Source organism: uncultured Senegalimassilia sp. (genome assembly GCF_902464545.1).
In the GTDB taxonomy this organism is placed as follows: Bacteria; Actinomycetota; Coriobacteriia; order Coriobacteriales; family Eggerthellaceae; genus Senegalimassilia.
Window position 1 is genome coordinate 1 of the sequence record NZ_CABQJR010000015.1, and the last position, 57,671, is coordinate 57,671.

The window sequence follows — 57,671 nt, forward strand, 5'->3', positions numbered from 1 at the left end:
AAGGGACAACCAAGGAGGCAGGTTACTGATGCGGACTCCCGCACGCCCACGACTACCCGACGGGGACTGTGTTTTCATCTCTGATGCCCGCATTGTAGCACGAGCGAATGTGCCCCAACGCCGCTGCCGACATGACACGATCGGGATTCGCTCCTCGACGCGTCCTTGTGTATATTGCATTCTCGGTTTCGAAACTCTAAAGAAATACGACTTTCGAAACCGAGAAGGAGTAGATGATGGATTAGGGCCGCATGTACGAGAACGCCATCTTCCTGGAGCTGATGAGGCGAGGCTGCGAGACGACGCGAGAAACCGAGTGCAACTGGAATGACGGAACGGCGGAACCAGAAACATCTTGCTCGCTGGACCCGACGCCTTTGCCGAGGCCATGGCGCTTCTGGGTGATAGGGGCCTCCTCTGGGCGGGTCCGTGCTGTTCACGCGCTCGCCCTCGTCGACCCGCGCTCGGTATCCATGGCGACGCCTCTTTCGCCCAATGGACAATAGGATTACCAGGAATCGATGTAAACGCATTTGCATTTGTGCGGAAAAGCTACCCGCAATTGGGGTCCCCAAGGGCTTCCAAGAGCCCTGCCCGTCTCGTGATGATTGCCTAAGCAAGCGCGGTTCTCCGTTTTGACTGACGTAGCAATAGATCGAAGCGGTATAATTCCCCAAAATCAAAAGATTTTTAATTTTGGGGAATTGCCGATCATTAAGCACTATCAAAGGGGCCAATCGTGAAGCTCATAGAACGTTCGACATACCTTTCGGAGATGATGGAGCTAGTCGACGCTCCCGATATCAAGGTCATCACAGGCGTCCGCAGATCTGGCAAGTCGAAGCTCATGGAGGCATTGGCGAAAAAGATTTTGGAGCAGCAGCCCGATGCCAACATCATCCACATCAACTACAACCTGACCGACTTCGAAAGCCTCATGGAATATCGGGCGCTGGAATCCTACGTGGAGGACCACTATGCGCCCGAACATCGAAATTACCTGCTCGTCGACGAGGTACAGATGTGCGAGTCCTTCGAGAAGGCCATAAATAGCCTGCATGCCAGGGAGAAGTACAGCATATTCGTCACTGGATCGAACGCCTTCCTTCAAAGCAGCGACTTAGCGACCTTGTTCGTGGGCAGGACGTACGAGATTCCCGTTTACCCGTTTTCGTTCAGCGAGTACCTTGAATACTACCCGTCCCAAAACATCTATAGCAGCCTGACCGGCTACATAGCGGAAGGTGGCATGGCGGGCTCGTTCTTATACAAAACGGAAGAGCAGAAGCGCCGCTACATCAACTCCGAAGTTCTGAACGCCCTGGTGGTTCGCGACATCGTCAGCAAATACAAGGTGAAGAACGAGCAGCTGCTTCATGCTCTTATCGACTACCTTATGGACAACGTCGGGAACCTGACATCGTTGCGCTCCATCGCCGACACCCTCAGGTCAAATAGAACGAAAGCCGACCACAAGACGATTGGCAAATACGTCGATGCGCTATGCAAGGCCTTCGCTTTCTACCGTATTCGTCGCTACGACATCCGTGGGAAAAGATACCTAAGGTCGGAGGATAAATATTACCTTGTCGACCAAGGGTTTCGGTTCGCGCGCCTTGGAACCAAGAACATGGACTACGGCCGCGTGCTGGAAAACATCGTTGCCATCGAGCTCCTGCGCCGCGGCTACGAGGCTTACGTCGGCGTGCTATACAAGAAGGAAATCGACTTCGTTGCGATTAAGCAGGGTGAGAAGCTCTATATCCAGGTTGCGAACGATATATCGGAGGAGCGGACGTTCGAGCGCGAGGTGTCCCCATTATTGGCGATAAAAGACGCATATCCGAAAATTCTGATTGCGCGCACCTATCAGCCTGAATATCAGCACGAGGGAATAAGGATCGTGGACGCTGCCGAATGGCTAAGTAGCGCTATTCCCCAAAAATGAAAAAACTTCAATTTCGGGGAATATGCGCCTTTACGACGGACGTAATTTTGCCATCAAGCGAGGCGATGCGAATCCCAAGTGCGTTCCCAGGCCCATGATGTGAGTCTTCAATGCGAATTTGGAAGTCAGATTCATGTTTATCACCTCATTTATCACTTCAGTCGATTCTGCCATTGAGGTGATAAATGGGGTGATTAGAACAGTCGATGTTGGACGAATCAGATGCGGTACGACTCTCCGAGGTACCGGGGAAATCTCACACGAATCAACCCCTTGACGGCATGACAACGGCACGAGACGACAGCACGCGAATTCGCTTAATCACTGGCGGAAATAACCAGCGACTATTCTGGGGAAGCCGTCCATCACTATTCTCACGATGACACGAGCCGTCATCAGCAAACAGAATAAGGTAAAGCCACTCAGAGTTTTTGAATAAAAAACGATGAAGCCCCCCAGGATCACTTAGATTCCGAAGGCTTTCTTTGATCAATGAATAATACAGGAGGAAGACGGGGGCGCTCTCACCTAACCGTTGGAAACCGCCAAGAACAATCGGAAAGCATGTTAATCCTCAACAATTTCAATTATAATGACAGGCACATACATGGTTCTGACACTATGATAGGAGGACATATGCCACCGAGGACAAAGGAAGGTAGTTTAGCTCTCGCCTACTCAATCAAACAGAGGCGCCATGAGCTAGGACTGAGCGCAGAAGAAGCAGCCCGAAAAGCTGGCGTCGGAACAAAGACTTGGTTCCGATACGAATCCGGAAACTCGATTAGGAACGACAAGATTAAAGGCGTTTGCAAAGCTCTTTCTTGGACTTCCCTGCCCCAACCGGGAGTTGAGCTCCCTGATTGCGATGACTATGCTTGGCTCAATTCAATTGATGCCTCTCACAAGGCATGGTCTCCGATCCTCGCCGAGGAATTCGGCCGCAAAGCAGCCGTCTCCTTCGCCGTGGGAAGCGACATCCTTCTAGACTACCTGAACGACGATCTTGAAGAACTAGGAAAAATGCCAGCAGGAACGCATATAGGTGAACTGGATTCGAGTTGGCTAGCCGACATGTTACCCCTACAATTTTTGACAAGGTACGATTTCGAATTCGTTTACCGGTTTAATACTGTTCTTGCAGAGTACCGAACTCGCGCTCGCTTCGGGACAAAAATGAACGCGCACAGCCCCGCCGAAGAACTCCTCGTCCGGCTCATTCGCGATCTTTCTTTTGACGCAATCGGCGAATGGACACCAGCCACCGAAGGAGAAGCTCCGGATAATGCCGAATGGCAGAACAGTGAAGGCTGGAAAGAATGGCCAGAAGACCTCTGCGGCGATGATGATTTGAGCGCATTTCTCTACGATACGCGATGGACTTCCAAGGATGAAGCGTATCACTACGATAGATGGTTCGAACCTCAGTTCTATCTCGATCAACGCTAGCAAAGATTGAGCTCCTAGCGTACATGGTCAACCGTAACCACGGCCTCGCCTTAGGGATTCCGTCCATCCACAAGGTGAGGCCGAAGAGAGCACTTTGAAACGGTGCCAATAATCGACTAGCAGGAATCAGCCAGGTCCACAACTGCGCTGCTTACCGCGAGCACCTCTTTACGCCCACGGAATGCAGTTGCGCGACCTTGCAGCCATGTCGAGATGCCATTTCCCCATTCACGCAACTTGAACCAGTCGTATGCGGCTACGTCTATGGAGGAAGGTTTCCCATATCGTATACAACAGCAAAGCAGCTAGAGGCTGATATGATTATCGATATCGTTTTTCCCGCTTAAAGCTCGCTTGAATTGTTACTTGATTTGCCACAATCCAAACATGAAAGCAATCGAAGCCATACGGAAACCCAGCGATATCGCCTTCTCGCAAAGGGGCCTGTTCACGACGGCGCAGGCGCAACATGCGGGCGTGGAGCGTTATGCGGTCTCACGGCTTGAGAAACTGCCTCCAATCGTTTTTCATCCACGGATGCCGCCTTGAGGTCGGCTAGGTCAATGCACCTATAACCCCAGCTGTTCCTCACCCCAGGTTTTCATCGCTATGAGGATAGGGACGAAACTTTCGCCCTGCTTGGTGAGCACGTATTCCACGTTGGGAGGGACCTGGCCGTGGTTGATGCGCTCGAGCATGCCGTCGATCACCAGCTCGCGCAGCTGCCTGGAAAGCGTTGACTCGCTGATGGTGCCGATGCAGCGACGCAGCTCGCCAAAATGGCGCACATCGCGCAACGCTATGTAGAACAGGATCTCTATCTTCCACTTCCCGCCGATCATGCGCTGGATGGTCGATACCGCGCGGCAGCGTTCGATTTCTTGACCTGTTCGCCTTGCCAAAGCCCACTCCCCCGTTCGCCAGCCAGGTACTCCAGAAAAAGACAGTACTTCAATTCGGAAATCTTCTTTTGCATGATACCAGCCAACAAGAAGCAAGGCGCAATACAGCGCCGCCCCGCTTCGCACGACCCGATTGGAGGCATCATGCACTACACCGGTACCATATGGCGACCACCCTACGAATGGGATTCCCTTTTGCTCGAAGCGACCGCCGGCTGTACCCACCGCGCATGCAAGTTCTGCACGCTTTACGATGAGCTGCCCTTCAAGTTCCGCGGGCCCGATATGGGCGCCATCGAGTTCGACCTGCTGGAAGCACAAACGCTGCGCACAAGTCCCGATGCCCCCATGATGGCGCGCCTGCTCGGCCAAGCGCGGCCGGAAGGCATCAGGCGCGTATTCCTCACGGGAGCGAACCCGTTTGCACTACCCGCGGGAAAACTGCTGGAAATCGCCGGCATGATCCACCGCTACCTGCCCAGCGTCGAGACCATCGGCTGTTTTGCGCGCATCACCGACTCGCTGCGCAAAACCGACGGCGACCTCAAGCGTTTGCGCGAAGCGGGCTTCACCAGGCTCACCATCGGCGTCGAGACCGGCGACGATGATGCGCTGCGCTTCATGCGCAAGGGCTACACCTCGCGCGACATCCTGGAGCAATGCCGCCGCCTCGAGACGGCGGGCATCGACTACTCGTTTTTCTACCTCGTGGGAATCCACGGCAAAGGGCGCGGCATCGCAGGTGCGAAAACCTCGGCCGCCGTGTTCAATCAGCTGCACCCGTTCCTCATTGGTCCCAACATGCTCACCGTGTTCCCAAATTCGGAACTGGCGCAGGAAATCGAATGCGGCGCTTGGCGGGAATGCAGCGAGCACGAGAAGTACCGCGAAATCCGCGCACTCGTGGAGCAGCTTGACGTTCCCACCCAGATTGCCCTCATGGGCGCGTCGAACGCCTTCTTTCTGGAAGGTGATCTGCCTGCAGACAAGCCTCGCTTGCTTTCCGAACTCGACGACATCCTGCAAAGGTGCGACGAGAACGACTTGCGCCGCTACCGCGAGAATTTGCCCTCGCTCTGACGCGCGCTCGGCGTGAGGGGCTGCGCCGCGTGACCTTGACGTCCGGAAAAACGTCTGGTGTCCTCGATGGCTAAAGCTGTTCTTAAAACAATCCTTGGTTATGATTCGTGCGCTTTTATCATTTCCTCTAAGAATTGCTCGGGATGCTCTCCCGCCAAACCGCCATGACCGAGCTCGGTGAATATCTTGTATCTGAACGGGTAACCTTGTGCTCCTAACACTTCGAGTTGCGATGAAAGCTTTTTATCTACCGTTCCTTTGATGCCATACCAAAGGTGCACATCCGTTCTTTTGAATCTTTCTTGGCTGACATTATCCCACCGCAACGCACCTACCGCCATATCGTGCAGCGGTTAAGACAAGCCCGGGGATCAGACGATGGAGATGCCACGGCTGCGTCGCGAATCGCGGTATTGATTCAACTCATAAGCAAGCCACCTGAGACTACTCACTTTGTTTACCGACAACGAAGTCCTATGACCTGGGGTTTTGCAAACGGTGCGCGAGCCGCCCGCGTTGATTCACTTACGATTGCAGCTGGCGGCTTGCATGCTAAAGGACGGTTGAGTTTCAAAGCGGGCGTTTTCGGCGCTATTGAGTCTCCAAAGGCAGCTCGCCGCGCACTTTGAGACAAAAACAAAAACTCAATACCCTGAGTTTAAGGTGTTTTTTGAAACTGTCCCGGCTTTTGTCCCCGAAGCCGACGAAACGCGACATGGTGTTACTTGGCAGCACTTGCCTCGGCCTGCCGCGGAAGACTGGGTGCAACTGGAATGACGGGACGACAGAACCGACGCCATTGAGCGGGAGTAAGCCGACAGGGCTTTGACCTGCACTTTTGAGTGCCGTACTGTGCTGCTGAGTTTCGTTTCGTACGATGGCCATGGCAAAGCCGCCAGCGCCGGCGGTGAGTTAATACGGTAATCTAGCCTCCGTTTCTGCGTTGGAACGGAGGCTAATTGATGCCTGATGGCGTGCGCCAATGGCCCGGCAAGCGGACTGACCGCCACACCAACATTCTCGACACGATCATTGATTAGTTTTATTCTGAGAATAACTTTTCCCAGTCTTCGTCTGTGAATGACACTTCTTCATTCATCAAGTCACCACCGACTACCAATCTTGTCATCGTCGAACGCCCGGGAACGCACAGCGTCAATATCTCGCCATTGCCGAACGCTTTGGAACGAATGGGGCGATTGCTGCCGCGGCGAAGCGCTCGGGGATAAGCCTCGGAGGCATCGTGCCAACTAGCCGCGTGCCATTTGAGGCGAGGCGGAGGCGATCCGACGAGGCGGAGCGCCTCCGCAGGGGCTGCTCGCGCAGCTAGCTCTGCCGTTCGCGCCTGCGTTTGAGGAAAACGCAGGTCGCCGCACCCGCCGCGAGCACAGCACCCGCAACAAGCGCCGCAACCGCCCAACCAGACGAATCACCGGTTGCAGCACATGCTACACCCGTTGCCTCGGCATTGGCATCGTCTTCTTGCTCCGCACCTGAAGCACCGCTCGCACCTGGGTCTGCGGCGGAATCGCCGCCTTCTGAGGTATCGCCAGAAGTAGCACCCGACCCACCAGGCTGTGCTGTTCCGCCGTCTGGATTGCTCAGATCGGAGCCAGGCTTTTGACCAGGATCAACAGGCCCAGGATCAGGACTAGGCTCCTGAGAATCGGCAACCGTCACATTAAGATTCAACCGCTCGCTATAAGCTTCGAAGGCCATGCCTTCTTTGTACGCCGCAATTCGGAATCGCGTATTCTGCGTCACCGGAACAGGAGCCGTGTACTCAACGCGCGAACCGTCTTCAATGCACGGGCACGTGTCGTCGGTGGTGTAGTAGATAGTTGCGCCTTCCGTACTGCAGGAAAGATCCAAAAGAGAGCCCTTCGCAACCTCGATCGAATTCTCCTTCGGCGAAGCTGCATCGAATACGGCGCCGTCAATCGTTGCCATGGGGCGCGCGGGCTGCGCCGCATCAGACGTCACACGCACGGCTATCTCCTTAGTAAGATCGGTGCCGCTTGCAGAAAGCTCAAGCGTCGTCATGCCAGGCAATTCGCCTGCCAGCAGGAAGCTCGCCTTGCCCTCTGCGTCGGTCGTGGCCTCAACCCACACGCTCCCGTCCGCAGCGCTCTGGAACGCGGCGCCTTTGAACGACGCAAGGCTACCCGATTCCAGCTTCGCAACCACGCGCTGACCAGCCACAGGCGACCCGTCGGCATAGCGCACATATGCGATAACCTGCACCGGCTCGCCGGCATTCTGCTGAAGCACCACAGCGTTTTCGAAATTAGCCACAAGCTGGGAGGGATGTTTGGAAACCGTCAGCTGCTGCGACCAATTCCCCCCCTGCGTTGCCAGAGCCGTGCCCACGTAATTCTGCAAGCCCTTTATGGCGAGGTTCACCTGAGATCCTTCAGCAAGCGAGCTTGTCGGGTATATCCGCAGCACGCGAGAAAGCGTGCCGTAGCCATCCGCCTCGGACGCCTCCCGAGGATCAACCCACTCTATGCGTTCGGCGGCAACTCCATCCAGGGTCGCCTCGAGGGAATCCGATGCCTTCATGTACTGGTCGAATGCGATCTCGATACAGTTGGGATCAGCCCAGGCTTCTTGAACCTCGGGTGTTTTTAAGGACTCTAGCTTGATGTTCACACCTGTCTGAATCGGAAGCACATTGAGCCACTCGCTCGCCGAATCGCGATAGCCGTCCTTGCTTACGCGCACCTGGTACTGACCTGTGGGAGTATCCCACGCGAACGAACCATCGCCGCTGGTCGTTTGCGGGTTTCGCTGCTCGTACGCCTCAGCGTTCCATTCCTGCTCGGACCCGCCGGAAGCGGAGCCCCTTGTCCACAACGTAGCCGTTGCGCCCTCTACGGGATTGCTCTCCAACGCCTCATACACCACGCCCGATGGGTCGAGAATGACATTCGCACCATAATTGCGGCAGCGAACATCCGACCCATAGAAACGGTCCCAATCGATCGTTTCACGGTATTCATCGTCCTCGCTTTTCTTCTTCCCGGAATTCTTGCATACGCTCATGCGATACGCCGTTGCCTCGGCGTATTCGTTCTTGGCAACGTCAGCCCAAGGAGCACGCAACATGTGAGCAGATGTCGAAGCCACATCGGCACAGAGCGAAACCTTGGAAACGAAGTTGCCAATAAGGTCGGAAAACCCATACACTCCCGCAGAACCCGCCGCCCCGAACGAGCCCGAACCATAAAGGCTGCATACTGCCAGCATGGCGTTCAGCGTTGAGGTGCCGCAGCCCCTCATAACATCCGAATAGTTGTTGTCATCTTCGGCAACAAGGTATTCCTTGTATTTCTCGGCGGCTTCAAGCTCGGCATACAACGCGTCGAGGCAGCGCTGGCAATCGCTGTCGCAGGGATTGTACGCACGCCAGTATTTAATGAGCTGGTAGATATTCTCGATGTCCGTTTCGATGAGACGAATCTCGTTGCCGCTGTCAATGAGCGAATTCTTCGCGCTATCCATACCGAAGTAATCGTTAGCCAAGCCGAGCACGCCCGTTACGCCCTTGCCTGTTTGCATCATCTTGTTCGCTCTACCAATTTCCTCCATTTCCTTCTCGAACAAGTTCGCTTTCGCATATGCCTCCATAAGAGGCGAAACCTCACTTACTGGCATATGCTCCATCAAACGTCTGTTGATGATGTTCACGATTGTGATCTCATTCGCTTTATCTAAGCCCCCCGATGCCAGTTCGAGCACCTGACCTCGCGCAATGCTCCACGCTGATGACCACATATCCGCTTCGGCGGCGTCGCTACGCTCATGAGCTTCATCGAAATTGGACGTATAAGTCGTAACACGCGCAGGCGCCTCGACACCTTGGGGTGCCTCTTCTGTCACGCGAGCGGTCATCCCCGAGAAAATCCCAGGCGTTTTGCCGTCTTTACCATTCTTCTGTTCTTCGGTGACGAAGTAATCACCCGTAAAACGACCATTCGTCGAAGAGGATATCTGCTCGCCCTTCGCGTTATCTCCGTCCGAAATGGTTAGCGTATCGCCGCACTCCTTCTTCATGACGTTGTCTATCAGGGTGTAGGGCGAACCCGATTCGCTCGGCGCGCCCACGCCCGATTCGCGACCCAGCTTGTCAAGGCCGTTCACGATTGTCTTTTGCGTATTGCGCGCCCATGCGTTTTTCTGCTCAATTTCCTGCTGAACATCATCGAAGGACTTGCGTGCAATGTCGGTGAGTTTTTGCTCGTTGCCGTTCTCATCGAGAACGACATTGCCGTTGTCGTCCATCAGAATCTCGTCGCCATACCACTCCTTGAGCTCGGCATCGGTGGGAGCCGTCCAGCTGATATCGTCTGGCAGCTTCCCTGTGAAAATAGGCGAATCGATCGAGGCAATCCAGAGGTCATCGTCAGGAGCGAGCGCAGATCCGAAGTCGCGGAAATCAGGGCGCAACGCTTCAATTTCGGCAATGGTGGCCTGTACGTCTTCGCTGCTCGCATCATCTCGCTCGGCGAGCTGCGCTACAACCTCGCCCAAAGCGGCATCGACTTCCTGGGCCTGCTGCTTGGCGGTGTCATCCACCTCAAAGCCCGCCCAGTAGTCCGCCCAGAAGGCACTGTATTGCTGCTGCCTTTCGGCAACCTCATCTTCAATGCGCTTTTTCGCGCGCTCTTCGTAATCTTCATCAAGGTTTGCCTTGTAGGAAAGCGCGAAGTTGCTAAAGCTGTAGCTTTCGGGAATGAAGAGATTCTTCGACTGGAGCAATTCCGAGGAGAGATACCCCTCGCCCTCGTTTTCCTCAAGCAACGCCAGGTATTCTTCGTCTACGTATTCGCCCACGTAACGTGAGCCCTCGTCTCCTTGCGATACAAGGGCAAGAGGTACCGCAACACTTTCCCCATTTGTCAGCTTCGCGTACATCATAAGCACATCGCCGGCGTTGATCTGCGCAGTGGCGTTGTCAACCGTCACATCAAACGTCCAATATGCATTCTTTTTCTTTGGGAGTTGATACAGAACGGTGAGGTTATCGTAGGTCTCTTTCCCATTAACGATTCTTGTTTGGGTTTTGCCCGCATTCGTTATGCTGAACGTCTTGATTTTCGCACCTGGGCGATAGAAGCAATCGAGATGAGCATCAACCTGTTCACTTTTCGCATCAAGTTTTACGTAGTCGCCGAACAGAAGACCCTGGGTGACTTCTTCGGGAATGTCAAATGAAATCTGCGCATGACCAAGCGCGTTCGTATATGCCGTTCCCACCGTTTTGCCAGCAATGGAAAGCTCGATAAACGACGAAGGCGCGCCGTACACCGTGGCCTGATTGCCTGTATCTTTTACGCAGTTGTCGGCAACCTTGACCGTCATTCCTCGTGCGAGGAACGACGCATCACCCAAAGGAATCACCTTATCGCCCGCCTCGAGCGACACGGGAAGCGAGTAAACCTGCTGCTTATCGGGCGTAAACGCAATATAGAGCACATCAGAGGTCGTTTGCGCATCGACATTAACAACCAGGCTGTCCCCATATACCCCACAAGACGCATTACCTGAGCTTTTCAGTGATGCGCTTACGCCGTGATAATCAGCGGAAGGAATGCCGAAGGTGAACTTGAGCGGCATTGGCTTATCGAGGTCATAGGCCACTTCGATTATTGTTTCGCACCCAGCAACCACACCGTCACCCGGGGCTTGTACGCGCGCTGATTTCACCCCCGCATTCTTCAGCAGCTGCTCTTTGTCGTAATCGGGCACGTCGAGCGTCACCTCAGACACTGAATCGTCGGTTATTTCGACTTCGGCTTTCGCGTACGGAACGCCAGAACGCTCCAACACTCCCAGGTTCGATGCAGAGAGCACCGTGTCTGGCTTGCATGCCGCCACAACATAGGTTCCCGCCTTCAGCTTGCCCGTAGAAAGAATCCAATTGGGGTTTTCCTGACCATCTGGCCATACAACCGACGTGTAGCTGTCCACGACGCAACGCGCATTCGCGTCGGTCCCGCTGAAGAGGAATACGCGACTGCGGCCCTCATACGCGGCATTCGTGGACACACGTGCGCTGCCCCATGAAGAAAGGGTTGCCTCGAAACCGCCCCGTTCGCTGCTGTAGGCAACCGTAGCGCCCGTAAGCTTCAGCGAATCGCTGGTCGAAACTTCGAGCGAAAGCCTCTCGAAGTTGCCCTCGTTCGCAAGCGCTTCGGAGAGCACAACAGAATTGCACTGCACGACGTAATCGGCGTCTTCGCCCGAAGCCAGATCGACGCCATCGCGCTTGAGCTTGAACGATAAACCAGGATTGCTCGTAATATTCGTGAGCGCTTCTTCGCCTTCCGCATTCGCGGCGTTCTTTGTATAGACGCTTATCGGAAGCATGCGCTGAGCGGCGATTTTCTTGAAATCAGACGCGGCAATTGTTCCCAAATCCCACGAGGAGCCCATCTGCGATGCGGTGCGCAGGTAGTTTTTATCATAGTACCCAGCAATTTGCACGGTGATGGAACACTCAGTAGCAATTGCTGCGTCGGGACACGTGAAAGATCCGTCTTCGGCTAGCGCCAGTTTCTTCAATGCGCCGTTTTGCTCCATAACTACCGACACGTCGCCGGGAGCAGCGCCTTCAGGAAGTTCAACTTTGCCGGTAACCGTGACAACCGACGATTCATCGTCGAGCCATACGTAGTTATAGTGCTTGGAGGATTCGGTATCCTGCTGCGAAAGGCGGTACGGGTCAGAATCGGTGCCGTCGCTCTTCTTCTTGTAGGCATACACAGTTGTACCGTCATCGAAAGGGAGAGAAGGGTTGTCTTGGTCGCTGTCGTACTGGCTGCCAAAACGAATGTCGGGATTGTCGAACCGCACCTTCAGAGCGCCGCACGTCGTAAACGCTCCGCCGTCAAGGTATTTAAGCGATTTTGGAAACTCAATCAGGTCCTGCTTCGCAAGGCCGTTGCAATTGGTAAATGCCCCGCCCGCAATGCACTCAATGCCCTCTTCGAATTGCAAGTCAGTCAAAGACGCATTTGTGCCATCCTGCATAAACGCATCCATGTTGATCTTTTTGACGAAGCTGGGGATTGAAAGCGAACTAAGGCGATTGTATTCGAAGCCGAAGTCGCCAATGTGCACATCATGGCTGCCGTCAAACAGATCACGGAAGTTGACGGACGTAAGACCAGCATCGCCCTCGGCAATAACCACGTCGCGCTCCGCGCCGTCAGTTGTACCGCTGTAGTTTTTTTCAATGTAGGCATACACCTCAGCATCGTGCAGGGGGTTTGGCTGCGGCCAGTCGACTGCAAAGCTCCACCCCGGCTGGTCCCAGTAGCCATTGTCTTGGATGAGCGTACCTGCCCACATCTTTTTACCCTCGCAGCCGACTTTCGTTTTCCAGCGCTTGGCTGTCTCGGTTTTGTCGACGTTGCCCTCGCTGTCTACCATAACGTGTTTGTCGTAGTTGTCCAAGCCAAGCAGCGACTGCGCATCCACACTTTGCTTAAAGGGGTTCGGACCTACTTCGGGGTCGTCGGCGGGAGTAGCGGCGTCATCCTGCGCAGCAGCTGCGTCAGCGCTGGCGCTTGCGCTACTGCCCTGCGCGGAAGCTGCATCGCGAGCGGCGGATGGAGCCGAATCGGAGCCGGCCTCTTCGCCATTTTTGTCAGAAGCCGCCCCAGGCTCGTTTCCTTCGAAAATGACGGCGGCATCGATAGCCGTGCTGCTTTCGGGAATGGCCACCTTCTGCGAATCGGGGGCATCGGTGCCATTGGCCATGCCTACGGCTTCAGTGTTCGCAGCATCGTCTGATGCGCTGGCAACATTCGCCGCAACGCCAGCTTCGCCCTGGGCAACCTCGGCTATGCCAAAGCTAGGAACGAGTCCTATTGCAAGCACCAGCGAAAGCATGCACGCGCATGCCCGTCTTCCTCTTGCGCGCAATGTCATCCGCTTTTCCCGACGCGTGGCATTTCGTTTCATAGCAGCGTCCTTCTCTTTTTGATTTTGCTGATAGTTCACGCTAATCTTTGCGCTAATGAGAAAGGAATTCATAGGTTCGTATATGCGAACCTATGATTCAACTGGGACAATGATGCTGTTCGTATAGTTGGCTCCGTCTAGCAAGGTCAAGATCGCAAGCGCATAACGCGCCAGGAAAGCATCAGCTGCAGAAAAAAGGGGTGTTCCTATAGTTCTGTCAAGAGGGATTCGCCCTTTCGATGGGCGTTTTTGGCAATGCTGACGCAGGCCCTGCCGGGCCTGCGATCTCCGCCGGCCGTTAGGCTGCGTACGGAACCTTGTCCCCCATGATCGTGTAAATCACCTCGAGCCGCTTCCTCGCCGCGGCCATGAGCTCGAGGGTCGCCGGGCCCGAGAGGTCGGCTTGCGCCTCGAATTCTGGGCACGATTCGAGCAATATGCTGCGGAGCCTGTATTAGCGACGGAAGCATCGTAGTTGGCGGGCTGTGCGGCGTCGACGCCGAGGCATCGGACTGCCGCCCCCGCATTTACATGCGGCTGCTGCGTCTCATTTTCGAGAGCTATCAGTTAAACGGGCGATTTCCCGAAAAGGAAGGCTTCATCCTCTAATCACACCTGTACCCCAAATCGCGAACTCGGTTCGACTCATGGACAAGCCACCTGAGACTACTCACTTTGCTCACCGCTGACGAAGACTTGCGACCTGGGGTTTGCGAGCTGATCGCAGAACCCATGTTGCTTATCAAGCTTTGGGCTGATTCAGCCAATCACCTCTCGTCAGGCACGTGATCTGCTCTGTGCGGGTGTCACCCATCAGCTCGCAGTAGACGTCCTTGCGAGTGCGGTGCCAGGTGAAGCCGCATTTTTCCTGAACGCGTTTCGATTTCTCGTTCCCGTCGAAGTATCCGCACCAGATTTTGTCCAGTTTCAAGTCCTCGAAACCATGGCGAACGAGCTCTCGAACCGCCTCCGGTATCAGCCCCTTGCCCCAGAACGGGACGCCGATCCAGTAGCCGATTTCCCCCTCGGTGTCCGGAATCTCCTTGTCGGACCGCGCGCCGATCATCAACCCTATGCTTCCGATGGCCCTGTTCTCTTCCTTCAGGCAAACGGCGTACGTCTCCGGCGCGGAAAATACGGTACGGATGATTTCTGCGCTGTTGTCAACGCTCGAGTGAGGCGGCCAACCGGCAATCGGCCCCACCCTGCCGTCCTTCGCGTATCTGTACAGGTCCTCTGCGTCCGTTTCGGCCCATGGGCGGAGTATCAGCCGCTCTGTTATCAATTGCATATCTACCCCCCCATCGACTAATTTCGATTGATGCTGATCGCTCCATTGTATTCGCTACGACAAAGGTCAACACAACGTCCAGGGAAACCTCGCGGTCAACCACCGGCAGTCCCATTTGCGATACCGCACACAGCTAAGCCTCGATATGAGCGCTCATGTAATCGATGAACTTCCTGGTGGCGATGGGCATGGTGTTCCAGCTGCGCCATGCCGCCACCACGTCGCGCGATGGCGCCGCCGCGATCGGAAGCACCTTGATATCGGCGCGCACGCCCTCCACGGTGCGGCGATAGAGCATGCTGACGCCCAGGCCCTCCTCGACCATCGCCATGATGGTGTAGTCGTCGGTCACCTCGCCCGTCACCAGCGGCTGCAGCCCATGAGCGGCAAACGCATCGAGCACCAGGCTCTGCTCGCCCTCGTCAAGCAAAAGGAAAGGTTCGGCCGCCAGATCTTCAAGCGTCACCTGCTCTTTAGCGGCCAGCGGATGCTCAGAGGACACCAGCGCCACCATCTCGTCGTGATAAACCATATGCATGTCCAAACCTGCCGTGAAACCCCGCGCGGTAAAGCAAAAATCGACCACGCCGTCGTGCACCCACTGGGCATTGCGCGTGTAATCGCCCTGCTTGAGGGTAAAGTGCACGCCAGGATGCAAAGCGCTGAATCCGCGGATCACGCGCGGCAGCACGGTGCGGCTCACGTTGGTGAAGGTTGCTATGCGGATGTCGGTCGAAGACAGGCCCAGCAGCTCTTGGCGCTTCCCTTCAAGCTCGGCCTCTGCCGTCACGATCTGGCGCAGGTAGGGCAGATACTGTTCCCCGTCGCGCGTGAGCAAAACGCCTTGCTTGCCCCGCTCCAAGATCGTGGTGCCCAGCTCGCGCTCGAGCGCCTTGACCGCCTGACTGACCGCGCTTTGCGTGTAACCCAGCTCGTCGGCCGCCGCCTTAAGGCTCCCGCGATCGACCACCGCGCAGACGACCTGATACCGTGATGTCATAACGCCTCCGTAGCAAAAGGGGCCGTGAAACGTTTTGCCCCGGCCTGCATATCTTCTATTAGCATTGCTTAATCATACTGAAGATACATTCGCTTTACTACATCGTTTTAGCAGCGCACAATCCTTTTCGTGAAACAATTCCGAAACAAAAGGAGTCCCATGGATCGCAAAAAGGCAATCGCGCTCTCGTTTTCCGTTCCCGTCGCATGGGGCTTCTCATACCCCTTGATGAAAATCGGCATGGACGGCATGAACGCCACGAGCATCGTCGCGCTGCGCTGCACCATCGCCTTCATCGTCTGCGTGCTGCTTTTTCACAAGTGCACCTTCCGCATCAACCGCGACCTCATCGTCCGCGCCGCCGTCATCGGCGCCATCATGGCGGTCGAGCTCACCTGCATGTGCCTGGGCTCGAGCCTCACCTCGGCTTCCACTGCCGGCTTTTTGCAAAGCCTGACGGTCGTGATCGTGCCGTTCGCCAACGCTTTGCTGCTGCGTCGCGCCCCCGAGCGCAAGGTGCTCATCGGCACCGCCGTCGTCACCGGCGGCATGCTGCTGCTCTCGGGCGCCGACTTCACCAGTCTCAACCCCGGCGCGCTCGTCATGTTGCTTTCGGCGTTCGTCTACGCCGCCCACATCATCATCAGCAAGCGCTTCGTCGAACAGGTCGACCCGCTGGCTTTGGGCGTTTGGCAGCTGGCCTTCGCCGGCCTGTTCTCGGGCATCGGCGCGGCCGCGCTCGGCGGCATCACGCTTCCCAGCACCCCGACCGAGTTCACGGTCATCATCGCCCTCGCGCTCATCTGCTCGGCTTACGGCTTCATCACCCAGGCCTACGTGCAGCCGCACGTTCCCGCCGAGACCACCGGGTTCGCCTTCTCGCTTGAACCGGTCTGCTCTGCCGTGTTCTCGTTTTTCCTTGTCGGCGAGGTCTTGACCCCCATCGCCTTCCTGGGCGCGGCGCTCATCATGGCCGGCGTGTTCGTCGCCACCATCGAGCCGCCTCGTCTGCATGCCCCGGCCTACCCGCAAGAGGCGATGGCGGTTGAGCCCAAGCGGGTTTCGTAAGCCCCCCTCCCAGCTAAAGCCGCCTCCGTGCGAGGCGACACAGTCGCGAGGCTTACGAAACTCTAGCGAACCGGCCATGGCGCCCTGGCGCGAAACGCTTGCCGGGTACAAACCTCTCCCATAGCCATCAGCGCTGGCGTATCCGCCGACAGGGACAAAAGCAGCGACTCAGGTCGCAGCCCAACCCTTGGATGAATCCCGTCCAAGGGGAACGATCGGCCGGTTAGCCCATGATCTGGGCAAGGTCGGCTTCGGGAGTGGATATGGGGCGAATGCCGTAGTTGTCCACCAGCACCTGCAGCACACCAGGGCTCACGAACGCCGGAAGCGTGGGACCCAAGTAGATGCCCTTGATGCCCAAGTGCAGCAGCGTGAGCAAGATGCACACCGCCTTCTGCTCGTACCAGGAGAGCACCATGGAAAGCGGCAGATCGTTCACACCGCAGCCGAAAGCATCTGCCAACGCGAGCGCGATCTTGATCGCGCCGTAGGCGTCGTTGCACTGGCCGACGTCCAGCAGGCGCGGAATGCCGCCGATACTGCCCAGGTCCAGGTCGTTGAAGCGGTACTTGCCGCAGGCAAGGGTCAGGATAACGGAGTCGGACGGCGCCATCTTGGCGAAGTCGGTGTAGTAGCTGCGCTCCTTGCGCATGCCGTCGCAGCCCGCCAGTAGGATAAAGCGCTTGATGTCGCCGGAGTTGACCGCATCGATGACGGCGGGAGCGACGCTCATCACGGTATCGTAGCCGAATCCGGTGGTGACGCTGGTGCCGCCGTTGATGCCGGCAAAGGTCCGATCATCGGCCCAACCGCCCAGCTCCAGCGCCTTATCGATAAGGGCCGAGAAGTCCTTGGCGCCGTCTTCGCCCGCCTCGACGACATGCGCGCCCGGGAAGCTCACAGGGCCGGTGGTGAACACGCGGTCGGCATACGACTCGTCCGGCTTCAGCAGGCAGTTGGTAGTCCACAGGATCGGCGCGGGAAGGTCCTTGAATTCCTTGCGCTGGTTGTGCCATGCGGTACCGTAGTTGCCTTTCAGGTGCGGATACTTGCGCAACTCGGGATAGGCGTTTGCGGGGAGCATCTCGCCGTGGGTGTACACGTTCACGCCGCGGCCTTCGGTCTGCTCCAAAAGCTGCTTGAGGTCGTGCAGGTCATGGCCGGTGACCACGATGAAGGGGCCCGCCTCGACCTTGAGCTCAACTGTCGCAGGCTCGGGTTTGCCGTAGGCGGAGATGTTCGCGTCCTCCAAAGCCGCCATAGCGGCCAAGTTGACCTCACCGCACTTGAGAACCAAAGGCAGCAGCTCGTCCATGCCCAGATCGGAGCCGACGGCCCGCATACCCTCATACAGGAACGCTGTCACAGCAGGATCCGACTTCCCCAACGCCTGCGCATGATAGGCATACGCCGCCACGCCGCGCATGCCGAAAAGCAGCAAGCTCTTCAGGCTGCGGATATCCTCCTGAGCATCCCACAACTCGCCCATATCGTACAGATCGAATTCGCCCAGGGCGATAGCCTTAGCGCGAACGCGGCGCTCAAGGGCGGCGATGGCCTCAGGGTCGAAGCTGACGTTGCTCACGCAGGCGAACATGCCTTCGAGCATAAGCCCATCAGACTCGGAATCCCCCTTTCCGCCGTTCTCTGCTCGGGCCAGGGCGATCAATGCCCCGGTCAGCTCGTCTTGCAGCCGAGCCACATCGGCGGTCTTGCCGCATACGCCGGCGGCTCCGGTACAGGCGGTGCATCCCGCCGTTTGTTCACATTGGAAGCAGAACATGTTCTCGTCAGTCATTTCGCGCTCCTCAATTAAATGGTGTCTTTTCGAAGTGACTGCACTATACTGTGGTATCTCATACATTTCTGTTGTAGAACCTACAGGTGAAGCCAATGCTTAATATCCCCACTTCTTCTTCAATGCTTTTCGCCGGCATAGCCCAAGACGAAGCGAACTTGATGCTACCTTGCCTTGGGGCGACAAGAAGGGCTTTCAGCCGGGAGGAGCGGATCATGCGCGCCGGCCAGCCCACCGAGTACCTCGGCATCGTCCTGTCCGGGCGCGTGCGGATCGAGGTCTCGGACGCCTGGGGCGAGACGACGATTCTGGATATCTTGGGGCCCGGCTCGCTTTTCGCTCACGGATACGCCTGCAGCATGGAGCCCCTTGACATCGACGTGCTGGCAGATTCGGCCTGCGAGGTGGTGCTGCTCAAAGCCGAGCGCATCATCCACCCTTGCCCCAAGCAATGCGGCTGCCACGCGCACATTTCCTCGAACCTCATGCGCGCCTTGGCACTAAGCAACCTGGACATGAACCGCCGCGCCATCGCCATGACCCCCAAAACCATACGGGGCAAGATCCTCGCCTTCCTCTCGCAGCAGCAGAAAAAGGCCGGCACCCGCGCCTTCACCATCCCCTACAGCCAAACCAAGCTGGCAAGCTACCTCAGCGTCGACCGCAGCGCGCTATCGAACGAGCTGTCGAAGCTGCGCAAGGAAGGCGTCATCGACTATGAAGGCCGCACGTACCGGCTCCTGTAGCGCGCAGGCAACTTGCTGACACGTTGCGGCTGACACGGATTTCCGCTGTGCGACCGACGCGAATCCTTGCACTCACGTGCTAGACAAGGAAGCAACCATCAAGTTCTATCAAGAGGCGCTCGGCATGAAGGTGGTGTGCGAGATGGGCCCCGAGGACGGCTCCTGGACCAACACCTTCATGGCGAACGACGAGGCACCCTTCGAGATCGAGCTCACCTGGAACCGCGGGCAGGTGGAGCCCTACGACAACGGCGGCAAGGACACCCACATCGCCTTCGCCGTGGACGATTTCGACGCCTTCCACGAGCTCCACGAGAAGATGGGGTGCATCATCCGGGAGAACCCCCGCATGGGCCTGTACTTCATCGCCGACCCCGACGACCAGTGGATCGAGATCATCCCCACAAAATAGGAATTCGCAGGCGTTTCCTCGGACGGGCAGCGCAATCGGCTCGATCTCGCGCCAACCAGGAGGCGCCCCGCTGCGCTGCCCATGTGCCAACCTTGAAGCCCGCATACGGGCAGCGCACAAAAGCCCGGACCGCGGCGGCCCTACAGCGCGCTCATGCGCACGCTCATGTCGAGGGGTTTGGCGAAGTGCAGGCAGGTGGTCGCCAGGCCGTCGACGCCGGTGGCGGCGTACTCGGCGGCGTTGCCCAAGTTAACGCCTCCGGCGGCGATGAGCGTCACGTGAGGGTTGATGGCCTTGAGTTGCGGCACCAGCTGCGCGACCTGTTCGGGCGCCACCTTGTCAAGCTGAACGCCGTCGACGCCGGCTTCCACCAGGCGCACCGCGTCTTCGGTGCTCGACTCGACGAACAGCTTCTTCTCGCAGACCTTCGCCTTGAGCTGCGGCAGGTCGGCGATGAGCTTCTCAAGCCCGCCGTAGAAGGTCAGGTGATGATCGAAGACGAGCACCGTCTCGCTTAATCCCAAACGATGAGGGAAAGCACCACCGACCGTGAGCGCCTTGACGTCGAAGGGCTTGGTGCCGGGCATGAGCTTGCGGGTGGAAAGCACCTCGCACAGCGGGTTCACGGCATGCACGGCGTCTACCATCTGCTTGGCCTTGGTGGCAAGCGCGCAATAGTACTCGAAGATGTTCAGGCAGATCTTCCAACCCATATGCAGGCCGGCCGCAGGGCCTTCAACGGTCATGAACACGTCGCCGGGCGCAAGCATGGTGCCGCTGGGAAGCGCTTCGGCCACCGTACAGCCGAAGCGGCTGAAGATGCGGGCGGCCTCCTCAGTCCCGCAAAGCAGGGCCGCGTCGCGCGTGTAGTACTCCATGCGGCCCGGCTGCGCGCCGATGCCCAGGACATGCGTGGTCAAGTCGATCCCGCTGGGGATGTCGGAAGCGATAAGCTCATCGAGATAGCTGTCCGGGATATACATATGATTCCTCCTTGCGCTTCCTAGCGCGTGGTTTTCCTTCTTGAAGATGATACTGCTAGCCGCGGCCCAGAAACGCCATCACCTGCGGGGAGAACTCGCGCGTGAACAGCTCGTCGGCAGGACACACCGCCTGCAGCGCGCCACCCAGGATGATGCCCGCGCGATGCCCCAGGCTGCGCGCCTCGTTGAAGTCGTGCGTGACGAACACCACAGTGCAACGGAAACGGCCGTGCACATCGCGCAGCGTCTCGTACATACGCTTCTTGGTGGTGGGGTCGAGCGCCGAGAACGGCTCATCAAGCAGCAGGATCTCGGGCTGCATCACCAATGCGCGTGCCAACGCCGCACGCTGGCCCTCGCCGCCGCTGATGATGCCGGGGTACCGGTCGGCGATGTGGCGGATGGAGAACAAATCGAGCATCTCCTCCACACGGCGTGCCGCCTCCGCCTTCGGGACACGCGCCATCCTCAGGCCATAGCCGATGTTTTCCGCAACCGTCATATGCGGGAACAGCGCGTGATCCTGATAGACGATCCCCAGCCGCCGCTGCTGCACGGGCAGACAGCGAACGTCCTTGCCATCAAGCAAGATGCTGCCGTCCTCCAGGGGAAACGCGCCGGCGATCGCCTCGAGCAGCACGGTCTTGCCGGCGCCCGTCTCCCCCACGATGGCGAATATCTCGTGCGGCTCGATATGCAATTCGTCAACGCGCAGCAAGAAGCTGCCGCGGCGCGCCACCATGTCGCGAATCTCGATGCTGCCGCCGCTCATCGCCGTCCCTCGCATTCCTCGCATGCCTTCATGCGTCTCAAGCCCAATCCCTTGCCGGCCCTGCCCACGCGGCTTGCGCCCGTGGGACGGTCGAGCACGTTCGCCACCACCAGCGTGAACGCCGAAACCAGCAGCATGATCATGGCCGTGGCCATAGCGGTTTCGGTGTTGCCGGTGGAAATGCTCAGGTAGATGCTGCCGGGAAGGGTCTCGGTCTTCATGCGCGTCACGCCCACCAGCATGAGCGTCGCCCCGAACTCGCCCATGCCGCGCGCCCAGGTGAGTACGAACGCGCTGATGATCTGGTTGCGGCACATGGGCACGATGATGGTGCGGAACACGTCCCAGGGCATAGCGCCCAGCGTCTGCGCTACGAACTCGATGCGCGGATTGACGCCGGCGAAGGCGGTGCGCATCATGCGGATGGCGAAGGGCAGGTTCACGATCATCTGGGCGAACACGATGCCCGCAGGCGAGAAGACCACGGCAAAGCCCGCCTCCTTGAGCGCCTTGCCCAGCGGCGACGAGAAGATCAGCAGCAAGGCGAAGCCCAGCAGGATATAAGGCAGCGACAGCGTGAGCTCCATGAGGATCTCGGCCAGGCGCTTGCCGGGAAACGCCACATGCGACAGCGCATAGGCGGTCGGCAGCGACAGCAGCAGGCAGATGACGGTGGAAATGCTCGAAGTGGTCACGCTCATGCGCAAGGAGAACAATACCTCCTCGGAGCTGATGGCCTCGCCGAAATGCGAGATGCCGCCCGCCACAATAGCGAAGATGGCGCTCCCGATGAACAGGAGCACCATCCCCGTTACCAGCATGCACAATGCCGGGAAGATGTTGCGCTTGCGGCCTCTGTGACGTTTTGGCTCAGGTGCCGCGAACATGCGTTACACCAGCTCGTAGCCGAACTTGGTCCAGATGTTCTTGGCAGTTTCGGTCTGCAGGAACTCGGAGAAGGCCTTGACGGCGTCGGCATCGGCGGCACAGGTCAGCTCGGCGCTGGGCACGGTCTTGACGTAGTTTTCCATGCCGGAGTTCTCAAGGATGGTCAGGCCGTCCTTGCCCGCGTTCTCCTTCCACACGATGGCGGCGTCGCCCTCGCCCTTGGCCAGCGCCTCGGCGATCTGCGGAGCGGTTGTGGAGGTGGTGATGGCGCCAGAGGCCTTGACCTGCTCCATGATGCCGGCATCGGTCATGGCCTTGACGGCGATCTTGCCGATCGGCGTGGACTCAGGGTCGCCCAGCAGAAGGGTGTCGCACTTCACAAGGTCGCTGACGGTCTGGATGCCCTTGGGGTTGTCGGCGGGCACGACCAGGACGGGAATGTGCTTGACCAGGTCGGTGCTGGTGGCAACATAATCGCTGACGGGCTTGAGCTCATCGGCGGAGCCTGCGATGAAGAAGTCGCCCTCCTGCGTGGTGTTGATCTGCGTCTGGATCTGAGCGGCGTTGGCGAAGGTGATGTTCATCTCGCAGCCGGTTTCGGCCTTGAAGGCGTCCGCGATCTCCTGGAACGGCTTGGTCATGCCGGCGCCACAATAGATGTTGAGGCTCTTGCCCTCAAGGCTGGCTGCAGCGGTCTGCTCCGGCTGCTCGGCCTTCTGCTCGCCCTTGTCGGAGGAGCATCCTGCCAGCACGCCGCAGGCGAGCACGGCGGCAAACGCCACGGCCGCGATCGCTGTCAGGCGGTTCTTCATCTTTTTCATACTGGTTCCCTTCTTTTTTGTCCCCATACCACCAGGCGCCCCTTCGCATGCGAAAGGGCGCCTGTCATTTCGCTGATTATACACAGACGATAATAATATTTGCAAGTGCCTATAATCACGAATGAAAATAACCGCTTGAGGTAAACGATAGCTCGTGGCTGAGCACATTCAGGAGAAAATGCCTGGTCAAAAAGCGTTGCTCTATAGCCTGGAAGCTGCAAAGCCTGTACGCACTGCAATCGCGAAGGTGCTTGATACCGAGACATTCAAGGAAACGGGCCTATCCCGCCAAAGCCCCAAGCACAGACGATCGCGCCGAGGCCCCCAACGCTCCCCTTCCCCGCTAAACGCCGAACAACGCGGCGGTTTCCGCCATACGCTGCGCGATGGGCACGCCGAACGGGCAGTTCGCCTCGCAGGCGCCGCATCCGGTGCAGTCCCCGGCGCGAACCTCAAGGGCAAGGTAATGGTCGCGCACAGATGCGGGCACCTCATCCTGCATCTGCGCAAGGTCGGAGTACTTGTTCACCTCGGCAATGTTGATGCCCACGGTGCAAGGCTGGCAATGCCCGCAGTAAATGCAGTTGCCGAAATAAGCGTGCTGCGGCGCGCTAGCCAAGATGGATGCATAGTTTTTCGCCTCGTCATCAGCGGTTTCGTACGCCAGGCAACCTGCGCATTCCTCGATGTCCCTGAAGCCGGCCAACACGGAGGCGACCGCGGGGCGGGTCAGACAGTAATGGCAAGCCTGCACGGGGGTCATCGCCGCACCGAACGGCGATTTCCCGGCGTCGAACAGGCGCCCGCCCGCGAACGGCTTCATCACGGTGATGCCCACGCCGTTTTTCTCGCACAGCGCGTACAGACGCTTGCGCTGCGGGTCCATGTTCTCAAGGCCGGGCTGATACTCGTCCTTGAACAGGTCGTTGATGTCCTCGGAAGCAGGCAGCATGTCGTAAGCGGGGTTGATCGAGAACATGATCATCTCGATGTCCGGCGTGGCCGCAGCCCGCAGTGCAACCTCAGGGTTGTGTGTGGACAGGCCGATGTGATCGATGCGCCCTGCAGCCTTCTCGGCGCGCACGTACTCGATGAAGGGACCTTCCATGATCTGCTCGAACTCGGCGACCGCATCCACGAAGTGGATCAGCCCCAGCTCGATATGCCCGCCGAAGCAAGCGAGCAACTCCTCCCATGCCGGGATCACCGCATCCATGTCGCGCGTGCGGGTGTATTGGCCGTTTTGCCAGGTGGCGCCGAAGTGACCTTGCACGATCCACTTGTCGCGATTCGCGCAGACGGCGTTGCCCAAAACCCTGCGCACCGCCGGGTCGGCCATCCAGCAATCCACGATGTTGACGCCCTGCTCCACCGCGAAATCAACCAAACGGGAAACCTTCTCCTGGTCATCGCCCGGCATCCACTCCGCGCCGAAGCCGATCTCGCTGACCTCAAGCCCGGTCACGCCCAAACGTCTGTACTTCATGGAACCCCCTTCGCTCGATACCGTACCCGTATCCTACCAGGAGCAACCGCACAATCACCAGGAGCAGCCCCGCGACCTCGCCAGGAGCACCCGCAGGCATACATCGATGGCACGGCTGCTCCTGCGCCGACGCCGCAGGAGCGATCCCCACAACCGGGCAATATGCGCATCCTCATGCCGTCGAGAGGGAATCGAATGTCGCCTCCCAACGGCGCGCAAACACGGCCCACTTGCCGCCGAATAGGGTAAATCCGCTGCTCGACCGCAAAAAAGCAGGTCTCGGCAAAGGAAAACCTGGACCCAGCCGCATATAATATCGAGTTATGACTCATGCGTTGCGCACGGCAGCGCATACCCGCGAACTAAAGGAGCTCTGCATGGATCCGAACAAGCGTCCCGACGATATGGTGCGCATCACCACCCCCGAACTTGCCCAGGCGTTCATCGACGAACAGGTTGCCGCAGTCCGAGAGCAAATCGGCGACAAGAAGGTCCTGCTGGCCCTTTCCGGCGGCGTCGACAGCTCCGTCGTGGCCGCGCTGCTCATCCGCGCCATCGGCAAGCAGCTCATCTGCGTGCACGTCAATCACGGCCTTATGCGCAAGGGCGAAAGCGAGCAGGTCATCGACGTGTTCAAGAACCAGCTGGACGCGAACCTGGTCTACGTGGACGCAACCGACCGCTTCCTGGGCAAGCTCGTCGACATCGAGGAGCCCGAGGCCAAGCGCAAGATCATCGGCGCCGAGTTCATCCGCGTGTTCGAGGAGGAGGCCCGCAAGGTCGGCAACGAGGTCAGCTTCCTGGCTCAGGGCACCATCTACCCCGACATCCTGGAGTCCCAGGACGGCGTGAAGGCGCACCACAACGTAGGCGGCCTGCCCGATGATCTGCAGTTCGAGCTGTGCGAGCCCGTCAAGCTGCTGTACAAGGACGAGGTGCGCGTGGTCGGCCGCGAGCTGGGTCTGCCCGAGAACATGGTCGAGCGCCAGCCCTTCCCTGGCCCTGGCCTGGGCGTTCGCTGCTTGGGCGCCATCACCCGCGACCGCCTGGAGGCGCTGCGCGAGGCCGACGCCATCGTGCGCGAGGAGATCGACAACGCCGGCCTGACCATCTGGCAGTACTTCGCCGTGGTGCCCGACTTCCGCGCAACCGGCGTGCGCGAAGGCAAGCGCGCTTACGACTGGCCCTGCATCATCCGCTGCATCAACACGGTCGACGTCATGACCGCCGAGGTTCCCGAGCTTGATTGGGCGCTGCTCAAGCGCATCACCGCCCGCATCACCGCTGAGGTCCCCCGCATCTGCCGCGTGTGCTACGACCTCACCCCCAAGCCCGTCGGCACGGTGGAGTGGGAGTAAACCCGCAACAACATATCGCCCATCCGAGGCGCTTTGCTTTTTGCAAGGCGCCTTTTTCGTGAGAGATCGTTTGCAACGCTTCTTGCACCGATAGCGAATTGCCTTATTTACATTTCATAATGCAACATATAATTGACATTACGATTTGGATGCAATATATTTCTGTCATGTTGCAACGGATATCTGTCCATATGTCGAAAGGAAGCCCATGCCGGGCCAGAAAAACCTACGTATGAAGGCAGCGCGCGCAGCGGCCGGCCTTTCGCAATCCGATCTCGCCGAAGCCGTCGGCGTCACACGCCAAACCATCGGCCTTATCGAGGCAGGCGGTTATAATCCCACGCTCAATTTATGCGTTGCCATTTGCAAAACCCTTCATGTCACCCTAAACGACCTTTTCTGGGACGAAGATCGCTAACCCGGTTCCGCCATCTGCAACCCAGCACGTTAACCCAAACTCGAACACATCCTTTTAGGAGAGAATCATGAAGCTGCAAAATATGAAACTTACCCGGAAATGGCGCGAATACGCAGGTCCGAAGGACGAGCGGCTCGAGGCCGAGAACGCGAAAATCTATAAGCTTGGGTTCATGCTGCTATCGTTCGGCATGCTCACGTTGCTTGTGTACCAAATCATGGCCCAGCAGGTAGCGTGGGTGCACGATGGCGCCGACGAAGCGTTTCGCCTCTTCGCGAACCCTGTTGACGCCGTCATGTACGCATGGCTTTTCATCGTGATGATCATCTGCGCAGTGATGCAAACTCGGAAGGGGTACGTCGATACCAACCGCTTCGGGCAAACCGAGCACATTCCCATGGGCTATTTCCTGCTCATTTCGGGCATCACCGGCACCGTAAGCGCACTTGCCATCGCTGCTATGCGCTGCATCGCCGAGGCGCAGATTGTGCCGATTGAAAGTGTCTTTTGGGGAGCGAACCTGGCAACGGGCGTGGTGTTCGGCGTGACCATCTTCGTTGCCGTATTCGGCGCACTGTGCTTGGCATTCTTCGAGGCAAAGCAGCGCCGCGCGAAAATCGAAGCTGAGCTAGACTGCCCCGACGACCTGTAACCTAAAAGAGCAGAGTCCGCGCCTTATGCCATCCCTGTCATGTACTCTGCCCTGGATGCGATGCATCACGCAGGAGTAGGATTTGCGTCTATGCCGTCCCGTCAAGCAAAACGAGCCGCGCTCAAACAATCTTTTGGAGCGCGGCTCAACCATTTCGGAAACGCTGTTGCTAACGAAACCGCATCTCTGCAATCAACAACGCGCGACGATCCGTCAGCTAAAAGCCGACGATCAAACCGCCGCGTTCAGCGTAGTAGCTGCAAAGGCCCCTGGTCGGGAGGATCTCGATTCGGGAATCCTCCCAGGCGCTCAAAATGCCCTCTTTAAGAGCCTGGGCAACAGCATGGTTGTCGCAATGGCTAATGGCAACGTTGCCGCCGGAGAACCCGCGCTCCCTCATGCACTCGATGAGCGAGCGGACGGTGCGCTTCGGACCGCGCGTCTTGCCCTCGACGACGATCCGGCCCTCGTCGCTGGCGCTGCCGATACCCCACATGCCCAGCGCCTTGGCAAGGAAGCCCGCCATCTTATTCATACGACCGTTTTTAATCAGGTTGTCGAAGGACGAGAGCGCGAAAATCACCTTGGTCTTATCCAGAAACGCATTCGCACGCTCCACCGCCTCGTCGAAGTCGATGCCCTCGCGAGCGAGCCTTTCGATCTCGCGTACGCAAAGGACCAGCTCAGGGCCCGTAGAACGGGAGTCAAGCACGGCGATCTTCTTATCCGGGTCCGCCTCGAGCACCAAATCACGGGCGGTAAGAGCGCTGTTCATGCTGCCGGAAAGCTGCGACGAGATGGTGATGGCGATGGTGCGATCCGCCTTCTCGAACTGCTCAAGCCACGCGCCCGGAGCGGGGCACGAGGTGTAGCTGGCAGTCTTCTCCTGCTCCATATCGCGCAGCATCTCCTCGATATCAAGCTGCTCGTTATCGGTATACCCGCGAACGCCGACGCTGATCTCGAACGGCACGCTGGATAGCTCGATCGCGTCAGATCGATAGTCCGACGGAATAAGGTCGCAGCTTGAATCCGTGACCACGTTCCATTTCATGTAGGCCGTCCTTTCCCGATGCGTCAAGGCGCCCGCACACAACAGGCGCCCCGCATCCATTCCTTTATTTTCCCTGTACCACCAATTGAAGCACGGCTCCCCCGCGCCCTTACATCGTAAGAAACCATCATGCCCATGCCTTTCCCCATAAAGCAAGGGCATGCGGCGAATCTCAAGCTAAAAGGCCGCCACAGCAGGCGCTACGGCGTTTCAAGTCGCCACCCGCCCCATCGCCGCAGCGTGTACGGGTCTGCGATCACTTGCATTCGCAACGCGCACCAACCCAAGAGCGGGCCGATCGGCGACACCCAAGGGCCGCAACCGCCCCTATTCGCAACGTGGACGCCCACACCTTCCCCAAGCGCAAGAAAGGGAACGGGTGAAAAACCCGTTCCCTTTCCAAAACCATCGGTTTCCCGATGATCGACAAGGATCCGCGGATGATGCGCTAGGCGATCGGCGGGGTGCCCTCGAAGTTGCCGAAGATGGCGTCGATCTGGATGGCGGCGCCCATGGGCAGGTTCGCAACGCCGACCACGCGACGAGCGGGGGTTCCCTCGGGGAAGAACTGAGCGTACACCTCGTTGACGGCGTCCATGTCGTTCATGTCCTTCACGAAGATGTTCACCTTGACGCAGTCCTCCAGGACATGGTCAACGCTCTCGATGATGGCCTTGATGTTCTTCAGAGCCTGCTCGGTCTCGGCCTTCACGCCGCCGGCGACCAGCGCGCCCGTTGCCGGGTCAACGCCGAGCTGGGCGGAGATGTTGTTGTAGTGGGAGAACGCCACGGTCTGGGAGGACAGCTCGTCCTTCGGAGCGTTGGCGATGTTGTTGGCCTCGATGATCAGGCCATGACGGGCCTCAACGGCCTGCGGCGGGGTGCCGTCGCCGTGGGAGCACACGGCCTCGATCTGCACGAGCGCGTGCTGCGGCAGGTCGGCGACCTCGACCACGGTGCGGGCCGGCAGGTAGTTGACGGCGCGGGCGATGCCCGAATCCGGGAAGAAGCGCTTGTAGATCTCGTTCATGGCCTCAACGTCGCCGAGGTCCTTCAGGAAGACGGTGACCTTGACGATGTCGTCGAACGGAACATCCATGGCGGTCAGGACGGCCTTGATGTTCTTCAGGCACTGAGCGGTCTGCTCCTGCACGCCGCCCATGACGATCTGGTTGGAAACCGGGTCGATCGGCAGCTGAGCGGTGATGTTGTTGTAGTGGGAGAACGCCACAGACTGCGTGGACATCGCGTCGAACGGAGCGTTGTGGGTGTTGTTGGCGTACTTGACCAGGTCGCCGGCCTGGGGCTCGTTCGGGATGGTGCCTTCGCCGTTGGTGAGCAGAGCCTCAACCTGGACCAGGGCGCCCATGGGCAGATCGTTGACGGCAACGATGGTGCGGGCGGGCACGTAGGTGGTGAAGAAGGACTTGTAGGCCCTCTCCACAACGTCGATGTCCATGATGTCCTTGACGAAGATGGTGACGCGAACGACGTCGTTCAGGTCATGATCGATGCTCGCAACGATGGCTGCGATGTTGCGGAAGCACTGCTCTGCCTGCTCCTTGACACCGCCCTCGACGATTGCGCCGGTCTTAGGATCGACAGGCAGCTGGGCCGAGAGGTTGTTGTAATGGGAGAAAGCGACGGTCTGAGAGCACATCGGGCACTTCGGTGCGTTCTCGGTGTTCCTTGCCACTACCACGTTATCCGCCATGGCAATACCCTTTCTGTTGACAGCCTTCAATGAGGTTGCGCAAATACGTTTTCCCACGACTTGCGTCAGAGCGCATTAAACTTGACGGCGATTGTCATTGTCAATCGATTTTCGATAAATTCGTTGCCAGCTTCTATCGATCGAATCCCGTGAATCTATGGCTAAAAATGATTGCCCGATCCTATAATCCTTATGTTTCGGCGCGTATTTTCCAGCGAAACCCTGTTCATTCCGCATACCTTTTGGTGCGTTTTCAGACCAAAGTTTTTCCAACCGTTACCGTTCCGTCAACCACGCTTCCCGGCGAAAAACAGCCGTTTGCCGCCGAAGCCGCGGCGCAGCTTAGCACGTGGCTCGGTGTAGGATGCACTCGGCGGCTATGCTGACGGCTATCTCCTCGGGCGTTTCCGCTTTGATATCCAACCCTATGGGCATGTGCACGGCATCAAGCGCCGACTCGGGGATTCCCGCTTCCAGCATGCGCTCGCGCGCCGTGGCTATCTTGCGCCGCGATCCCATGAACCCCACGTATGCCAACGGCTGGCGGAGCACCTGCTCCAGCACGGCGAAATCGTGCTGATGGCTGTGCGTCATGATGAGAACGTAATCGCGTTCGTCAAGGGCCAGGGACGCGGCGATGTTGTTGTAATCCCCCACGATAGCTTGCTGCGCGCCATGGGATTTGCCGGCGTTCGCGAACTCGGGCCGGCAGTCGAACAGCGTGCAGGAGAACCCCACGCGCGACAGGGCCGAAACGGTGGCGCCGCCCACATGCCCGCCGCCGAACACCACGGCGCGAACCGGCAAGGGAACGGGCAGCATAAGCCAACCCTCCGCGATGCAGCGCCCCTTCTGGCCGCAAACCCGATCGCCCGGCGCGGAGTCGTCGCCCACAAGCAAGGCCCCGTCGGCATCGAGCAACGCGACACCTTCGTCGGATCGCGACAGGTCATCGCAGCAGCTTAACGCCAGATACGCCGGAATGCGCTGCTCGGAGCAGTGCAACAGCTCGCTGGCAACCTGGGCCCACACTGCGCTGCCGCCGCATATCGGAACGTGCAGCAAGCTTGCGCTTCCGCCGCAGACCATGCCCAGACGCTCCTCAAGTCCCATGCTCTCGAAGCGGTGCGCCGTACCCCCCAGCAAACGGCGCGCGCAGGCTATGCCATGCGCCTCAAGGGCGCCTCCGCCGATGGTGCCGCACACCAGCCCATCGGCAGATACCAACATGAGCGTCCCTGCCTTGCGCGGCGTTGAATCCTTGCTTTCCGCCACCACGACCAGCACCAACGGCTCGCCCGCACGGCAAGCGCCTGCGATATGCTCTGCAATCTTGCGCATCTTCCCACCTCACGCCCTATCGGGCCGAAAACGTTCCACTCAAATGAAGGATGGCCTCCAGCACGCCGCCCGCTACCGCCAGGCCTTTATCCGAGACCAGCCCGCAATAACCGCTCTGGCCGCGTGGATCCACGTCGCCGCACTTCAAGCCCTGGTGAACCTGCACTCCATCGGCTATCAGGCCGCGCAAAACGCCCGTGAGCGTGGCAACCACGGGAGCATCTCCCGCATACGCCACAACCTGGCCTTCCTCAACATGATCGCCTATGGCCGCAACGCCGCGGAACATGCCATCGCAGGGAGCGCGCAGCACGCGTTCGCCGGCGAAACCGCCCACCAGCCCGGGCACCGCGGTGTTCGGCAGCGCCGAGCCCTCGTAATACGCACGACCCAGGGTGTGCCCGCGCATGGTCTCCACCACGGCATGGCAATCCACGCCCACCGCGAAGCCCGGGCCGACCCCGACGACGATGGGAGCCATATCCATGGTAGTGCCTAGGTTGCGCTTGGCCAGCACGGCATCGACCACCGCGTCGGGCACCACGTCGTTGACGCATGCGCACGCGGGGTCCACCAAAACAGCGACGACGCCTTCGCCGGAAAGCAGCTCCAAGGCATGGGAAGCGTCCCGTACCCGCACGGCCGTCACGCCTTCCACCTGGGTTTTCCCCATGCGAACAGCTTCGCTGAAGGCCACGGTGCGACGCACCGTCAAAGGCTGCTCTATCTCAGTCATAAGCACGGAAGCGCCACATCGCACAAGGCGCAGCGCGATGGCGCTGGCGATATCGCCGGCGCCGCGGATCACCGCAAGCATCGAAGATCGTCCCTCCAAAGGCTTCCCGCCACCACCGGCGTCTTGCACAGCGCCGCGATGCGTCGCGCCGCCTGCCAATCGACGGGAGCTTCCACCTTGTTGATCAAAACCACGTCATGAAGCCGCTCGGCCCGCAGCACCGCAGCGACCGCCTCGGACGTGACCGCGTCATCGACGGAAACGCCGGCCAGCTGCGCAAAGCGCTGCGGCCGGTGACACGTCTGCGAAACGGGGGCACCTATGCCATCGATCCCGACCACGCACACCGTCCGCCCCGCGCACGCGGGGATGACCGGCTCGTGCTCGGCATGCGCCTTCAGCGGGAGCTTCTTCGCCCCATCGGCCTCCACCAACACGTAGTCCGCCAAGCGCACCAGGTCGGCGAAAGCCACCCGCGGCTCAGCCAGCTTCCCCGTGGGCAGATGAATGGAACCCGCACACGCGATGGGAGCTTCCAAAAGCGCCGCCCGCGCATCATCGGGCGATGCGCTAAGCACCACGGGGCACCAATCGGGCACGTACATCTTCGTGCTCGTGGCCACGATTACGCGCGCATCGCGCGACAGCTCCTCGGCCAAGGCGCGCAAAAGCGTGGACTTGCCGCCACCGCCGATGATGGCCGTAAGCCCACGCTGGATATGTAGCAAGCTGCTTAAGATTCCCGCTCCTCCGGTTTCGCCAGAAGGATGTGCTCGGGAAGGATGGGCAGCTCGCGATGCCACACGCCCGTTGCCCGATAGATGGCCTGCGCCAACGCAGGGCCCGGCGTGTTGATGACGATCTCGCCGATGGATTTCGCGCCGAACGGACCGGTGGGCTCGTAGGAATGCTCGAACTCCACGTTAATGCGCCCCGTGTCCAGACGGGTGGGCAATCGGTACGTGAACAGGCTCGATTCGCGGATGGCACCCTTGGGCGTGCGGGTGACGTCCTCCATGAGCGTATGCCCAATGCCCTGCACGATGCCGCCTTCCACCTGGATGCGCGCGAGCGCCGGGTTGATGGGGATGCCGCAATCGACCACGGCGGCGTAGTCGAGCACTTCCACCACGCCGGTCTCGCGGTCAAGCTCGATCTCCACCATGCCCACCATGTACGGCGGCGGGGACACCGGCGAGGAATGCTGCGCGGTGGCCTCCGGGGCAAGGCGGCAGTTGCACTGGCTTTTCGCGGCGATCTCAGGCAGCGAGACCGTGCGTCCCGTTGCTTCGTGGCGCACGCATCCGCCTTCGAAGCTCAGCTCGGCCGCATCGCAGCCGAGCGCCTCGGCGGCGATGGCGCACAGGCGCTCCTTGAGCTGCGTGCACGCCTTCTCCACGGCCATGCCGGTGACATAGGTGGTGGAAGACGCATACGAACCGGAATCGTACGGGGACGCATCGGTGTCGGCGCCGAACACGCTCACGGCTTCCAGCGGGCATTCCATGTGCTCGGCGACCATTTGAGCCAGGATGGTGTCGCAACCCGTGCCCATGTCGGCCGCGGCGATGAGCAGCATGTATCCCCCGTCGTCGTTAAGCTTGACGGTAACCGAGCCCACGTCGATGCCGGAGATGCCCGAACCCTGCATGGACATGGCCACGCCGGCGGCGCGCACCTTGCCGTTGCCCATATCGCGTACGGGGAACTTCTCCTTCCAACCGAACATGTCGCTGCAGTGCTGCATGCAACGGTCCAGGGCGCAGGCGTTGGCCACCTCGCCGAAGTAGGCGGGCATGGACATGCCTTCGCGCACCATGTTCTGCTCACGCAGCTCCACCGGGTCGCGGCCCAGCTTCGCCGCCAGCTCGTTGACGGCGGTTTCCACGGCGAACTGGCCCTGCGTGGCGCCGAAGCCGCGGTACGCGCCCGACGGCTGCATGTTCGTGTACACCACGTTGGCGTCGAACTTGAACGCTTCGAGCGAGCCGGTGTACAGCGGGATGGACTTGTGGCCGGTCAGGCCGACCGTGGCCCAACCGTGCTCGCCGTAGGCGCCCGAGTTCGACAGCGTGGTCACCCCAAGCGCGCGGATGCGGCCGTCGTTATTCGCACCCAGGCGGACCTTGACCTCCATCTCATGGCGCGGTGACCCGCAGGTTTGCGATTCCTTGCGCGAGAACACGCACAGGGCCGGACGCCCCGTCTTCATGGTGACGAACGCGGGGTACACCTCGCACACCGCGGTCTGTTTCGCGCCGAAACCGCCGCCGATGCGCGGCTTCTCCACGCGGATGCGGCTTTTCGGGATGCCGAGCGCGTGCGATAGGATGCGGCGGACGTGGTAGACGATCTGCGTGGACGAGATCACGTGCAGCCTGCCATAGCGGTCCAGCTGGGTGAACGTGCGGAACGTCTCCATCATGGCCTGGTTGTACGCCTTCGTATGGTAGGTGCGCTCCAGTACCACGTCGCAATCGGCCAGCACCGCCTCGATGTCGCCGCCGGCGTCGGAGGTGGTGCCCACCAGGTTGCGCGTGTTGTCGCCGCCCAGGTCGCACAGCATATGCCAGTTGTCCTCGGGGTGCACCAGCACGGGGTTGTCCTTCGCGGTGCGGAAATCCAGGACCGGCTCCAACACGTCGTATTCAACCTTGATGCGCGAAAGGGCAGTTTGCGCCGCCTTCTCGTTCTCGGCCGCCACGATGGCCACCACATCGCCCACGAAGCGCACGTGCCGATCGATGATCAGGCGATCGTAGGGGCTGGTTTCGGGGTAGGTCTGCCCGGCGTTGGAGAAACGCTGGTCGGGCACATCCTCCCAGGTGTACACGTCAACCACGCCAGGAACCTTCTTGGCCTTCGACGTGTCGATGGTCTTCACCATGGCGTTGGCGTGGGGGCTTCGCAGAAGCTTGACCACCAGCGCATCGGGTGCGATGTCCTCGGTATAGACGGGTTTGCCCAGCAGAAGCTGCATCGAGTCCTTCTTGCGGACCGATTTGCCCACGGAACGATATTCGGGCCTATCCACGCTCGACCTCCTTGCCATGCTTTTCGTCCAGGAAGGCGCGGATGCCGCGCAGCTGCCCCACGTAGCCCGAGCAACGGCACAGGTTGCCGCTCAGATACGCCAGGATCTCATCGTCGGTAGGATCGGGGTTCTCTCGCAGCAGCGCGATGGTGTTCATCACGAAGCCGGGGTTGCAGAAACCGCACTGCTCGGCGCCCTGGTCGGCAATGAAGCCCACGAACTCCGACGCCTCGGCCTGCAGGCCTTCCAGCGTGCAGACGCTGCGGCCGTTGGCGCGGGCGGCCAGCGTGGAGCAGGACAGCACGGGCACGTCGTCGAGCATCACCGTGCACAGGCCGCACGCGGACGTCTCGCAACCGCGCTTGACGCTTTTGCACCCGTGGGCGCGCACGAAATCGATGAGCAGCATGTCGGCGGGGATGTCGTCTGCCACCGTTTTGCCATTCAGCTTGATCTTGACTTCCATCTAGCGCACCTCCCCTAACGCCAGCAGGGCGCGGCGCACGAGCACGGGTGCAAGCGCGCGGCGGTACTCGGCGCTGCCCCACATATTTCCGGAAACGCGGATGCTTCCCGCGACATGGTCGGCAAACGCCGCGGCGCTTGCGTCGGTGATACCGTCGGCAAGGATACCCCGATCGTCGCGCAAAAGCACGGCACGACCCGGACGCGCGCCCACCGTCACGCGGTATTCGTCGCCCATCTTCGCCACCATGCAGTTAAGCGTGGGCAGGTCGGTGCGCTGCTTGCGCACGGCCTGGTACGCGAAGGCGCCGGGGCGCTTCTTGACGATAAGACGCACGAGGATGTCCTTGTCGTAGGGCATGCTCACGAAACGCTCCAGGGGCACGATGCCGCCTTCATGCAGCTCAACGTAGCTGTCCATGGCAAGAAACGCCGTGACGATGTCGGAGAAGCCCATGCGACGCCACAGGCTTCCGCCGAGCGTGGCGCCGTTGCGGAACTGCACGCCCACGATGTCTTGGAACGCCGCCTTGATGGCGCCGCAGGAATAGGCGTCAAGGCCGGCGTGGGTTTCCATCTGGCGCAGGGTGACCATGGCGCCGATGCGGAACTCCTCGTCGGTCTCCTCGATGGTGTCCAAGCCCAGATCGCGCAGGTCGATGGCGGTGCCGAAGGAATGGTTGCCCATCTTCAGCCACATCATGCCCGCCACCACGCGATTGCGCTTCTTCTGGTTCAGCTCCCAAGCCTCCTGCAGGCTTTGCGGGCGCTCATATTTCTGAAAGGTAATAATGATGCACACCCCGTTGCTTGAGGTTTATAGAAACGTACATATTATACTGTGGCCAGGGAATCCTTCGAAAGCCCCGCACACCGAACCCGACCGACCGACCATCGAATCTGCAAAGGCGAACCGACCATGACCAGCCCCATTGAAACCCCGAACGCCGTACACGGCTGCATCATCATGGCATCGGGCCTGGGCACGCGCTTCGGGTCGAACAAGCTCATGGCGGACCTTGACGGCGCGCCGCTTATCGCCCACGCGATCAGGGCCTGTGACGGGCTATTCGCGAAACGCGTGGCGGTCACGCGCCACATGGACGTGGCGAAGACGTGCCGCAGCCTGGGCGTGGAAGCCATCCAGCACGATGAACCGCTCAGAAGCGACACCGTGCGTCTGGGAATGCAAGCCATGGACGGATGCGACACGGTCACGTTCATCCAGGCAGACCAGCCGCTCATCAGCGCGAACACCCTTGCCGCCCTGCTTCGCGGCGCCGAAGCGCACCCCGAGCTCATCTGGCGCGTCAGCTTCCAGGGCACACCGGGCGCACCGGTGCTGTTCCCCGCCTGGGCCTTCGACGAGCTGCGCGCGCTCCCGCCCGGCAAGGGCGGCGGCTTCGTGGCGAAAGCGCATGCGCAGCGCGTGCGTTGCGTTGAAGCCGCTAGCAAATGGGAGCAGTTCGACGTGGACACTGTGCAGGACCTGGAGGTGCTGCAGGCGCATATGAGCGCGGGTTTGCCTCACCGTAAAAGCCCCTGAAAGCCAAAAATGCCCGGCAGGTCACGCAGACCTACCGGGCATTCTCATCATATAGGCGTCGCGAAAGGCTATACGTCTGCGTCGCTTTGGGTGATTTCCTTGTCCTTGGGGAGCACGATGTTCAAGATGATGGCCATGGCAGCCGCGGCAACGATGCCGGAGCCGCCGAAGATCAGGCTAACCATCTGGGGAGCGCCTGCCAAAACCGCCGGGTTGGCGCCGATGCCGTAGCCCAGGCCCAAGGCCACCGACACGATGCTCAGATTGCGCGGGGTCAAAGGCTCGCGCGTGATGAGCTGGATGCCGCTGACCACGATGGAGGCGAACATGATGACGGCCGCGCCGCCCAGAACGGACTGCGGCATGATGGAGACCACCGCGCCCAGCTTCGGGCACAAACCGCACAAGATCAGGAACACCGCGCCGCAGGCCAGGGCCTTGCGGTTGACCATCTTCGTCATGGTGACCAGGCCGACGTTCTGGCTGAACGAGGTGTTCGGCAACACGCCGAACAGGGCCGCCGCGGTGGAGCCCAAGCCGTCGCAGATCACGCCGCCGGAAAGCTCCTTGTCGGTGGCCTCGCGGTTCATGCCGCCCTGCGTGACGCCGGAGATGTCGCCGACGGTCTCGACGGCGGTGACCACGAACATCACGAGCACGGGGGCGATGGCGCGCATGTCGAACACAGGCGCCACGGGCAACGGGTTGGGCACGGCGAACCATGCCGCTGCGGCAACCTTATCCCAGTTCAAAACCCATGCCTTCGTATATTCGACGCCGTTCGCGTCGACACCGGTGGTGGGCAGGACCATGCCCATGATGCCCGCCGCGATATAGCCGACGATGATGCCGACCAAAATGGAGGATGCGCTCAAAAACCCGGTGGTCGCGTGCTTGACCGCCAAAATGACCACCAGCACGACAAGCGCCAGGCACAGGTTCTCAAACGAGCCGAAGTCCTTGGCGCTGGCGCCGCCGCCGAAGGTGTTCACGCCGACGCTGATCAGGCTCAAGCCGATGGAGAGCACCACCGTGCCCGTGACCACGGCCGGGAAGAACCGGCGCAGAGGCTTGAGGAAAAAGCCAAGCACGCCCTCGAACAGGCCGCCGATGATGGAAGCGCCCATGATGGCGCCGTAGGCCAACAGGCCGCCGCCCATGGATGCCGCCACGGAGTTGAACACGCCGATGAAGCCTGAGGACGTGCCCATGATGATGGGCACCCTGCCGCCGATGGGGCCGACGCCGAACAGCTGGACCAAAGTCACCACGCCAGCGATCCACATGGCGTTTTGCAGCAGCGCCAGCTGCACGTCCGCGAACTCCGCGCCCGCAAGGCCGCACGCGCCCGTGACGATCAAAAGCGGCGTCAAGTTGCCCACGAACATCGCCAGTACGTGCTGCAGGCCCAGCGGAATGGCCTGCGCCAGCGACATGTCGCCCTCGAACGAGAAAACGCCGAGCGACTTTGCATTACCGGAGGTTTCCTCCGAAGCAGCGGCCGAGCAATCCTTCTCCTGAGCCTGCTCTACCGCCTCCGGCTTCTCATCTACCATGCACATCCCCCTTCCAAAGGACGGAAACTGCAAAAAAATAGCACCCTGGCGCGTCTTTTTGAAGAAGGTATGGAGTAATTTACACGTACGTGACATTTTCAGGCACGCCCATGGCGGCCCCAAACGCAAAGCGGGAGCGCCGCCCGTTCGGCAACGCCCCCGCCTACATGCGCCATGAGCGCCTTGCGGCAGCATGCCGACGCATCCAGCGCAAAAGCCCGTGATTCGGAAAAGAAGCAGCTTCGAGGCAAAACGAAACGGCCGCCCCGGAAACGGGACGGCCGCAAACATCGCTGAAGGAAGACCCCCGATCGCCGAAGCCGGGGCAAACCCCCGCCCGCGCGCTGACTTAGTTCTAGGAACCGCGCCCTTACAGCATGTGGGCGCGCAGCTCCTCGCCGCTTACAGGCGAGAGGTAGGCGGGCGCGATGTCGAACACGGTCTTGCAGCCGGTTGCGCCCTCGGCCGCCAGGCGCGCGACGGCGCGGGCGTAGGACACCAGCACGCAGGCGGTGAACTCAGGGTTGGAGCCCAGGTCGAGCGAGTACTCGATACGGCAATCGTTGCCGCCGGCCGTGGTGCCCGTGCGGATGACGAAGCCGCCGTGCGGCAGCCCCGCGTGGTCGCGATCGAGCTCTTCCTGGCTGATGAAGTTCACCGTGACATCGTACTCGTCGAAGTAGTTCGGCATCTCGACGATCTGCTTCTCCACCGCCTGGGCGTCGGCGCCCTCCTCAAGCACCACCCAGCACTCGCGCGTGTGCTTCTGGCGCGTGGTCAGCTGCGGGTTGCCGCCGGCGCGCACCGCATCGAGCGCGGCGGGCACGGGGATGGTGTACTGGCGCGCATCGGCCACGCCGGGGATGCGGCGCAGCGCGTCGGAGTGCCCCTGGGACACGCCGCGGCCCCAGAACGTGTAGTCCGCGCCCTGCGGCAGGATGCAGTTGGCGTACAGGCGGTTCAGCGAGAACAGGCCCGGGTCCCAGCCGCAGGAGATGAGCGCGCACGTGCCGGCCTCGCGGGCCGCCGCGTCGACGTTCGCGAAATGCGCGGGGATGTTGGCATGCGTGTCGAACGAGTCCACCACGTTGTACAGCGCCGCGTACTTCGGCGTCTGCTCGGGAAGGTCGGTGGCGCTGCCGCCGCACAGGATGAGCACGTCGATGTCCTCGTTGCCGGTTTCCAGGTCGGCCACGGAGCGGACGGGCACGCCCTCGGTGGCGATGCTCACGCTTGCAGGGTCGCGGCGCGTGTACACCGCTGCGAGCTCCATGTCGTCGTTCTGGCGAATGGCCAGCTCAACGCCACGTCCAAGGTTTCCGTATCCCAAAATGCCGATGCGAGTCATTTCGCTTCCTTTCCCGATGCGGCGACGCAGGGCCGCGATAGTGCCTGAAAAACGCTTCCATGATACGCGTATCGCGCGCCGAACCCGCAAGCGTCGCGCAATTTCCGCATACCAACCGTATAGGGAAACGGCCGCGAAGCCGCTCGCGGCACACCTGCAAGCCCGCCACGGCACGACAGCGAACACCCGCTCGCAACGCACCGGCGATGCCCCGTCCGCAGCGCCGCAGCCGACCCCCGCGCAACACCGCCGCGGCGCGTCCGCCACGCGTATCGATCCGGCGATATCCTACCGGGTCCCTTCCCTTCCTGCTAGAATACGGCCCATGAAACTTCAACAGCTCAGATACGTCATCCAGGTCGCCGAATCCGGGTCGCTCACCGCGGCGGCGAACAAGCTCTTCGTCGCGCAACCCAGCCTTTCTAAGGCGGTCTCGGAACTCGAACGCGAGATGGACATCACCATCTTCACGCGCTCTCGGACCGGCGTCGTCCCCACCGAGGAGGGCATGCGCTTCCTTTCGCGCGCCCGCCAGGTCATCGAACAGGCCGATCTTCTAGAGAGCGAATACAAGGGCACCGACCGCATCCGCCGCGTGTTCGGCATCTCCACCCAGCATTACGCCTTCGTGGTGAACGCGTTCGTCTCGCTCGTGCGCGAATACGACCGCAACCGCTACGAGTTCTCGCTGCGCGAGACGTCCACCGCCGGCATCATCGACGACGTGCGGGTGCAGCGCAGCGAGCTGGGCGTGCTGTACCGCTGCGACTTCAACGAAAGCGTCATCTCAAACGTGGTGAAGTCGGCCGACCTGCACTTCGTGCCGCTGTTCCGTGCGAAACCGCACGTGTTCGTCAGCCGCAACAGCCCGCTGGCGCGCCTTGAGCGCGCAACCCTTGCCGACCTGGCGCCCTACCCGCGCCTGAGCTACGACCAGGGCATCCGCAACTCGCTGTACTACGCCGAGGAACTGCACATCGCCGAGGCGGTGGACAAGAGCATCGTGGTGACCGACCGCGCGACGCTGTTCAACCTGATCATCGGCCTTGACGGCTACACCATCTCGAGCGGCATCCTCTCCGAGGACCTCAACGGCAGCCAGATCGTGTCCATCCCGCTCGAAAGCCCCGAGCATATGGAGTTGGGATACGTCAAACGCGCCGACCGCCCGCTGTCCTCAGTGGCCGAGCGCTACCTGCAGCTGCTGCAGGAATACGTGAACGAATACCAACGCGAAGCCGGCGAATAAGGTAGCTCGCCCTCGCGCGAGCCCTTCGACGCGCGGCGCGAACGGCGCAAACGGAAGACGAGGCCAGGCCGAGGCGCCTCGCCCGCCGGCACCCGACACCGCGCGCCGCCCGCGCAGCCCAACCACACTTCCATTCCTTTTGGCTATGCATATCCCTACCAAACCGATAGTTTTCTATCACGCAGGCCTGTGGCATCCTTTCCCTCGCAACACAAGCGATGAAAGGACGCTCCCATGGCCATCACCAACCCTCCCTACGCATATGACATCGTCGGCAGCTTCCTGCGCCCCGAGGCGCTCAAGCAGGCGCGCGCCGATTTCGCCGCCGGAACCATCACCCGCGAGCAGCTGACCGCCGCAGAGAACGCCGCCATCGCAGACCTGGTGGAGAAGGAGAAGCAAGCGGGCCTCAAGGCCGTCACCGATGGCGAGTTCCGCCGCGCCATGTGGCACCTCGACTTCCTGGAAAGCCTGCAAAACGTCGAGCACGTCGACGCCGAAACGTGGTCGGTGGAGTTCAAGGGCCCCAAGCCCAAGGGCGCCCAGCTGGTGTTCCGCGACAAGATCGCCTTCGGCGACCACCCGTTCCTGGCCCATTTCGCCAAGCTGCGCGACATCGCCGGCGACTATCCGGCGAAGCTGACCATCCCCGCGCCTTCCATGCTGCACCTGATCCCCTGCGTGCGCGGCAAAGCCACGTACCGCCCCATCGAGCGCTATGCCGACGAATCGGTGCTCTTCGACGACATCGTGGAGGTGTACCGCGATGCCGTGCGCGCCTTCTACGACCTGGGCTGCCGCTACCTGCAGTTCGACGACACCAGCTGGGGCGAGTTCTGCGACCCGGCCAAGCGCGAAGCGTACGCCGCCGAGGGCATCGACGTCGACCAGGTGGCGAAGAGCTACGTGGACGCGATCAACCGCATCCTTGAGGCAAAGCCCGACGACATGACCATCACCACGCACATCTGCCGCGGCAACTTCCGCTCCACGTGGTTCTCTTCCGGCGGCTACGAGCCCGTGGCCGAGGTGCTGTTCGGCGGCGCGAACTACGACGGCTTCTTCCTGGAGTACGACTCCGACCGCTCCGGCGATTTCGCACCGCTGGCGCATATCCGCGACCAGAAGGTGGTATTGGGCCTGGTCACATCTAAGTTCCCCGAGCTTGAGAACGAAGACGACGTGATCGCGCGCATCCACGAGGCAGCGCAGTACGTTCCGCTCGAGCAGCTGCGCCTGTCCACGCAGTGCGGCTTCTCCTCCACCGAGGAGGGCAACGTGCTCACCGAGGATGACCAGTGGGCCAAGATCGCGCTGGTGCGACGGGTCGCCGAGCGCGTCTGGGGCGAATAAACGGCCAACGCACGCAACCGAACCCGATGTGTTAGGCCCCGAACAATGGTTCCGGGCCTAACTTGTTTTGACACGGGATAACGCCTGACGCAACGCTTATTTCGAAAAATGGCACCGCTCTGACTTTGTGAACCTGCGAAACGGTCCGCCCGAAGCGACCTCATGGTAAAATTCCTCGTTGATTTCAGTCGGGTTCCGCATAGAGCAAAGGCTTGGGATGAACAAGCGCACCACCAGCAAAGGCAGCCAAATCTCGCGCGTCCTCATGACGGCGCTCACCATCGTGCTCATCTTCCTGTTCCTCGACATCATGTCGCTGGTCGCAAACATACAAGGCACCGCGCGCGTGGTGAACTACGCCGGCTTGGTGCGCGGCACCACGCAACGCATCGTGAAGATGGAAGATGCGGGACTTGCGCAGGACAAGATGATCGAGTCCGTGGATTCCTACATCGATGGACTGCGCTATGGAAACGATGACCTAGATTTGGTGCGTCTTGACGATGAAGCCTATCAGGAGAAGATGACCGAGCTGGCCGACCGCTTCGCCGACCTTCGCACCGAGATCGAGCTCGTGCGCGAAACCGGCTATCAAAACACCGACATCATCGCGAAAAGCGAGGACTTCTTCGAACTCTGCGACCAGACCACCGGGCTGGCGGAGGAATACTCGCAAGAAAAGGCCACCGCGCTCGACCGCCTGGAGAGCATCGTCATAGCCGATATCGTGGCCCTGCTGGCGTTGTTCGCCATCGAGCTTGTCCGCGCGCTGCGCACCGCGGCCCTGAACAGGCAGCTGCAACGCAAGGTGTACCTTGACGAGGCGACGGGCCTTCCCAACAAGAACAAGTGCGAGGAAATCTTGTCGCAGGCCAAGCCCATCGGCCCCAAAAGCCCCTTGGCCGTGTTCGTGTTCGATCTGAACAACCTTCGCACCATCAACAACAACCTTGGGCACGAAAAGGGCGACGAATACATCCGCTCTTTCGCGCTGCAGCTGGCGAAAGCGCAAAGCCCCCTGTGCTTCACCGGCCGCTATGGCGGCGACGAGTTCTTGGCGGTGCTGCACGGCGCCGATGCCGCACAGGCCGCGGCACTGCTCGACCGGATACGGCACAACGCCGATGAGTATTCCCAGGCCCATCCCGATATGCCCATCAGCTATGCCGCCGGCTACGCCCTGTCCAGCGAATTCGAATCCCCCACCATGCGCGAGCTGTTCCGCCAAGCGGACAAGAACATGTACATAGACAAGAACAACGCGCGCCTTGCCCAGGCAGCGGCGCGCCAACGGCAAAACGAGCGCATCTTGAAGCGCGTTTCCGGCCTTGGCTTCCGTTTCTCCAACTGCATATACTGCGATGCCAAGCTCGACCAGTACCGCATCCTGCGCACATCATCGAACACGTTTTTAGCCGACAGCGGCAACTACTCGGGCGCCGTCGAGCACATCGCATGTTCGCTGACTTGCGAAGAGCAACGACCCAAGGTGCGCCGCGCACTGCAGCTGGAAACGCTTCACAAGCGCCTTACCCCGCAAAGCGAACCTATCGAGCTGATCTTGCAAAGCCCGGCATGGCGCGGCCGCGTCACCGTGCTGCACCTAGACGATGACGAAGAAGGGGCGCTCCATCACTTCGTGGTCGCCCTCGAGCCGTTCTCCGACGGAACGGCAAGCGAGAAGCAGCAGCTCTCCCGCTACTACGACCAGCTCAGGCAATCCATCCTCGAGAACAGCGGCGGTTACGTAGATGCCCTGCTCGAATCTGCGCAAGCGGCATATTCGGTCGACCTGACCAACGACCGCCTTGAGCAGGTGTTCTTCGCGTCCGACGGGGGCTTGGCCGAACCGGACATGCAGCTACCTTGCTCCTATACGGCCTTCTGCCGCAAACATTCCGGATCCGTCACCGAGGGCACGCTTGAAAGCTATCGACTCGCAAATTCCTCGGAGAAGCTGCTTGCGCGTTTCAAAGGCGGCGCGAACGAGGTGACCATCGAGTTCTGCGAGACCGGATCGGACGACAACCTGCAATGGTTGCAAAAGGTCGTGCTCATGTCGCAAGATTCGCAATACCGCATCGACACCCAAGATGAGCTTCCTGTCGTGCGCGGCATCGTGCTAATCAAGAACACCTCGACGTTCCACGAACAGGAACAAGCGGAGAAACGTCGCCTTGAGCAGGCATTGCAGACCGCCGATTCCGAAAGCAAGGCGAAAACCGAGTTCATGAACCGCATGAGCCACGACTTCCGCACGCCCATCAACGGGATTTTGGGCATGCTCAACATCATCGGAGCAAGCGAGCAGGACCCCGCGAAAACCCGCCAATGCCTGGACAAGATCCAGATATCGGCGAACCACCTGCTCAACCTGGTCAACGACGTGCTCGACATGAACAAGCTCAGCTCCGGGCAGGAGGTACTCGAGCAGGACGAGTTCGACCTTCTGGAATTGGCCGATGACGTGGAATCGCTCGTTGCCGCCCAGATGCTGGAAAGCGACATCTCCCACGAGCGTTACCGCAAGGACGTGCAGCATACCCAGCTCATCGGCAGCGACCTGCGGCTGCGTCAGATAATGCTCAACCTGTTCAGCAACGCCATCAAGTACAACAAGCCCGGCGGGAGGGTGGGCACGTACATCACCGAGCTTTCATGCAACGGCGATACGGCGCTGTTCGAATTCAAGATCGCCGACACCGGCATCGGTATGAGCGAGGAGTTCGTGTCCGAGCACCTGTTCAAGCCGTTCACGCAAGAGCAAAACGGCGCGCGCACCCGCTACCAGGGCACCGGCCTGGGCATGTCCATCGTGAAAACGCTCATCGACGCCATGGGCGGCACCATCAGCGTGCAAAGCACGCCCGACGTTGGGACGGAGATAACCTTCACGCTGCCGTTCAAGATAAACGACAACGCAACGGCGCGTCCCGAACGCGCGCAGGCCGCCCCGCAAGCCAAGGGTTCCCTTTCCGGCAAGCGCGTGCTGCTGGTCGAGGATAACGACCTGAACATGGAGATCGCCGAGTTCTACCTGGACCACGCCGGCGCCGCCGTGGTCAAAGCATGGAACGGCAAGGAAGCGGTCCAGATGTTCGCAAGCTCGAAGCCGGGCGCGATCTCGCTGATCTTGATGGACCTGATGATGCCCGTCATGGACGGCTACGAGGCCACCCGCGCCATACGCGCGCTCGACCACCCCGACGCATCCACCGTGCCCATCATCGCCATGACGGCCAACGCCTTCGACGAGGACCGTAAGAAATCGAAGGCCGCCGGGATGGACGCGCACCTGGCGAAACCGATTGATATGCAGGCGCTCCTGTCCGCAGCCGGGCGCTTCTGCGAATAGGCCGCTGGCGCACGCAAGCTTTTATCCGACGAGTCGCGCCCGGAACAGAGGTTCCGGGCGCGACTTGCTTTTACATGCGATGCCGCCGGAGGACATGGCCAAATCACGAAGCCGTAAAAGGCGCCGCCCTACCCCGCAAGCACGCTCTGCCAGTCGATGGGCTGTTCGCCCTCTTCCTTCAATATGCTGTTGACCTGGGAATACGGATGCGACCCCATGAACGCGGGCAGTGTAGCCGTAGCGCGGTTTGCCGAAAGCGGCGAAGGGTGCGTGCTCCTGAGCACATGCTTGTTGGCAAGCGATGCCGCCGCAGGGCCCGCCTCCACGGCTTTCCATGCCCCGTCCACCAACTCGATGGCGTGCTTGCCCCAGGTCAGGAACACCACCGGTTGCGGCACCTCCAAGCAGCAGCGCACCACATGGTCGGTGAGCACCCGCCAGCCAAGCTTGGCGTGCGACGCCGCCGCGTGCTCGCGCACCGTGAGCGTGGTGTTGAGCAGCAGCACGCCCTGCGCGGCCCACGAGGTCAAATCCCCGCTCTCGGGAATGGGACACCCCAGGTCGGCGGCCATTTCCTTGTACATGTTGCGAAGGCTGGGGGGCAGCTTGCAGCCGGCAGGCACGGAAAACGACAGCCCCATGGCCTGCCCCGGCCCGTGATACGGGTCCTGACCCAAGATGACCACCCGCACGTCGGCAGGCGCAGTGAACGCGAGCGCGTTGAGGATATCGTCTTGCGGAGGGTATATGGTCTGCGCATCTCGCATGGCCTCCACCTGCGACAACAACTCCTGCGTGGTTTCGCGCACCTGATTGGGCGCGGCGTCAAGCCACGCGTTCACGTTCTCGTTCGAGCCCATGGGGCCTCCTTCTTATAGAGGGAAACGCCGGCAAGCGGCGTTTTTCCGATTGCATATCGGCGGTGCGGGCAGGGAGCGGCGCCAAAACGACGCACAGCCCCGATCGCACATCTCGCAATCGCGGCGCTACACAACCGACCGAAGCCGGACCGCCGAGCGCTACCTCCCGCGACGGTACTCCTTCACGCGTTCGCAGAACACGGCCAACTCTTCGGGCGTCATCTCGTCGAGCCGCTCCAGGTTCTCGGCAAAATGCGCCAACGTGCCCTCCTGGCGCTGCCGCAGCATGGCGTTGCAATAGCTGACCACCACACCGGTGATAAGAGCGATGTAGAAGATGCTCACCACGCTGAGCAGCATGGTGGCGATGCGCGCCACCGGCCCCGCCGCCGTCACGTCGCCGAAGCCGATGGTGGAAACGGCCTGGAAGCTGAACCACATGCCGTCGCCGAACGTGTTCGCCACCGGGTCGGCAAGCCACACCGCCAGCGAGCACAGCAGGAACACGACGACGAACAGACAGGTGATGGGGCCAAAGCCCGCCTGACGCTCGATCTCCACGAGCATGCGCAGCCTACGCATGGCGCACCCCTTCCTTATCCGACGTTGCCGAGCCGAGCGCGTCTTCGGCCTTTTGCGGGCTCAACACCCTCGGCAGGGGGATGGCCGCGCCGATGGCGGCCGCCGCCAGCATCACGATCACGCCCTTGAGCGGGAAGCACATGACCAGCAGAAGCGCTGCCATGAGCGGCTGGCGCATGACCGCGCCCATAAGCGCCGAGGTGCACGCGGCAACGCAAAAGACCGCATCGGCGCCGCTGATCTGGGCAAAGCCGTAGCCAAGCGCGATGCCCGAGAAGATGACCGGGAAGAAGTGGCCGCCGCGCCAGCCAAGGTTGATGCACGCGGGGGTGAGTGCCGCCTTCACGAAGCCCGTCGCCACCAACGCGCCCGCCGGGATGGCGGTCCAGCGCGCCATGAGCAGGGTGGACTGCGTTTCGCCGGCGAACATGGTATAGGGAAGCGCCATGCCGCAAAGCGCCAAGGCCAAGCCGGCCAGCAGCGCCTTGGCAACTGGCTTGTCACCTATGCGGCGCACCAGCGCGCCGGTAGCGGCGCCCGAGGCATGGTAGGCCCAGCCGCACGCCGTGCCCGCAAGCGCCAGCGGCACCAGCCACGCAAGCTCGCGCGGCCCCACGTTGGCCGCCGTGAAACGCGGCAGACCGCCCCCGCCGCCAATCAGCTCGGCAAGCCCGAAGAACGCGCCGAGGGCGCCCACCACGGCGCATAGGTACACCGCCGCCTTTCCGGCGCGCGGCAGCTTGATGTCCACCTCGCCTTCCAGCCCGCGCCCGTCGGCGGTGCCCGCAAGAGGCGCGGCGAAACCGTAGAGCGGGGCGGTGAACAGGGCCGTCAGCGCCGCCTGCGTGCCGGCCACGGTCATGGCGCGGAAGTCGGCGCCGAAGCGGCGCATGCGGTCGCCCACCCACGTGCACAAACCGGCGATCACGCCCGTCAGGCCCGCCTCGGGACCCACGCTGCCGCCGAACAGCAGCGGCAGCAGCGCCGAAAGCGAACGCTTGCCAAGGTGATCGTAAGGGTAGCGCCCTTCGCCTTTCACCTTGCCCATGACCACGTTCAGCTCCTCGGGCGCGAAACCGACATGTTTGTCGTACAGCCCGATGGCAAGGCCGCCGATCAGGCACACGATCAGCGGCCATGCGGCGAACCCGAACGGCCCCGACGCAAGCGCCGGAACCTCCTGCCCCGCCGCGGCCCCGAGCATCTGCGGCAGCTTCTCCCACAAAAGCCCCAGGCCGATATCCATGCAGAAGAAGAACGCCCACACGAACGCGCCGGCGATGGCGCCCGTGATCAGCACGCACAGCGCGAACAACAGCCGGTTCGCCGGCTTGGCAAGCTTGCCCATGAGAACCCCTTGGCATCAAGCTGCGGGCCGAACGGGCGCGCAGCGTTGCGGTTATGTCAGCCATATTGTAACCGTTGACCCGCCGGGCAAGCCAAGGACCCTCCCCCAACACGACATGCCTAAGCTGCAAGGGGCGCAGTCGCCCTAGCCTTCGGAAACCTCCACCACGTCCGTGACGACCTCAAGCGGGCATTGCGCAACTACAGCCTGGCCCCTGTCGCCTAGATCGATCAGGGCAGAATCGCCTTCCTGCGGGGCGAAGCGGAAGGAGATAGTGTTGCCGGAAGGCGCGTCAGTGATGGTGACCTCCTCGCCGTTGGAGGTGGCATTGCCCACCCACGACTCGTAAGTGCCATCGGCGGCCCGCACCGCCAGGATGCGCTGGGTCCCGTCGTCGGTGAGCGCGTAATACACCGTCGCGCCATCATCGGTCTGGCCCACATATGCACCGGTCACTTCTTGGATCACCTTGGTGACCATCACGGGGTCCGCGCTCGCCGCGCCGGCGTCGCCCTGCTCGACCACGGCGGACTCCTCCACCACCTGGCCGTTGTCGTCGTTCGAGTTGCCGCTGCAGCCGGCAAGCGCGCCGCCCGTTATGGCCAGCGTCGCCACTATCGCCACCGCCGCCGAGGCACGTTGTACGCCCTTGATATGCTTCTCGTTCATGTTGCGCTCCTATCGCGTCCGTTCGGGCCCTATTGCCCGACGCCGCAGTATAGGAGCGGCGAAAACCCCGCACCGTGCCCGCCTGGCAACCGTTTCCGCGCCACAACCGACCCGTTCACAGCGCGCCGCCATCCCGTTGCCCTCCCGTTGGGAATGCGGGCCCGGGCAACAAAAAACCGCCTTCCGCCCCTGGTTACCCCAAGAAACGGAAGACGGTTCGAAAAGCGGTCGAAGCCGAAACCCCGATAGGCCGGCAAGCGGCAGACACGGCTTTACGCCAGCATCATGAACAGCTTCGCCAGCACGAAGCCGATAAGGCCGCATGCCGGGAACGTGATCACCCATGCCAACAGCATGTTCTTGGCGATGCTCCAGTTCACGCGCTTGATGGAACGGCTGGCGCCCACGCCCATGATGGCCGACGTGTTGCAGTGGCCTGTGGACACCGGCATACCGGTAAGGCTTGCGAACAGCAGCGTGAACACCGTGGAGAAATTGGCGGCCACGCCCTGGTACTTCTCCAGCTTCACCATATCCATGCCCACGGACTTGATGATGCGCTTGCCGCCCACCACCGTGCCGGCAGAGATGGCCAGCGAGCACGTGATCATGACCCACATGGGGAAGCCGCCCGCGTCGGGCGTGGAGCTGCCGAAGGAAAGCGCGATACCCAGCATGGCGATGGACATGAACTTCTGGCCGTCCTGCGCGCCGTGCAGAAACGACAGAGCCAGCGCGCACAGGTCCTGGATGGCAGTGAACACGATGTTGGCCGCCTGGCGGTTGGCCATCTCGAACACGCGCTCGATGATCTTCGTGAACACCCAGCCCAGCGCAAAGCCCGCCAGCAGGGAGAACACCATGCCGTAGATGACCTTGACCCATTCGGAGGGCACAACGCCCGCCCAGCCGTTCATGGCCACCGCGCCGCCGGTGATGCCGGCGATAAGGGAGTGCGATTTCGAGCAAGGGATGCCGAAGAACCAGCAGAAGATGCCCCAGCCTATGGCGCCGATCATGGCCGCCACCAGGGCAAGCAAGGCGGCATCGGTGTTTCCTGAGAAGTCGACCATGCCGAACATGGTCTTCGCCACGGCCGTGGAGATGAACGTCATGCCCACCAGGCCGACGAAGTTGAACACGGCGGCCAAACCGATGGCCGTGTTCGGCTTGAGGCAACGCGTGGAAACCACCGTCGCGATGGCGTTCGGCGCATCGGTTGCGCCGGACACCGCGGTAACGCCGATGATGAGCACCAAAATGACGAACAGGATAGGCTGAGCCATAGCCTGCGCAAGAAAGTCAGCAAACGTAAGCGCCATGCAATTCCCCATACTCGTAAGAGTTGCGTCAATTTTTTGACGTACGCTTAACAATACTACATTCGGGCATGCGAGCGCTATGCCTTGAACCCAGCTTCTTCCATCAACTTTTCCGCACCGCACGCCATCGAGCGCCCGAACGTCGACGGCTCCCCCGACAGCCAGCCTGCACCGCCGCCCCCGATACGCGACGGCCGAGGCGAAACATGAACAGGGGACGGAGGTGCGTTCGGGAAAAGGCCTGCGAAACGCAAGCTTTTTCCCGAACGCACCTCCGTCCCCTGTTCACCCCCTGTTCACCAGAACGCAACAGTCGGCGCGCCGCCCTGCAGCAGCGCCCCGACCGCACAATCCGATAAGCCGTCGAGCCGGCGCTAGCGCCCGCCCTCGGCGATCTGGCCGTCCCGATACGCCTCCAGCAGCTGCTCGAGGTCCTCGACGCGGCGGCGGATGTCGGCGCCGTCGTCGGTATCGGCCACCAACGTGCGATGCTCGACGCGCTCGACCACGCGGCGGCTCGAGTGGATGTCGAGCTCTTCGACCACTGCCGCTGCCGCGGACTTCAGCGGCTCGTGCGCCGCCAGGATGAACTCGTAGGAGTTATCGATGAGCGTGTAGCCGGCGATGCCCGTGGTGGGCTGATAGGCCCTCGAGAACCCGCCGTCGATCATGAACACGCGTCCGCCGCACTTCACGGGGTCCTCGCCGTCCTTGACCTTGACCGGCACGTGCCCGCACACGATATGCGACGTCTCCGGGTCCATGCCGAAGTCCTCGAAGATGCCCGCGATCACGCGCTCGTCCTCGATAAGCGTGTAGAAGGGGTTCTTCACCTCCTTGCGCGCGACCTTGTCGGCGATGAGGTACAGCTCGAACGTGGCCATCTTGCTCTTCGCGAACAGCGGGCTTCCCTCGCCCAGCCACAGGTACCACAAAAGGTCGCGACCGCGGCGGCTCTCCTCGGCGTCATGGCTGAAGAAGGCGGCGCGCACATAGCGCTCCATCACGTCGTAGAGCGCGCGGCCCTTGTAGCGGCGGCCGAACACGTCCACCTCCTTCAGACTGCCGTCGGCGTTGAGCGGCACGCAGGCATGGAACATGAGGTTGCCGTTGCGGATCTTGTACAGGCTGCCCACTTCCAGGAAGAAGCGCATATGACGCTGCAGCTTCTCGCATCCGGTGAACGCGGCCTCCAAGCGGCACATCACCTCTTCCTCGGCGGGCGTGAGCGCGAAGGGGTTTTGCGGGTCGACCGTGGGGAACACGCGGTCGGTCAGCGGGTACTCCACGCCATCGACCACCACGGTGCCCGCCTCGTAATCGATCTTGTCCAACAGTTTGCGGCTTTCCAGCCCGAATTCGGGGTACTCGTCGATCAGCGCCGCCTCCACCTTGAACTGGATGATGGCCATGGCCTTTTGGATCTTCACGTTCATCTCAAGCTCGGACGGCGACAGGTCGGGGTTGCCCTTCAGGCCGAAGCCCACGCACGGATCGTCACGGTACGCGTCAAGGGCGAAGCTTGCCAGCGGCAGGATGTTGATGCCGTAGGCGTCCTCCAAAATGGACAGGTTGCCGTAGCGGGCGCAGTTGCGCACCACGTGCGCGATGCAGCCGCGCTGCCCGAGGGCCGCGCCCATCCACACGATGTCGTGGTTGCCCCACTGGATGTCCACCTTATGCTGAGCTTGCAGCGTCTCCATAATGACGTCGGGGTGCGGGCCGCGGTCGTAGATGTCGCCGATGATGTGCAGCTGGCTGATGGCCAGGCGCTGGATGAGCTGCGCGAGCGCCTCGATAAGCGCGATGCCGCGGCCGGTACGCACCGCTGCGTCGATGATGCCGGCATAATATGCTTCCTTGTCCACACCGTGGTTATCCTCGCTCATCAGCTCCTCGATGATGTAGGCGAACTCGGCGGGCAGCGCCTTGCGCACGCGGCTGGTCGTGTACTTGCGCGCAGCGCGCTTGCAAACCGCCACCAAACGCGGCACCACGGTGGCGTACCAGGCGCGCTCGTCTTCCACACCCGCCAAGATCAGCTTCGCCTTCTCGCGCGGGTAGTAGATGAGCGTGGCAAGCTCGCGCTTCTCGGCCTCGGTCAGCTGATCGCCGAACGCCTCGTCCACCTTCAGGCGGATGGACCCCGACCCGTTGCGCAGGATGTGGCTGAACGCCTCGGATTCGCCATGGATGTCGGAGCAGAAGAACTCCGTGCCCTTCGGGAGGTTCAGGATGGCGCTCAGGTTGATGATCTCGGCCGCCGCCAGCTCCTGCGTGGGAAAAGATCGGGCCAACAATTCCAAGTAGCGCTTCTGATCCGCTTCCATGAGAACCTCCTCAGGTCATCGCACATTGATGGCACGATGGTACCGCGCACAGCCCTCCCCCGCGCACCCGCACCGGTAAACGGCGCAACCCGAACGCAGGCGCGCCCCGCGCAGGCGCTTGACCACGCGGAGATTTTCTTGTTCGCACGCCCGACCGGCGAAGCGGGTCGCTCGCGGGCGGTACAATAGGCGCTGCGAACCTACGGCGACCATGTTGCCGTTACCTATATAGCAAGGAGCATCCATGGAACGCATTGCAAGCTTTTCCGTCGATCACCGCGTGCTCGAGCCCGGCGTGTACGTGTCGCGCCGCGACTCCGACGCCGCCACCAGCTGCACGACCACCACGTTCGACCTGCGCATGACCGCCCCCAACCGCGAGCCGGTCATGGACACCGCCGCCGTCCATGCCATCGAGCATCTCGGCGCCACCTTCCTGCGCAACGATGCCGAATGGTCCGGCCGCGTGATCTACTTCGGCCCCATGGGCTGCCGCACCGGCTTCTACCTGGTGGCCTTCGGCGAGCTTGAGTCCGCCGACGTGGCCGACCTCGTGCGCCGCATGTTCGCCTTCATCCGCGATTTCGAGGGCGAGATCCCCGGCGCCAAGCCCGAGGAGTGCGGCAACTACCACGACAACGACCTCGTGCAGGCAAAATGGTGGGCACGCCGCTACATGGCCAACACCCTCGAGGTGCTCGACGAGGCGCACACGCACTATCCCGCCCTGCTCGACTAACGAAGGCGAACAGGGTGAACAGGGGACGGAGGTGTGTTCAGGATAAATCTCCGGGAATGAAAGGCTTGCCCTGAACACACCTCCGTCCCCTGTTCACCACCCCTCTGCTCCGCACGCGTGCGTCCTCGGCTTCCTTCCGGCACGCGCTTCCCTTCCCCGATCAGAAAGCAACTTATGACTACAAGCTTCAACACCATGGGCATCATCGGCGCCATGGACGTGGAAATCGCGCTGTTGCGCGAAGAGATGGCGAAGGCCGGCGCGGTGAAGATCACGCGCATCGCCGGCATGGAGTTCAACGTGGGCACCATCGGCAACGCCACCGTCATCGTGGTGCAGTGCGGCGTGGGCATGGCGAACGCCGCCACGTGCGCGCAGGTGCTCATCGACCGCTTCGGCGTGAGCGCGCTGCTCAACACCGGCATCGCCGGCTCGCTGGACGCATCCATCAACATCGGCGACATCGTGGTGGCCGATGATGCGGTCAACCACATCATGGACGTGCGCAATCTGGGCTACGCCGCAGGTCAGACGCCGGGTCTGGACACGCTCGCGTTCCCCTGCAGCCCGGCGCTGTCGAAATCGGTCCTCGCCGCGGCTTCGGCGATAGGCGCCACCACGCACACCGGCCGCGTGGCCTCGGGCGACCGCTTCGTGTGCGACAACTTCGAAAAGCAGCGCATCGTCGAAACGTTCGGCGCGAAGTGCTGCGAGATGGAAGGCGCAGCCATCGCGCAGGTCGCATGGGCCAACGGCGTGCCGTGCGCCATCGTGCGAGCCGTCTCCGACAAGGCCGACGGTTCCTCGTCCATGGACTACCCCACGTTCGAGGCGCAGGCGGCCCGCAACAGCGCCGCGCTCGTCATCGCCATGCTCGAGCGCCAAGGCTAGCAAGCCGCGGAACCGGTGCCGCGCGTCGTGCGGCACCGACCCGCACGCGCAGCACACCCGGGCTCAGGCTGCGTTCGCGCTACCGCCCGCCCCGCATCCTTCAGGACGCCCCGAGCCGCAAACCGGCGCACACAACCGCCCGCGCGGCACTTCGGAAAACCCGAGTCGCGCGAACCCGCGGGTCCGGCTCTAACCCAGGCCCGAGGCCCCAAATCCCCCTAGAACACGACGATCGGACGCTTCCCCATGACCTTCGATGACAACATGCTTCCCACCATCGACGACCCCGCCGTCAGCCTGGTGCGCGACGAACGCGGCCTGGCGCTGGCGGGCGAAGGCATGGAGTTGCGCTGCGATCTTGCGGGCATGCTGCCGCGCATCAAGCCCGGCAGGCTCTCCCACGAGCTGCTCGTCCGCGCCGCGCGCGTCAAAGGCGTCGATCAGCCGCGCGCCATCGATGCCACCGCCGGGTTCGGGGAGGACGCGCTGCTGCTGGCCGCGGCCGGCTTCCATGTGCAGCTCTTCGAGCACGACCCCGTCATCGCCGCGCTGCTCGCCGACGGCCTGGCGCGCGCCGCCGCCGACCCGCAGCTTTCGCCCATCGTAGCGCGCATGCGCCTGACCAGCGGCGACAGCGTGCAGGCGCTTGCCGCACGCGCATCCATGGACGTGGCCAAACCCGACGTGGTCTACCTCGACCCGATGTTCCCCGCCCGGCAGAAAAGCGCCGCGGTCAAGAAGAAGTTCCAGCTGCTGCACCATCTGGAGGCGCCGTGCACCGACGAGGAAGGGCTGCTGCGCGCCGCCATAGCCTGCGGCCCGCGCAAGGTGGTCATCAAGCGCCCGGCGAAGGGCCCGTACCTGGCCGGCATCAAGCCCAGCTATTCCATCGACGGCAAGGCCGTGCGCTACGACTGCATCGTCCCCGCCAGCATGAAGCTATAGAACGCGAACGCGAACAGGGGACGGAGGTGCGTTCAGAATCGACCTTTCATTCCCCAAAGGCCAACCCTGAACACACCTCCGTCCCCTGTTCGCGCCGCATGACGCCCGACGCTTCGCCCGCAGGTTGCTTAGCCCTCCACCTTCGCGTAGAGCTTCATGGCCGCCACGAACGCCTCGCCTATCGCGTCGAGCGTCAACCCGCGCGGCATCACGTACCCGATATGCATGCGCTCGCCGGAGCGGATAGGCACCGCCGTGATGGCGCCGCGCTGCAAGAACTCCGGATACACGCCGCTAGTCACGGTATAGGCGTCGGAGTGCAGCATGAAGCTGGTGGCGAAACCGCGATCGCTGACCTTCACCGTCTTCGCCGAGGGCGCCCACAGCGGCTCTTCGGAAAACGCCGACGACTCATATGCCCCCTGCACGAACGACAGCTGCGGATACGGATACAGGTCGTCAAGCGAAACGCTCTCCCGCCCCGCCAGCGGGTGCCCGATACGCAAAAACACGTGCGGCACTGCTTCGAACAGCTCGTAGAACTCCAGTTTGTTGCGGTCGAGCACGCGCCCCACCGCCCCCTCGTTGGCGCGCGAGAGGTATATCACGCCCAGGTCGCTGTCGCATCTTGCCACGTCATCGATGATCTGCTGCGTCTGCGTCTCGTTGAGCACCAGGTCGAACCTGCCCGAACCCACCTGCTGCGCAACGTCCAAAAACGCCCGCTCCACAAACGTGAAGTGATGAGAGGAAACCGCGAAGCGCATGCCCTCGGGCTGGTTGCCGCCATAGCGGCGCTCAAGGTTGTCCATCTGCAGCACCACCTGCCGCGCCCGGCCTAGGAACTCCATGCCCTCCTTCGTGGGCGTAGCGCCGGTATTCCCGCGGGTGAACAGGGAAAAACCCAGTTCGCGCTCCACGACCGACACTGCCTCGGACAGGCTGGGCTGCGAAACCGACAGCACGCGCGAAGCCGCCACCATCGACCCCGTTTCCGCGATCTTCAACATATAGCGCATCTGTTGCAGCGTGATCTTCATGCCAACCCTTCCGGCGAAAAGAGAAACCTTCGAAAGCCAAGTATACGTCACGGCCCGCACCAACCCCCAAACGCCCACAGGCGGGTGAAGCCGCGTACAGCTCGGCTTCACCATCTCGCTTACCCCTCTTTGCACACACGCGCGCGCAAGCAAGTATACTGGCGGAAAGGGGAAAGCTGCTGCGCAAAGGCGCTTTCACGCGACGCCGGGGCCGCCGTTGCGTCGCGCAAACGCAAACGGAGGAGGACATCATGACCGCCATAACGCTTCTTGCAGCGCTCGCGCTCATCGCGCTTGCAAGCGCGGGCATTGCCGCATGGGCTCGCAACGCCCGGAAAACCGGCGCGAACGCCCCGGGCGCGCTCGCATGCGCCGCCGTGGCCATCGCAACCGCCGGCACGCTCGCCATCGCCCCGGCGATACCGGCGTTCGCAGCGGACGAATCGCATCACGCAGACGACGACCACGCCTGGTCAGCCGACGAGATCGCCGACGATGCGAGCGGCATGCTGGGAGACGACATCATCTGGTTCGGCCAAAGCAAGCTGTTCACGAAAACGGCCGCACCTAACGACATCCTCGCCGCGGGCCAGTCCATCGCCGTAAGCTCATGCACCGTATCGGGCAGCATCCGCGCAGCAGCCGAGGACATCGCCATCAGGGGCGCCAACGTGGCGCACAGCATCACCCTTGCCGCAAAAGATGCCACGGTGAGCGACACCACGGCGCAGGCGGTGGCCATCGCCGCCAGCGATGCAAGCTTCTCCGGCGAATGCGATGCGCTCTACATCTGCGCCGAGCACGCCGTCATCGACGGAACCGTCCACGGCGACGTCGTGGTCAACGCCGACTCCGTACGGCTGGGCCCGAACGCCCACATCGAAGGCGCCGTACGCGGCTCTGCCGGCGATCAGCCCGAGATAGCCTCCTCCGCACAGCACGGCGCACTGGAGCTTTCCATCCACACGCAGGACGATAAGCCTGAGCCCGCGTTCAATGCGGTCAGCACCTCGCTGGCAGCGGTCTATAGCGCCCTCGCGTGCCTGGTGACCGCGGCGGCGGCCGAATGGCTGGCGCGCAAGCACACCGCAAACGCCGCCCAGCTGGCGAAAACCCGCACCGGCTACCTGGTCGCCTCCGGGATCATCGGC

The 57,671-nt window shown here is 61.2% G+C and carries 45 protein-coding genes (1 of these 45 running past the window's edge); 18 read left to right on the forward strand and 27 right to left on the reverse strand.

Features of this window, described 5'->3' with window-relative positions:
• Positions 1 to 739 precede the first annotated feature (739 nt).
• From RDW26_RS05525 to RDW26_RS09135, 3 genes are all read left to right on the forward strand, one after another.
• Entirely contained in the window at positions 740 to 1,948 is a 1,209-nt protein-coding gene (locus RDW26_RS05525; RefSeq protein ID WP_307982827.1) for an ATP-binding protein, read from the forward strand.
• A gap of 636 nt (positions 1,949 to 2,584) precedes the next feature.
• The gene (locus RDW26_RS05530) at positions 2,585 to 3,397 is read left to right on the forward strand and encodes a helix-turn-helix transcriptional regulator (protein ID WP_307982828.1); all 813 of its coding nucleotides are present in this window, start codon (positions 2,585 to 2,587) and stop codon (positions 3,395 to 3,397) included.
• Between the two features lie 387 nt (positions 3,398 to 3,784).
• Complete coding sequence (locus tag RDW26_RS09135) at positions 3,785 to 3,946, forward strand: type IV toxin-antitoxin system AbiEi family antitoxin domain-containing protein (RefSeq protein WP_374110311.1); 162 nt, start codon at positions 3,785 to 3,787, stop codon at positions 3,944 to 3,946.
• A 20-nt stretch (positions 3,947 to 3,966) separates the two neighbouring features.
• On the opposite strand, the gene RDW26_RS05535 is transcribed toward RDW26_RS09135, so the two are convergent.
• Entirely contained in the window at positions 3,967 to 4,185 is a 219-nt protein-coding gene (locus RDW26_RS05535) for a helix-turn-helix domain-containing protein (RefSeq protein ID WP_307982829.1), read from the reverse strand.
• Here RDW26_RS05535 and RDW26_RS05540 point away from each other — a divergent pair.
• Positions 4,177 to 5,379 (forward strand): radical SAM protein, encoded by a 1,203-nt coding sequence (locus tag RDW26_RS05540; RefSeq protein ID WP_307982830.1) that lies wholly within the window; start codon positions 4,177 to 4,179, stop codon positions 5,377 to 5,379. The genes RDW26_RS05535 and RDW26_RS05540 overlap by 9 nt on opposite strands.
• A 1,326-nt stretch (positions 5,380 to 6,705) precedes the next feature.
• Here the strand turns inward: RDW26_RS05540 and RDW26_RS05545 are convergent.
• The 3 genes from RDW26_RS05545 to RDW26_RS05555 all read right to left on the reverse strand — a co-directional run bounded on the left by RDW26_RS05545 (position 6,706) and on the right by RDW26_RS05555 (position 15,641).
• Positions 6,706 to 13,389, reverse strand: coding sequence for an FN3 associated domain-containing protein (locus RDW26_RS05545; RefSeq protein ID WP_307982831.1), 6,684 nt, complete (start codon positions 13,387 to 13,389; stop codon positions 6,706 to 6,708).
• Between the two features lie 703 nt (positions 13,390 to 14,092).
• A complete protein-coding gene (locus RDW26_RS05550) occupies positions 14,093 to 14,641 on the reverse strand; it encodes a GNAT family N-acetyltransferase (protein ID WP_307982832.1) in 549 nt (182 codons plus the stop codon).
• A 133-nt stretch (positions 14,642 to 14,774) separates the two neighbouring features.
• Positions 14,775 to 15,641 carry a LysR family transcriptional regulator gene (locus RDW26_RS05555; RefSeq protein ID WP_307982833.1) on the reverse strand — a complete coding sequence of 289 codons (867 nt, stop codon included), beginning with the start codon at positions 15,639 to 15,641 and terminating at the stop codon, positions 14,775 to 14,777.
• Positions 15,642 to 15,800: 159 nt separating this feature from the next.
• On the opposite strand from RDW26_RS05555, the gene RDW26_RS05560 reads away from it, so the two are divergent.
• Positions 15,801 to 16,709, forward strand: a complete 909-nt coding sequence (locus RDW26_RS05560) for a DMT family transporter (protein WP_307982834.1) — start codon at positions 15,801 to 15,803, stop codon at positions 16,707 to 16,709.
• Between the two features lie 223 nt (positions 16,710 to 16,932).
• Here the strand turns inward: RDW26_RS05560 and hcp are convergent, their stop codons facing one another.
• On the reverse strand, positions 16,933 to 18,507 hold the full coding sequence (hcp, locus tag RDW26_RS05565) for a hydroxylamine reductase (protein WP_307982835.1): 1,575 nt from the start codon (positions 18,505 to 18,507) through the stop codon (positions 16,933 to 16,935).
• 161 nt (positions 18,508 to 18,668) lie between these two features.
• Here hcp and RDW26_RS05570 point away from each other — a divergent pair, with 161 nt between their 5' ends.
• A complete protein-coding gene (locus RDW26_RS05570; RefSeq protein ID WP_307982836.1) occupies positions 18,669 to 19,253 on the forward strand; it encodes a Crp/Fnr family transcriptional regulator in 585 nt (194 codons plus the stop codon).
• Positions 19,254 to 19,329: 76 nt separating this feature from the next.
• Positions 19,330 to 19,665: a VOC family protein gene (locus tag RDW26_RS05575; protein WP_307982837.1), complete on the forward strand. Its 336-nt coding sequence runs from the start codon at positions 19,330 to 19,332 to the stop codon at positions 19,663 to 19,665.
• A 140-nt stretch (positions 19,666 to 19,805) separates the two neighbouring features.
• On the opposite strand, the gene modD is transcribed toward RDW26_RS05575, so the two are convergent.
• The 5 genes from modD to RDW26_RS05600 form a co-directional block, all read right to left on the reverse strand.
• Positions 19,806 to 20,648 (reverse strand): ModD protein, encoded by an 843-nt coding sequence (gene modD / locus RDW26_RS05580; protein WP_307982838.1) that lies wholly within the window; start codon positions 20,646 to 20,648, stop codon positions 19,806 to 19,808.
• Between the two features lie 55 nt (positions 20,649 to 20,703).
• Positions 20,704 to 21,420, reverse strand: a complete 717-nt coding sequence (locus RDW26_RS05585) for an ATP-binding cassette domain-containing protein (protein WP_307982839.1) — start codon at positions 21,418 to 21,420, stop codon at positions 20,704 to 20,706.
• A complete protein-coding gene (locus RDW26_RS05590) occupies positions 21,417 to 22,241 on the reverse strand; it encodes an ABC transporter permease (RefSeq protein WP_307982840.1) in 825 nt (274 codons plus the stop codon). Before RDW26_RS05590 ends, RDW26_RS05585 begins: the two co-directional genes overlap by 4 nt.
• 69 nt (positions 22,242 to 22,310) lie before the next feature.
• Entirely contained in the window at positions 22,311 to 23,129 is an 819-nt protein-coding gene (modA, locus tag RDW26_RS05595; RefSeq protein ID WP_307982841.1) for a molybdate ABC transporter substrate-binding protein, read from the reverse strand.
• 343 nt (positions 23,130 to 23,472) lie between these two features.
• Positions 23,473 to 24,615 (reverse strand): aldo/keto reductase, encoded by a 1,143-nt coding sequence (locus RDW26_RS05600; protein WP_307982842.1) that lies wholly within the window; start codon positions 24,613 to 24,615, stop codon positions 23,473 to 23,475.
• Positions 24,616 to 24,992: 377 nt separating this feature from the next.
• On the opposite strand from RDW26_RS05600, the gene guaA reads away from it, so the two are divergent.
• The 3 genes from guaA to RDW26_RS05615 all read left to right on the forward strand — a co-directional run bounded on the left by guaA (position 24,993) and on the right by RDW26_RS05615 (position 27,043).
• On the forward strand, positions 24,993 to 25,973 hold the full coding sequence (gene guaA, locus RDW26_RS05605) for a glutamine-hydrolyzing GMP synthase (protein WP_307982843.1): 981 nt from the start codon (positions 24,993 to 24,995) through the stop codon (positions 25,971 to 25,973).
• Positions 25,974 to 26,181: 208 nt separating this feature from the next.
• Positions 26,182 to 26,391: a helix-turn-helix transcriptional regulator gene (locus RDW26_RS05610; protein WP_294362268.1), complete on the forward strand. Its 210-nt coding sequence runs from the start codon at positions 26,182 to 26,184 to the stop codon at positions 26,389 to 26,391.
• A gap of 67 nt (positions 26,392 to 26,458) precedes the next feature.
• Positions 26,459 to 27,043: a hypothetical protein gene (locus tag RDW26_RS05615; protein ID WP_307982844.1), complete on the forward strand. Its 585-nt coding sequence runs from the start codon at positions 26,459 to 26,461 to the stop codon at positions 27,041 to 27,043.
• 217 nt (positions 27,044 to 27,260) lie between these two features.
• Here RDW26_RS05615 and RDW26_RS05620 read toward each other — a convergent pair whose 3' ends face one another.
• The 8 genes from RDW26_RS05620 to RDW26_RS05655 all read right to left on the reverse strand — a co-directional run bounded on the left by RDW26_RS05620 (position 27,261) and on the right by RDW26_RS05655 (position 36,189).
• The gene (locus tag RDW26_RS05620) at positions 27,261 to 28,097 is read right to left on the reverse strand and encodes a DegV family protein (protein WP_307982845.1); all 837 of its coding nucleotides are present in this window, start codon (positions 28,095 to 28,097) and stop codon (positions 27,261 to 27,263) included.
• 448 nt (positions 28,098 to 28,545) lie between these two features.
• Positions 28,546 to 29,811, reverse strand: coding sequence for a RidA family protein (locus RDW26_RS05625; protein ID WP_294362264.1), 1,266 nt, complete (start codon positions 29,809 to 29,811; stop codon positions 28,546 to 28,548).
• Positions 29,812 to 30,153: 342 nt separating this feature from the next.
• A complete protein-coding gene (locus tag RDW26_RS05630) occupies positions 30,154 to 31,152 on the reverse strand; it encodes an XdhC family protein (protein WP_307982846.1) in 999 nt (332 codons plus the stop codon).
• A 16-nt stretch (positions 31,153 to 31,168) separates the two neighbouring features.
• Positions 31,169 to 31,969, reverse strand: coding sequence for a selenium-dependent molybdenum cofactor biosynthesis protein YqeB (gene yqeB, locus RDW26_RS05635; RefSeq protein ID WP_307982847.1), 801 nt, complete (start codon positions 31,967 to 31,969; stop codon positions 31,169 to 31,171).
• Positions 31,957 to 32,616 carry a selenium cofactor biosynthesis protein YqeC gene (yqeC, locus tag RDW26_RS05640; RefSeq protein WP_307982848.1) on the reverse strand — a complete coding sequence of 220 codons (660 nt, stop codon included), beginning with the start codon at positions 32,614 to 32,616 and terminating at the stop codon, positions 31,957 to 31,959. Before yqeC ends, yqeB begins: the two co-directional genes overlap by 13 nt.
• A gap of 5 nt (positions 32,617 to 32,621) precedes the next feature.
• Complete coding sequence (locus RDW26_RS05645; protein ID WP_307982849.1) at positions 32,622 to 34,922, reverse strand: molybdopterin cofactor-binding domain-containing protein; 2,301 nt, start codon at positions 34,920 to 34,922, stop codon at positions 32,622 to 32,624.
• Positions 34,915 to 35,388, reverse strand: coding sequence for a 2Fe-2S iron-sulfur cluster-binding protein (locus tag RDW26_RS05650; protein ID WP_307982850.1), 474 nt, complete (start codon positions 35,386 to 35,388; stop codon positions 34,915 to 34,917). Before RDW26_RS05650 ends, RDW26_RS05645 begins: the two co-directional genes overlap by 8 nt.
• Positions 35,389 to 36,189 (reverse strand): FAD binding domain-containing protein, encoded by an 801-nt coding sequence (locus RDW26_RS05655; RefSeq protein WP_307982851.1) that lies wholly within the window; start codon positions 36,187 to 36,189, stop codon positions 35,389 to 35,391.
• Between the two features lie 117 nt (positions 36,190 to 36,306).
• On the opposite strand from RDW26_RS05655, the gene RDW26_RS05660 reads away from it, so the two are divergent.
• Complete coding sequence (locus RDW26_RS05660; RefSeq protein ID WP_307982852.1) at positions 36,307 to 36,933, forward strand: nucleotidyltransferase family protein; 627 nt, start codon at positions 36,307 to 36,309, stop codon at positions 36,931 to 36,933.
• 68 nt (positions 36,934 to 37,001) lie between these two features.
• On the opposite strand, the gene RDW26_RS05665 is transcribed toward RDW26_RS05660, so the two are convergent.
• Together RDW26_RS05665 and RDW26_RS05670 are read right to left on the reverse strand one after the other, a co-directional pair.
• The gene (locus RDW26_RS05665) at positions 37,002 to 38,489 is read right to left on the reverse strand and encodes a nucleobase:cation symporter-2 family protein (protein ID WP_307982853.1); all 1,488 of its coding nucleotides are present in this window, start codon (positions 38,487 to 38,489) and stop codon (positions 37,002 to 37,004) included.
• A 370-nt stretch (positions 38,490 to 38,859) separates the two neighbouring features.
• Positions 38,860 to 39,837: a diaminopimelate dehydrogenase gene (locus RDW26_RS05670; RefSeq protein WP_307982854.1), complete on the reverse strand. Its 978-nt coding sequence runs from the start codon at positions 39,835 to 39,837 to the stop codon at positions 38,860 to 38,862.
• A gap of 325 nt (positions 39,838 to 40,162) precedes the next feature.
• On the opposite strand from RDW26_RS05670, the gene RDW26_RS05675 reads away from it, so the two are divergent.
• From RDW26_RS05675 to RDW26_RS05685, 3 genes are all read left to right on the forward strand, one after another.
• Positions 40,163 to 41,086, forward strand: coding sequence for a LysR family transcriptional regulator (locus RDW26_RS05675; protein WP_307982855.1), 924 nt, complete (start codon positions 40,163 to 40,165; stop codon positions 41,084 to 41,086).
• A gap of 234 nt (positions 41,087 to 41,320) precedes the next feature.
• Positions 41,321 to 42,439, forward strand: coding sequence for a 5-methyltetrahydropteroyltriglutamate--homocysteine S-methyltransferase (locus RDW26_RS05680; protein ID WP_307982856.1), 1,119 nt, complete (start codon positions 41,321 to 41,323; stop codon positions 42,437 to 42,439).
• Positions 42,440 to 42,656: 217 nt separating this feature from the next.
• Entirely contained in the window at positions 42,657 to 45,794 is a 3,138-nt protein-coding gene (locus RDW26_RS05685; RefSeq protein ID WP_307982857.1) for an ATP-binding protein, read from the forward strand.
• Between the two features lie 128 nt (positions 45,795 to 45,922).
• On the opposite strand, the gene ung is transcribed toward RDW26_RS05685, so the two are convergent.
• The 6 genes from ung to RDW26_RS05715 form a co-directional block, all read right to left on the reverse strand.
• The gene (gene ung / locus RDW26_RS05690) at positions 45,923 to 46,654 is read right to left on the reverse strand and encodes a uracil-DNA glycosylase (protein WP_307982858.1); all 732 of its coding nucleotides are present in this window, start codon (positions 46,652 to 46,654) and stop codon (positions 45,923 to 45,925) included.
• 159 nt (positions 46,655 to 46,813) lie between these two features.
• Positions 46,814 to 47,236, reverse strand: coding sequence for a potassium channel family protein (locus RDW26_RS05695; protein WP_307982859.1), 423 nt, complete (start codon positions 47,234 to 47,236; stop codon positions 46,814 to 46,816).
• Positions 47,229 to 48,584, reverse strand: coding sequence for a chloride channel protein (locus RDW26_RS05700; RefSeq protein WP_307982860.1), 1,356 nt, complete (start codon positions 48,582 to 48,584; stop codon positions 47,229 to 47,231). Before RDW26_RS05700 ends, RDW26_RS05695 begins: the two co-directional genes overlap by 8 nt.
• Before the next feature lie 144 nt (positions 48,585 to 48,728).
• Entirely contained in the window at positions 48,729 to 49,253 is a 525-nt protein-coding gene (locus tag RDW26_RS05705; RefSeq protein ID WP_307982861.1) for a hypothetical protein, read from the reverse strand.
• 272 nt (positions 49,254 to 49,525) lie between these two features.
• Positions 49,526 to 50,575 (reverse strand): inorganic phosphate transporter, encoded by a 1,050-nt coding sequence (locus RDW26_RS05710; protein ID WP_307982862.1) that lies wholly within the window; start codon positions 50,573 to 50,575, stop codon positions 49,526 to 49,528.
• Positions 50,576 to 50,949: 374 nt separating this feature from the next.
• Positions 50,950 to 52,905: a fructose-1,6-bisphosphatase gene (locus RDW26_RS05715; RefSeq protein ID WP_307982863.1), complete on the reverse strand. Its 1,956-nt coding sequence runs from the start codon at positions 52,903 to 52,905 to the stop codon at positions 50,950 to 50,952.
• A 244-nt stretch (positions 52,906 to 53,149) separates the two neighbouring features.
• Here RDW26_RS05715 and RDW26_RS05720 point away from each other — a divergent pair, with 244 nt between their 5' ends.
• The 3 genes from RDW26_RS05720 (at position 53,150) to RDW26_RS05730 (ending at position 55,480) form a co-directional block, all read left to right on the forward strand.
• On the forward strand, positions 53,150 to 53,644 hold the full coding sequence (locus RDW26_RS05720; protein WP_307982864.1) for an S-ribosylhomocysteine lyase: 495 nt from the start codon (positions 53,150 to 53,152) through the stop codon (positions 53,642 to 53,644).
• 174 nt (positions 53,645 to 53,818) lie between these two features.
• Positions 53,819 to 54,535 (forward strand): 5'-methylthioadenosine/adenosylhomocysteine nucleosidase, encoded by a 717-nt coding sequence (locus RDW26_RS05725; protein ID WP_307982865.1) that lies wholly within the window; start codon positions 53,819 to 53,821, stop codon positions 54,533 to 54,535.
• A gap of 246 nt (positions 54,536 to 54,781) precedes the next feature.
• Positions 54,782 to 55,480 (forward strand): class I SAM-dependent methyltransferase, encoded by a 699-nt coding sequence (locus RDW26_RS05730; protein WP_307982866.1) that lies wholly within the window; start codon positions 54,782 to 54,784, stop codon positions 55,478 to 55,480.
• Between the two features lie 128 nt (positions 55,481 to 55,608).
• On the opposite strand, the gene RDW26_RS05735 is transcribed toward RDW26_RS05730, so the two are convergent.
• Positions 55,609 to 56,520 carry a LysR family transcriptional regulator gene (locus tag RDW26_RS05735; RefSeq protein WP_307982867.1) on the reverse strand — a complete coding sequence of 304 codons (912 nt, stop codon included), beginning with the start codon at positions 56,518 to 56,520 and terminating at the stop codon, positions 55,609 to 55,611.
• 251 nt (positions 56,521 to 56,771) lie between these two features.
• On the opposite strand from RDW26_RS05735, the gene RDW26_RS05740 reads away from it, so the two are divergent.
• Positions 56,772 to 57,671, forward strand: partial view of a polymer-forming cytoskeletal protein gene (locus tag RDW26_RS05740; protein ID WP_307982868.1) — the 5' portion only. The gene runs 456 nt beyond the window's last position; only the first 900 of its 1,356 coding nucleotides appear in the window; it begins with the start codon at positions 56,772 to 56,774; the stop codon falls past the right edge of the window.

Bases quoted from the DNA above. Each gene is read 5' to 3' on its own strand.
- RDW26_RS05530 (WP_307982828.1), top strand. From the start codon at position 2,585: ATGCCACCGAGGACAAAGGAAGGTAGTTTAGCTCTCGCCTACTCAATC.
- RDW26_RS09135 (WP_374110311.1), top strand. From the start codon at position 3,785: ATGAAAGCAATCGAAGCCATACGGAAACCCAGCGATATCGCCTTCTCG.
- RDW26_RS05540 (WP_307982830.1), top strand. From the start codon at position 4,177: ATGGCGCACATCGCGCAACGCTATGTAGAACAGGATCTCTATCTTCCA.
- RDW26_RS05550 (WP_307982832.1), bottom strand. From the start codon at position 14,641: ATGCAATTGATAACAGAGCGGCTGATACTCCGCCCATGGGCCGAAACG.
- RDW26_RS05555 (WP_307982833.1), bottom strand. From the start codon at position 15,641: ATGACATCACGGTATCAGGTCGTCTGCGCGGTGGTCGATCGCGGGAGC.
- RDW26_RS05560 (WP_307982834.1), top strand. From the start codon at position 15,801: ATGGATCGCAAAAAGGCAATCGCGCTCTCGTTTTCCGTTCCCGTCGCA.
- hcp (WP_307982835.1), bottom strand. From the start codon at position 18,507: ATGACTGACGAGAACATGTTCTGCTTCCAATGTGAACAAACGGCGGGA.
- RDW26_RS05570 (WP_307982836.1), top strand. From the start codon at position 18,669: ATGCTACCTTGCCTTGGGGCGACAAGAAGGGCTTTCAGCCGGGAGGAG.
- modD (WP_307982838.1), bottom strand. From the start codon at position 20,648: ATGTATATCCCGGACAGCTATCTCGATGAGCTTATCGCTTCCGACATC.
- RDW26_RS05585 (WP_307982839.1), bottom strand. From the start codon at position 21,420: ATGAGCGGCGGCAGCATCGAGATTCGCGACATGGTGGCGCGCCGCGGC.
- RDW26_RS05590 (WP_307982840.1), bottom strand. From the start codon at position 22,241: ATGCTGGTAACGGGGATGGTGCTCCTGTTCATCGGGAGCGCCATCTTC.
- modA (WP_307982841.1), bottom strand. From the start codon at position 23,129: ATGAAAAAGATGAAGAACCGCCTGACAGCGATCGCGGCCGTGGCGTTT.
- RDW26_RS05600 (WP_307982842.1), bottom strand. From the start codon at position 24,615: ATGAAGTACAGACGTTTGGGCGTGACCGGGCTTGAGGTCAGCGAGATC.
- guaA (WP_307982843.1), top strand. From the start codon at position 24,993: ATGGATCCGAACAAGCGTCCCGACGATATGGTGCGCATCACCACCCCC.
- RDW26_RS05610 (WP_294362268.1), top strand. From the start codon at position 26,182: ATGCCGGGCCAGAAAAACCTACGTATGAAGGCAGCGCGCGCAGCGGCC.
- RDW26_RS05615 (WP_307982844.1), top strand. From the start codon at position 26,459: ATGAAGCTGCAAAATATGAAACTTACCCGGAAATGGCGCGAATACGCA.
- RDW26_RS05620 (WP_307982845.1), bottom strand. From the start codon at position 28,097: ATGAAATGGAACGTGGTCACGGATTCAAGCTGCGACCTTATTCCGTCG.
- RDW26_RS05625 (WP_294362264.1), bottom strand. From the start codon at position 29,811: ATGGCGGATAACGTGGTAGTGGCAAGGAACACCGAGAACGCACCGAAG.
- RDW26_RS05630 (WP_307982846.1), bottom strand. From the start codon at position 31,152: ATGCGCAAGATTGCAGAGCATATCGCAGGCGCTTGCCGTGCGGGCGAG.
- yqeB (WP_307982847.1), bottom strand. From the start codon at position 31,969: ATGCTTGCGGTGATCCGCGGCGCCGGCGATATCGCCAGCGCCATCGCG.
- RDW26_RS05650 (WP_307982850.1), bottom strand. From the start codon at position 35,388: ATGGAAGTCAAGATCAAGCTGAATGGCAAAACGGTGGCAGACGACATC.
- RDW26_RS05660 (WP_307982852.1), top strand. From the start codon at position 36,307: ATGACCAGCCCCATTGAAACCCCGAACGCCGTACACGGCTGCATCATC.
- RDW26_RS05665 (WP_307982853.1), bottom strand. From the start codon at position 38,489: ATGGTAGATGAGAAGCCGGAGGCGGTAGAGCAGGCTCAGGAGAAGGAT.
- RDW26_RS05670 (WP_307982854.1), bottom strand. From the start codon at position 39,837: ATGACTCGCATCGGCATTTTGGGATACGGAAACCTTGGACGTGGCGTT.
- RDW26_RS05675 (WP_307982855.1), top strand. From the start codon at position 40,163: ATGAAACTTCAACAGCTCAGATACGTCATCCAGGTCGCCGAATCCGGG.
- RDW26_RS05680 (WP_307982856.1), top strand. From the start codon at position 41,321: ATGGCCATCACCAACCCTCCCTACGCATATGACATCGTCGGCAGCTTC.
- RDW26_RS05685 (WP_307982857.1), top strand. From the start codon at position 42,657: ATGAACAAGCGCACCACCAGCAAAGGCAGCCAAATCTCGCGCGTCCTC.
- ung (WP_307982858.1), bottom strand. From the start codon at position 46,654: ATGGGCTCGAACGAGAACGTGAACGCGTGGCTTGACGCCGCGCCCAAT.
- RDW26_RS05695 (WP_307982859.1), bottom strand. From the start codon at position 47,236: ATGCGTAGGCTGCGCATGCTCGTGGAGATCGAGCGTCAGGCGGGCTTT.
- RDW26_RS05700 (WP_307982860.1), bottom strand. From the start codon at position 48,584: ATGGGCAAGCTTGCCAAGCCGGCGAACCGGCTGTTGTTCGCGCTGTGC.
- RDW26_RS05705 (WP_307982861.1), bottom strand. From the start codon at position 49,253: ATGAACGAGAAGCATATCAAGGGCGTACAACGTGCCTCGGCGGCGGTG.
- RDW26_RS05710 (WP_307982862.1), bottom strand. From the start codon at position 50,575: ATGGCGCTTACGTTTGCTGACTTTCTTGCGCAGGCTATGGCTCAGCCT.
- RDW26_RS05715 (WP_307982863.1), bottom strand. From the start codon at position 52,905: ATGGAAGCGGATCAGAAGCGCTACTTGGAATTGTTGGCCCGATCTTTT.
- RDW26_RS05720 (WP_307982864.1), top strand. From the start codon at position 53,150: ATGGAACGCATTGCAAGCTTTTCCGTCGATCACCGCGTGCTCGAGCCC.
- RDW26_RS05725 (WP_307982865.1), top strand. From the start codon at position 53,819: ATGACTACAAGCTTCAACACCATGGGCATCATCGGCGCCATGGACGTG.
- RDW26_RS05730 (WP_307982866.1), top strand. From the start codon at position 54,782: ATGACCTTCGATGACAACATGCTTCCCACCATCGACGACCCCGCCGTC.
- RDW26_RS05735 (WP_307982867.1), bottom strand. From the start codon at position 56,520: ATGAAGATCACGCTGCAACAGATGCGCTATATGTTGAAGATCGCGGAA.